This is a genomic window from Sphingobium sp. SA916 (genome assembly GCF_002894065.1).
Classification (GTDB): domain Bacteria; phylum Pseudomonadota; class Alphaproteobacteria; order Sphingomonadales; family Sphingomonadaceae; genus Sphingobium; species Sphingobium fuliginis.
On sequence record NZ_LXYF01000043.1, the window covers coordinates 1 to 55,495 of the forward strand.

Genomic DNA, 55,495 nt, shown 5'->3' on the forward strand with positions numbered 1-55,495 from the left:
AAGACCATCGAACACCGACGCTTGCAGCACCGCAAGCTCGCCGCTTAATATCAACCCCAGGACGAGGCCCGCGCTCCGCTAATCTACGCCGCGATCTGCGCCAAATGTTCTGACGACAGACATGGCAGAAATATCCCGGCTTCGTTCAGAACCGTACTTGCTACCGAGCGAAATCCGTGGACCGTCGAGCCGGGCGAGATATTAATTCGCTTCATGACTACCATCATACGGTTACAGCTAATTATATCGTCTTCGTTGCCCAGGACAGGGAACAGATATCGTCCAAATCGCTCATTCCCGTGTCTTCCGTAGACATTGAGTTCCCTGATTTCACGGAGCAACGCGATAGCTTGAGGGGGAAGTGGAACGAGATGTTCTTGCCGCATTTTCATGCGTTCTGGCGGGATCCTCCATATCGGCTCGGTACCTCCGAGCCCCTCAAACTCGTGCCATTGCGCAAATCGCGTTTCCTGTGTCCGAACCATCGTTAGGATGGTCCAACGGAGCGCTAGATGGCTTAGGCGGGATCCTGTGTCTGCGTTGAGCGCTACATAAAACCGCGGAAGCTCGTTAAGGGGAATTTTTCCCCTGTGTTTCACCACCCGCTTACGCAGCGCGAGTGCCAGATCACGACATGGATCGGTTATCACCCTCCCATCGGGGATACCGTACTTAAAAATGTCACTACAATAACTCCGGAGTCGTCGCGCAACTTCGCTTGCGTCGCGTTCTTCAACACGTTTTAAGATCTCAAGAACCATTCGAGGCAAGATTGCACGCGCAGGAATTCTTCCAAGATATGGAAAGATATCTCGCTTTAACCTTCCTTCGACGCGCAGCGAGTGACGCGGCGACCATTCTTTACGCTTAATTTCGAGCCATTCTTGAGCCAACTCGAAAAAAGTGATGCGAGCAGCCTCATCCTCATATTTCTGATTGCGCTTGAGCTCGGCAGGGTCTTTGCCCTCGCTGATAAAATTTTTCAAATGATCGCGCCAAGCACGGGCCTGTTGAATGCTGACTGCAGGATAGGATCCACCTGCAGCCGTCTTCTGCTTATGATCAAATCGATATGCCAGCCGCCATTGAATTTGGCCGTCAGGTGCTACACAGACATGGAGGCCTCCACCGTCCGATTTTTTTATCGGCCTTGTGGTTGGAAGAAGCGATTGGATGACATCATCGGTCAGCACCGAACAGAACTCCTGTATCGATGCGCGAAACTCAAAATCCCTTGAGCGATACCAACATTTTTACCAACAAAACGCATGAATTCCAAAATCCGTTTAGAATCCCACGGATAAGGATGATACTTCAATTAACATACTGATAAAAGGCAATTTATTTTAATTCACTTGAGACTTTGTTGGTCGTTCTGGTCCTAAATATCGCTCCATTGCCGGAACTCGAAATTGGCGAGATTGGGCCAGCTTGTCGGACTGGTCGGTCCCAGCGAAGGACGAACGGACAGCTTCGAATATTGATGGCTGTAGTTGCGGCCGAAGGAGGAGCTGACATCATAGTCCCAGCCCCAGAGCGTTCCCCGAAGACCGCCGACGAACTGGAAGTCGTTCTCGTCTATATTGTTGAGCGGATAATAGCCGTCCGGGAAAAGCGCGGTGAAATTGGCGGTGCTGTTGGGGCGGCGGAAATTATTGCCGATCTGGGCGTCGCGCTCGCCATAGGTGCCGAAGCTGTAGAGGGTGACATTCTCCGTCACCGGCAGTTCGGCATTATAGGAGAGGTTGAACGCCTTGATCTGCGGGTCGCCATTATGCGCGCCGTCGCGGCTCCATTGGGCGTTGCGGGCATTGGCGGCGGCGACATTGGCCAGCACCTGATCGCGGGTGAGGCCGCTGGTCGCCGCCACCTGGTCCACCGTGCGGTTGGCGGGAAGGCCGTAGATGTTCGCGTCGGTCGCGGGCAGATTCCACCAGGCGCCGCCGCGCTTGCGGATGTCGCCGCTCAGGGTCAGGAAGCCATCCTCCCCGATCTTCGTGCCGTAGCGGATCGTGCCCTTCCAGCTGTCCGGCCTGCCATTGGCGTCGTAGAGCGTGCCATAGGTGAAATCGCCGCTCAGCCCTTCCTTCTTCGCCAGTTGGATATTGATGACCCCGGCTATGGCGTCCGTGCCATATTGGGCGGCAGCGCTGTCCTTCAGCACCTCGATCCGGTCGATCGCGCTGGTGGGAATGAGGTCGATGTCGACCGGGTTCGCGCCCGAGGTGTCGGCGGTCGAATTGTTGAGGAAGGCGCCATTGTGCCGCCGTTTACCGTTGACCAGCACCAATGTGTAGGCGGGCGCCAGGCCGCGATTGGTGACGGGGCGCCCGATGGAGAAGACGCCCGCATGGGTCGCGCCGAAATTGAGCGAGGGCAGCAATTTGGACAGCGCTTCGCCAAATTCGGCCGAGCCGGTGGCCTGCAACTTCTCCGCGCCGACCACATCGATAGGCGCGGGGCTTTCCGCCACGGTGCGGGGCGCGCCGCGTACGCCGGTCACGATGATGGCGCTCGAATCGGCCGCCTCGGCATCCGCGCTGTCAGGTGTTGCAACGGTCTGCGCGAGCGAGGGCGCGGACGTCAGAAGTACCGCGGCAAGCGCGGTCGAGCACAGATAAAGGCGGTCAAGGTTCATGAATATATCCCCCGGTTTCCGGGGACCATCTATTTACTATCGATATGATTGAGAAATGACTTCGCTAGCCGATCCATGAGTAAATCTGAATTTTAGATATGCTTGGCGGCGACGAAGCTCAGCTTCATCCGCCGGTGCCGAAGCTGCGGTCGAAGGCGTCGGCCACCGGGCGCTTGCCCTCGGTCAGACCGGCTCTCTGGAAGCGCTGCGTGATGTCCTGCTCATGCGCGACGATCTTGCCGTCGATGGGCCGCGCCACGCGGTTGTTGCGGTCGAAACTGGCGCGGGCGATGTCGAGCGGCAGTCCGGTTTCCTTGGCCAGCACCTGCGCGAACTCGTCCGGGTGCGCGCGGGCCCACTCGACGGCCTTCGCCTCCCGCCGGAGGAAATCGGCGAGCAGGGCGCGCTTGGGGCCGATGGAATCGCCATGGGCGATGTCGATATAGACCGGCAGGCCATAATCCTTCGCATCGACGACGGCCCGCGCGCCTTCCTTGATCGCCACATTGGTATAGGGCGTCCAAATGGACCAGGCGTCGATGGCCCCGCTGTCGAAGGCGGCCTTGGCGTCGCCGGGCGGCAGGAAGGTGACGCGCACCCGATCCGCCGGGATATGCGCCCGCTCCAGCGCCTGGAGCAGCAAATGATGGCCGATCGATCCGCGCGTCGTGGCGACCGACTTGCCGATCAGATCCTGTATCGAATGCGCGGGCGATCCGTTCTTCACCAATATGGCCAGCGCTTCGCCAGCCTGGGCGAAGGGCGTCTGGATGCCTATCGCCTTGACCGGGCTGCCGCTCTGATAGGCGAAGATGAAGGGCGCGTCGGCGGCAAGGCCGAGGTCCGCGGCGCCGCCCCCTACCGCTTCCAGCAAGGGCTGGGCGGCGGGAAATTCCGACCATTCGACCGTGTAGGGCGCATCCTTGAGAACGCCCGAGGCGATCATCATGGATTTGACCTGCCCCTTCTGGTTGGCGACGCGCAGCACCTTGTCGTCGCCGCCACCGAATTTCGCGGCGGCAAGGCCGAAGCCCGCCACCGCCACCAGCGCCACCGCGATGATCGCACCCCTGTTCTTCGCCATGTCAGCCCGCCAGCGCCAGTTCGGCCTTTTCGCGCTCGGCCACCTTGCGCCGCACGACGGGGAGCAGTTCCCGGCCATAGAGGATGGAATCCGCCAGCGGATCGAAGCCGCGGATCAGGAAATGGTCGATGCCGATGTCATAATAATCGAGCATGGCGTCGGCCACCTGCTCGGGCGTGCCGACCAGCCCCGTGCTGTTGCCCGATGCGCCGGTCAGCGCGGCGATGCCGGTCCATAGCCGCTTGTCGCGCCGGTTGGCGCTGGCGGTTTCAAGTAGGCGGAGCGACCCCGCATTGGGCGGACGGTGGCCGGTCAACGGCAATCCGGCGGCAATGCGGTTCTCACGCACCTGCTCCTCGATCTCTGCCGCGCGCTTCCACGCCGCTTCCTCCGTATCCGCGATCACCGGGCGCAGCGACAGGGAGAAGCCGGGATCGCGGCCATAGCGCACCGCCGAGCGGCGCACCTGCCGAACGGTGTCCTGCACCGCCTCCAGCGTTTCGCCCCAAAGAGCATAGACATCGGCATGGCGCCCCGCGACCTCGATCGCCTCGGGCGACGAGCCGCCGAAGAAGACCGGCAGATTGTCGGGCTTGACGGCGCTGAACGCCTGCTTGACGTCGTAGAACCTGCCCTGATGGTCGAAGGGCTGGGCCGCCGTCCATTCCTGTCGCAGGATCGACAGATATTCGTCGGTGCGGGCGTAGCGTTCCGCCTTCACGCTTCTGGTGTCGCCGTCCCGCGCCATTTCCTCGTCGGCGCCGCCGGTTATGATGTGGACGGCGACGCGGCCGCCCGACAATTGATCCAGCGTCGCCAGTTGGCGCGCCGCGACGGTGGGCTGGGTGAAGCCGGGCCGGTGCGCGACCAGGAAGCCCAGCGTCGAAGTGATCGCCGCCGCATGGGCCGCGACGATCTGGCTTTCCGGACTGTTGGAGCTGAAGGGGATCAGCACGCGGTCGAAGCCGCCCTCCTCCTGCGCCTTCGCCGCCGCTTCGACATAATCCCTGTCGAGCGCGCGGCTGCGCACCGCCGACTGGATTTCGGAGCTGTTGTTGAAGCCGATATAGCCGATGAACTTGACGCTCATGATCGTTTCCTTCCCGATCAGATCACGAAGAAGCCGTGGGTGCCGTCGCGCTCCAATTGGGCGACGAGGCCATATTCCCAGTCGAGATAGGCCTGCATGGCGGCGGCCTTGTTGTCGGTGCCTTCATAAGGGCGTTTGTAGCGGCCCTCCGGCCCCCGCGGGCCGGGCGCGCCATCCGGCCCCTTCTCCAGCGTCACGGCGGACCAGTCGACGTCGAGCACGAAGACCTCCCACCCCAGTTGCGCGAGCCAGGAGGCGGTCATGTCGGCGCGGGGACCGAGGTCGTCGGTGACGACGATGCGCGCGCCGCGCACCGGGGCATTATGGTCGGTTTCCTGCACCAACTGGCCGCCCTGCGCGTTGCGGAAGCCGGGGAGATGGCCGCCCTCATATTCGCGCGGCTGGCGCACGTCATAGAGATAGAGGGTGCGGGCCTTGTCCGCCTTCAGCTCCTCCAGTTCGTCCCAGCCTATACGCTTCACCCCGGCGCGATAAGCGACATCGCGGGCATGGGCGCGGGCCTCCTCCGCCGAGCGATTGTCCACCTCCGGCGCGACGCGGGTCTGGCCGGTCTCCAGCTCCTGCCCGGCCAGCGTCCAGCCGATCGTGCCGTTGCGCAGCGCGAAGATGCGGTTGGGCAGGCCCGCATTGACCAGCGACTGCGTGCCGATGATCGACCGCGTCCGGCCGGCGCAGTTGACGATGATCGTCGTATCGGGATCGGGCGCGATGGTCCGGGCGCGCAGCACCAGTTCGGCGCCGGGCACGCTGGTGCCGGTCGGAATGCTCATCGTGTTATATTCGTCGTAGCGGCGGGCGTCGAGGATCGCGATGTCGGCCTTTTCCCGGATCAGCGCCTGCACCTCCTCCGCTGCCAGCGAGGGCGTATGGCGACGATGTTCGACCAGTTCGCCAAAGGCCTTGGAATAGCTGTTCACATCCTCGAACAGCTCATAGCCCGCCTCGCGCCAGCCGGTGAGGCCGCCTTCCAGTTCGCGGACGTCGGTATAGCCCAGCCCCTCGAACCGCACGGCCGCCTTGCGCGCCAGACCTTCGCCATTGTCATAGACGACGATCGGCGTGTCGAGCCGGGGGATGCGCCAGCGCGCTTCCTCGTCGATACGGCGCAGCGGTATCTGGGCCGCGAAGAGGGGGTGGCCCTGCGCGAATTCATGCTCCTCGCGCACGTCGATCAGGGCGATCTCGCTGCCCACCAGCAGGGCGCGGCGAATATCCTGCGGCGTGGCAGTCTGAATACGGTCCAGCGTATCGGTGGTCATGCGTTTCTCGATCTGTCCCAGAGGTTGGGGATCACGCCGTTGGCGTAACCCGATATGAAGGTCTTGGGCGTGCCGTCGGCGGCATAGGTCGCCCGCTCGACCGCGCCGATATTGGCGCCGTAGACATGGATGCTGATCGACGGCCGGTCGGGCAGGCCATTGGTCACGCGATGAATGTCGCCGATGCGGGGGGAGACGGCGTCGACTTCGCCCTCGCGCAGAAATTGTTCGCCGTGCGGGATCAGCCGGCCATCGGGCGACTGACGGAAGCGCTCGACCTTTTCCACGCCGCGCAGCACGCCGACCAGGCCCCAGACGGTATGATCATGGATGGGGGTCGACTGGCCCGGCCCCCAGACGAAGCTGACGACGCTGAACCGTTCCCGGCTGTCGCAATGGAGCAGATATTGCTGATAGCGGTCGGGATGCGGGCGGGTGAATTGCTCCGGCAGCCAGTCGTCCCTGGCGATCAGGCGGCTCAGCAGGGCGCGTCCGCTTTCCAATATCGCCCCTTCATCGCGGGTCGCCGCCAGCAGGTCGGCAAAGGCGGTGACGAAGCCGCGCAGGCGGCCGATATCCGCAGCGCCCTCGACGGGTCGTTGCAGGGTCGAGACAGCGTTCATTCGGCTGCCTCGGCAATGGGCGCGAAAGGAACGACGCCCTCGCCATGATCCTCGCCCCCGAGATAGGAGAGCAGTTTTTCGCGCAGCCGCCCGGAAATGGCGGAGCGTTCGCCGCGCGGAACCGTGATCCGCTCCTGCGCGACGATGCGTCCCTTGTCGAGCACCAGCACCCGGTCGGCCAGCGCGATCGCCTCCTCCACGTCATGGGTCACGATCAGCACGGCGGGCCGGTGCGCGCGCCAGAGCGACAGGACGAGGTCGTGCATGCGATAACGGGTCAGCGCGTCGAGGGCGGCGAAGGGCTCGTCGAGCAGCAGCAGCTTGGGTTCGCGCACCAGAGCGCGGGCGAGCGCGACGCGCTGCGCCTCCCCGCCGGAGAGCGTCAGCGGCCAGGCGTCGAGCCGATGGCCAAGGCCGACCTCCTTGAGCGCGGCTTCGCTGCGGTCGCGCACCCGGTCGCCCTTGAGGCCCAGGGCGACATTCTTCCATACCGGCTTCCAGGGCAGCAGCCGCGCATCCTGGAACACCACGGCGCGGGAATCGGGGACTTCCACATCCTGACCCCGCACCTCGTCCAGCCCGGCGAGGGTCCGCAGCAGGGTGGTCTTGCCCGAACCCGAACGACCCAGCAGCGCGATGAACTCGCCGGGCGCGATGTCGAGGTCCAGGCCGTCGATGATCGTGTTGGGGCCGAAGCGTCGGGTGAAATCGCGCAGCCTCACCACCGGTTCGGGATGCGGAATATCGCTGTGGCCGGCGGCGCTTTGCAGGGCGGTGAATCCGAGACGGGCGTCCATGCTTATTGCTCCACTATGCTGGGGCGCCAGATCAGGGCGCGGGCTTCGACGGTGCGGACCAGCCAGTCGGCGCCAAGGCCGAGAATGGCATAGACCATGAGGCAGACGACGATGATGTCGGTCCGCATGAAATCGCGGGCATTGTTGATGAGATAGCCGAGCCCCGCCGAAGCGTTGATCTGCTCCGCCACGACCAGCACCAATATGGCCACGGACAGGGCGTAGCGCAGCCCGACCAGCAACGAAGGCAAGGCGGAGGGCAGGACGACGTGCCAGATCTGCTCCCAACGGCTGAGACCGAAGCTTTTCGCCGCATCCAGCAGGCGCAGGTCGACGCCGCGGATGCCGCTGTAGAGGTTGAGATAGACCGGAAAGACCGCCGCGAAGGCGATGAGCGCGATCTTGGGCGTTTCCCCGATCCCGAACCAGACGATGAAAAGCGGCGTGAGCGCCAGCACGGGAATGGTCCGCTTGATCTGCATCAGCGGGTCGACCGCCAGCTCTCCGGTACGGGACAGTCCGGCGACCAGACCGAGGGCGAGGCCAAGCCCCACCCCGATCAGCAGGCCGACGGCGACTCGGGCGAAGGACACCAGCAGGTTCGAGGGCAATTCGCCCGACAGCAGCATCTCCACCAGCGTCCCGATGACGGCCGAGGGCGCGGCCAGCGTGCGTTCGGGAATCAGGCCGCTGCGCGACCCCAATTCCCACAGCAGCAGCAAGAGGACAGGCGAAAGCCAGCGTCCGCCGAAGCGCGCCAGGGAAAATTTCTGTACCCCGCCATGCGCATGGCCGCGCCTGTCCGCCGTCAAAACCGTCATCAACTCGCCCTCTCGATAGGTGAGGGAAAGCCCAACATGAATTCTCTACTGTTTCAATTAAGTTTTAATTGGCCGACCTATGAGCAGCGCTCATTCGAACCGGTTGAGCCTGAATCGGACGCGTCCGGCCGCAGAAAATGGCGGGTTTGCGCGTCCGGATCGTTGTACCCAAGATTTTTATGCCCTCTTTAAATCTCTACTATTTTGATTGATATATAAGTCTTCGCGATAAGGCTGCGACTCCGTTCCCGGCTTCGGATCGGCTGTGCTTCCCTTGCAATGAGGTTTTCATGCCGGTCAATCTGCCTACCAATCTGCTCCGCAGCTTCGTCGCCATCGTGGACACGGGGTCTATGCTGAACGCGTCGGAGCAGGTGTTCGTGACCCAGTCCGCGCTCAGCCTCCAGATCAAGCGGCTGGAGGAACTGGTGCAGCAGACCCTGTTCCTGCGGGAAGGCCGGCGGCTGAACCTGACCTCTGCGGGGGAAGTGCTGCTCGATTATGCGCGGCGGGTGCTGATGCTGCATGACGAGGCGGTCGCGGCGGTCAGCGCAGGCCGTTTCGCCGGCCCGGCGCGCATCGGCATGGTGCAGGATTTCGCGGACAGCCTGCTCAGCGGACTGCTGTCGCGCTTTTCCGAACTGCATCCCGATGCGCAGATCTATGCGCGGGTTGCCGGCACGGCGGAGTTGCAGACATTGCTCGACCGGCGCGAGCTGGACATCCTGCTGGGTTTCGCCGCGCCCAACGATCCGCATGCGGTGACGGTCGCGCCGATGAGCTGGTATGGCGAGGCCGCGCTGGCAGAGCGGGAGGTGATCCCGCTCGCCGTACTGGAGGAACCTTGCCGTTTCCGGGAGGCGGCGATCCGGGCGCTGGAGGATAGCGGGCTGCAATGGCGGATCGCGGTGGAGACGCCCAATCTGGCGACGCTGAAGGCGGCGGTGGGGGCTGGCCTGGGCATTACCTGCCGCACGCATCTGTTCCTGGAGAACGACCGGGTGCTGGAGCATGACGGCCTGCCGCAACTCCCGCGCGTCGCCGCGATCCTGCGCGCTGGGGAAAAACTGGACAAGGCGGCGCATCGGCTGGCCGAATTGGCGCGGGAAACGGTGCAGACGCTGTAGCGCGGTTTCGGATCCGATTGACCGGATCGCAGCTTTCGGCCTGTCGTTGTCGTTATGGATTGCCCAGTCATTGCCTGGAAATCGCCTTGGCGCGCCGGACGGCAAATTGTCGCCGGCCATTGCCGCCGCCGAACCGCCATGCCGAAACAGGTTCAGCATGACGATGATGACATGTTCGACGGCATCGCTCCGGATCGGTCCTGATGCGGCTCCTTCCTAATAGCCACGTGCCGGGTCGACGATGTCGCTGGGCTTTTCGCCGCGGATGAAGCGGGACAGATCGTCGTTCACCTTCTCCAGCAAGCGGTGGCGGATCAGGCTGTAGTTGCTGGAGATATGCGGCGTCAGCCGTACGCGCGGATGGGTGTAGAGTGCATGCCCCTCGGGCAGCGGCTCCGGATCGGTGACGTCCAGCGTTGCGAAACCCAGCCGCTCGCTGTCCAGCGCATCGATAAGCGCCTCCTGATCGATCACCGAGCCCCGCGCTATGTTGATGAGATGCGCGCCGGGCTTGATCCGGGCGAACAGGGCTTCGTTGAAGAGGTGGCGGGTCTCCGGCGTTCCGGGCACGGCGATGACGATATGATCCGCCTCCGCCGCCAGCGTTTCCAGGTCGCGGACATGCTGCACGCCGCTGATGCCCGATTGCGCGCCGCTTCGCCGCAGGCCGATGACCTGCGCGCCCAGCGCCAGGCCGCGCCGCGCCACCGCTGCGCCGATCGCGCCCAGCCCGACGATGCCGATGGTCGTCCCGGATACGCGGCCCAGCGGGCGAGGAACCCACTGATCGCGCGAACGGGCGGTCGCCGCCTCCAGATTCTTGGCATGGGCATAAATGGCGGCGATCACATAGTCCGCGATCTCCTCCGACGCGACGCCGCGACCGCAGGTGACGAGCGGGGCGTCCAGCAGCCAGCCGGGGTAGAAATCCACCCCAGCCGAGGCGCTATAGACCCATTTGAGCCGCCCCGGCCATATTTTCGGCCGGGCCTCCTGTGTGGATCGCCGCCAGGCAAGGGACGGCCGCACCAGCAATATGTCCGCCTCGTTCGCGGCGGTCCACGGCTCATCCTCCGCCACGTCGATCAGGGTCGGGGCGGACGGGTGCAGGCCAAGGCTGCGGTTGAAATCGGGTTCCAACTGGCTGGCGATGATCAAGGACATGTCAGTTCCCCGGCACGGCGACTCTTGCCGAAGGGTCCGTGTTCCAGCACGGCCTGCCGCGCAAGTTGCTCATGAATGCCTTGCGGCCGGCCCGGCGCTCGGGCGGGCGATACAGGATGAGGATGGGTCGTCATTTTGAAATCGCGATAGAAGTTGCGATGAACATGCTCGCTTGCTCCAGCCAAGATGTTCCTGCCTCCAAGGCCGATGTCGGCATGGCAGGTTCAAGGATCGGCATAGGGAATATACCTGGCTGCCCGCGCTCACATCTGAATTTTTCTCAAGCATGAACTCGAGAATTTAATGGCTCACCGGGGGCGACCGACTTCAGGCCGACACTTCATCGGGATTCCGATTATGGCTGGAGGAGAAGCCGGTGGGGAACATCAGGCGCCTGCCCCAATGAGAAAATGCGATATTGGGATTTATGTTATAAAATTGACGCGCCCTTTTGTTGCGTCCATTGGCTTTCATGGTGGCTCGACAGGGTTGATCGCTCGCCTGATCGGAGATGTTGTCGAGTTCCGGCAGCGGACGGAAGCGGCGAGGAAAGACGTCGATCAGCCATCGGCAATCGGTCCTTTTTTGATATAGCGCTGGGGAAATAATGGCGACAGCATCCGACTTGCGGCCCACTCCTGTCCCGGACGAAGTTTTGGCCATTTTGCGCGAGCGTTTCGCTGCAACCGCCGCCGATCATGATCGCGACGCTTCCTTTCCCTTTGCAAATTTCGCCGCCTTGCATGAGCATGGATTATTGGCGCTGACGATTGCGCCCGAAAGAGGTGGCCGGGGCGCGGACCTTGCGGAGACCAGCCGAGTCGTGCTGGAGATTGCGAAGGGGGACCCCTCAACGGCGCTGGTCCTCATCATGCAGTATCTGACCCACGCCGGTGTGCGCGGCAAGGACCGCTGGCCCGCACATCTGCGCCGCCGTGTCGAGGCCGAAGCAGTATCGCGGGGGGCGCTTTCCAATGCATTGCGTGTTGAGCCGGAACTGGGCACGCCCACGCGTGGCGGCCTGCCGGCCACCACGGGGAAGCGCGACGGGGAAGGCTGGCGGATTTCCGGTCACAAGCTCTTCTCCACCGGAAGCCCGATCCTGAGCTACATGATCGTCTGGGGCCGTACCGAGGGGGACGATCCGCTTGTCGGCTACTTCCTTGTGCCGGCAGGCAGCCCGGGCATACGCATAGAGGAAACCTGGAATCATGCGGGGATGCGCGCAAGCGGCAGCCACGACGTCATCCTGACCGATGTGGCGATTCCGTTCGACCACGCCGTCGACTTGCGGCGGCCGGAGGAATGGAACGAGGATAATTCGCTCCAGCTCGCATGGATGGTCGGCCTGCTCGGCAGCCTCTACGACGCGGTGGCGCAACAAGGGCGCAACTGGTTCGCGGAATTTGCGAGCAGCCGTATACCGACAAATCTGGGGGCACCCCTATCCTCCCTTTATCGTTATCAGGAACTGCTGGGCCGCATGGACGCGCTTCTGCTGAACAACAGGATATTGCTGCAGGACCTGATCCGCCGTACCGACGAAGGGTCGCCGCCTTCCGCGTCGGACGCGCAACTCCTCAAATATCTCATCACCGGCAACGCCATCGATGCCGTCGCGCTGGCGGTGGAGGCCACCGGCAATCCGGGGCTTACCCGCAATAATCCGCTTGAGCGCCATTATCGCGACGTGCTGTGCAGCCGCGCCCATGCCCCGCAGAACGATTCGATCCTGACTTCTGCCGGACGCGCCGGTTTCAGCCGACAGGCGTCGCCGCGGAAGGGCGACAGGTGACGCCCCATCGCCCTTCCGGAACGGTCATGCGCTACCGTTCCCTGATCACGAGAGATTTGCCCAGATAGCGCGCCGGATTTACGTTACGCAGCGTCTGGACCTTGCGCCCGTCGCGAGCCATCCAGCTGACTTCCACCTTCACTGCTTCCATCGACTTCAGGCCGAAATGCAGGGGCGCCGCATTTTCCGAATTATAGCCGTCGCCGGTCGAAAGCTGGCGCGTGGCGAGGATCTTGCCCGCCTTGTCATACAGGCGCACTTCCGCCCCCATGCGGGTAAAGCGCCCCTTCGCGTCGAGTAGCGTGACGGACAGGCTGCGCTTGGCCGCCGCGCGATCCAGATCATTGTGGAACAGGAAATGTCCACCCTGGCTGGTATAGCCGCGCATGACAGAGAGATCGAGCGCTCCATCCCGGTCATAATCGACCCACTGCACCCCATGGTCCCCGACGTTCAGCCTGGACTTTTCTGTCAGGACCTGGCGGAAGCCCCTGCCGCCTTCATTGTGGAACAGGCTGTCCCTAGGCTGCTGCTGATCGCGCGGGCCGTGGTAGGACGTGACATAAAGGTCGATGAAGCCGTCATTGTCATAGTCGCCCCAGGCGGCGCCGACGGCGTGATTGTCGATGGCGACACCCAATTCCTTCGCGACATTGGTGAAGCTGCCATCGCCATTATAATGATAGAGCGTATTGATGCCGTAATTGGGCACGAACAGGTCGAGAAAGCCGTCATTGTCATAGTCGCCGACGGCGCAGCCGACCCCGCCTTCCTCCTTCGACCGGCCCGGATTGTCCATGCCCAGTTGCGGGGCGACGTCGGTGAAGCTGCCGTCGCCATTGTTGCGCCAGAGCGCGTCCGCCGCGCCCGACTGGTTGGCGAGGAAGACGTCGAGAAAACCGTCGCGATCATAGTCGAACCAGCAGGCGCCCACCGTCGGCCGCGGGTCGGATATGCCCGCACCCTGCGAAACCTGCACGAACCTGCCGCCATCGTTGCGGAACAGGCTGTTGGGACCGATGCGGTTGGCCGCATAGACGTCGAGGTCGCCGTCATTGTCATAATCGACCCAGCTCGTCTGACGCGCTGAACGGTTGGGGATGGTAAGGCCCAGTTCCGGGGCGACATTGGTGAATTTCCGCCCGCCCTCATTGTGGAAGACAAGGCTCAGATCGCCCGGCATGGTGGCCCCGCCCAGCAGGTCGATCCACCCGTCGCCATCATAATCGCCCCATGCGACGCCCCGCATTTCCGGGCCGGAGGTCGGCAGGCCCAATTCCGGTCCGACATTCACGAAGCGGCCTTTGTCGTTGCGGTATAGACGGATGTCGCCGCCCTTCAACGATACGGCCAGGTCGAGATCGCCGTCATTGTCGAAATCCGCCCAACTGTTGGACAGCGAACCGGCAATGGCGAAATCGGCGGTCTGGACGGAGGTGAACGGCGGTTCCGCCGGCGCCGCGTCTTGGGCGACGGCGGGCTGGCAGAGCAGCATCGCCGGCAGGATATGGCACAGGGACGGGATCTTGGTCTTCATGGGGCTCCCCCTTCTTTCCACAGCTAGATGCGGCTGGTGTTGCGGGTATCGGGCATGCGCAGATAGACGATCAGCGAGACCCCGATCATGGCGGTGACATACCAGTAGAAGCCGCCCTCCATTCCGGCATGTTTCAGCCAGAGCGCGGCATATTCGGCCGTGCCGCCGAACAATGTGTTCGCCAGCGCATAGGGCAGCGCGACGCCCAGTGCGCGGATATTGGCCGGGAACAGTTCCGCCTTCACGATCGCGTTGATCGAGGTATAGCCGGTGACGATGACCAGTCCCGCCAGCACCAGCAGGAAGGCGCTGAAAGAGGAGGTCACCGTTTCCAGCGTCGTGAAGATCATCGTGGTGAACAGCACGCCGCCCGCCCCGAAGCCGATCAGCAAAGGCTTTCGCCCGATCCGGTCGGAAAGCCATCCGGCCATGGGTTGCAGCAGCATGTAGATGAACAGGGCCGAGGCCATGATGGCGGTCGCCGTCTGCCGGCCGAAGCCGGCGCTGTTCACCAGGAACTTCTGCATATAGGTGCTGTAGGCGTAGAAGGCGAGCGTACCGCCCGCCGTCAGCGCCATCACCAGCAGCACTTCGCGGGGATGGCGGCGAATGAGGTTCCATCCGCTCGATCGCGGCTGCTCCTCCACCGCCGCGCTCTGCTCGAACGCCTCGGTTTCCCTGAGGCCCCGGCGCAGGCGATAGACGCCCACCGCCATCAGCCCGCCAATGACGAAGGGCACGCGCCAGCCCCAGCTTTCGAGCTGATGTTCCGTCAGGGCAAGCTGGAGCAGCAACAGCACGCACAGGGCCAGCAACTGCCCCGCGATCAGCGTCACATATTGGAAGCTGGAGAAGAAGCCGCGCTGCCGCTGCTGCGCCATTTCGGAAAGATAGGTCGCGCTGGCGCCATATTCTCCGCCGATCGACAGCCCCTGCATCAGGCGCGCGAACAGCAGCAGCAGCGGCGCCATCACGCCGATCGACGCATAGCCGGGGATCGCCGCGATCATCAGCGAACCGCCCGCCATCAGCATGACCGACAGGGTCAGACCTGCCTTCCGGCCCCTTCGGTCGGCATAGATGCCCATGATCCAGGCGCCGATGGGGCGCATCAGAAAGCCCACGGCAAAGATCGCCGCCGCGTTCAGCAGTTGCGCGGTGCTGTCGTCCGAAGGAAAGAAGACGGGGGCGAAATAGAGGGTGAAGGCAGAATAGACGTACCAGTCATACCATTCGATCAGATTGCCGATCGACCCGCCCAGGATGGAGCGCAGGCGGTCCTGCCTGGACAGGCTGGCCGGCTGGAGAGACGAAACATGTTCCATCCCTGCTGATACGGACGGCCCGCCGCCTTCTGCTAATGCTATTCGGCGGACACCAATATAATCGAACTGTCGCTGCCGGGGACGGCGCGCACGCCGAAGCCGCTCTCCAGCGCCTGGACGAAATCCTGCGACCGGTCCAGCCGGAAGGCGCCGCCGATCCGCAGGCTGGCAATGGCGGGATCGCCAATCACCATGGGGTTGGAGCGGTAGCGGTTGAACTCCTCCACCGCCTGCGCCAGCGTATCGCCATCGAATTCGACCATGCCTTCCTGCCAGGCGATCCGCTGCTTCATCTTGGCCGGCTCGAGATGGGTGACGGCAATGCTGCCGCTGCGCACGGCGGCGCTGCGTCCGCTGCCGATCCTGCGGACGGCGGAGCCTCCGTTGCGCACCGCCACCATGCCCTCGATCACCGTCAATTCGGTGACGTCGGGACGCAGGCGCACGTTGAACATGGTTCCCACCGCACGGACCAGCGTGCCGTCGGCATTGACGATGAAAGGCCGCCTGGCGTCGTGGGCGACATCGAAGCGCGCCTCCCCCTTCAGCAATTTGATCGACCGGATGTCGTCCCGCAGGGCGACCTCGACCGAGCTGTTGGTATTGAGGTGAACCAGCGATCCGTCCGCCAGCTTGACCGTGCGGGTCTCGCCCAGCGCCGTGCGATAGCGGTCGACCGCACCCAGCAACCTGAGCGTCACTGTCGCCGCCACCCCTATCGATGCGGCGGCAGCGGCAAGGCCGACGAGCAGGCCCCGCCGCCCGATCAGCGGGACGGCGGCGTCCTCGGCGCCAGAAACCGATGGGACGGGGGCCGGTTGATCGTCCCCGCCGACAGGCAGCTCCTGCAACCGGCCGGTCAGTTCCCAGCCCGCCTCCGCCTTGGCGAAGGCGAAGCCGTGAGCGGGATCCTGCGCCACCCACGCATAGGCCTGGTCCCAGTCTTCCGCGGCGTCGCTTGCCCGCGCCTTAAGGTACAGACGAGCCGCTTCGGCCTCGATCGCCTGCATGTCCTCCGCGCTTCTGTAGCGACCAGCCAAATCCAGAACCCTCAAACTGCCCGATAGCCTGCATTATCTTCACGGCCGCCCGCGTCAAATGCTTGTCTACGGTAAAGACGGATAGCTCCATTTCCTCTGCTATGTCCTTGACCGATTTCCCGTGCACGCGGCGCAGGATGAAGGCCCGGCGGCATTGCGGCGGCAGCGTGTCCAGAATGGCCTGCAGATGACGCAGTTCGTCACGCGCCTGCAGCGCTTCCTCCGTCGAATTGTCGGCCTGCAGCACGTCGAGTTCGGCCACCAGTTCGAGCGAGACGATCTTTTCCCGCCTGGCCTCGTCGATCAGAAGGTTGCGCGCGATCTGGAACAGAAAGGCCTTTCCGCTATGCGCGCGGTGGATGTCGCCGCTCGCATAGGCGCGGGTCATGCATTCCGCGACAAGATCGTCGACATCGTGGCTGCGCGATACGACCCTGCGCAGCCGCGAACGCAAGGCGCCCTCATGCGGCAGGATGGCCTGCTTGAACCAATCCAGCCTCGCCCTGATCGATTCCACGTCCACGCTTGTCCCCTGTTCCTGTCGATACCTCCCTACGCTTTCGTCTCTTTGGCGGCGCAGCGGTCTTCATTCGATAGAATGAGCCTCGACGTCACGAAAATGAGATATTTTCAAGCGTCGTTAGCAGAAACGCGATCGGCCTCCGTATCCACCACTGACAATGCAAATTTTCACAGGGGGTACGATGACGCAGAATTTTCGGAACCTGTCGTTGTGCGCAACGGCGGCGCTCATTGCATGGAGCGCGCAGTCGGCGGCCGCCGCCGAACCGACGCAGTTCAAGATCCCGGCCCAATCGATGCAGACCGCGCTGACGCTCTTTGCCAAGCAGTCGGGCATCCAGCTTCTCTTTCCCTATGATCAGGTTGCCGGGCTGCACGCCCAGTCGGTGAATGGCAACATGGCGCCCGACGTCGCGCTCCAGCGGCTGATCGCGGGGTCGGGTCTGAAGATCACATTGTCGAACAACAATGTCATGGCGCTGGCGCTGAGCGCCCGGGCGCAGAAGACACGCGCGGTAGAGGTCGCCAGCCTGGGCGTCACCGCCCTGCCCTTCGCCGTTCAGTCGGCCGGCGCAGGCCCTGCCCCTCAAGCCGGCGCCACGAGCACCGAAGAACCCGACGGTCCCGCCATCGTCGTCACCGGATCGCGCGGGCAGGCGCGCACCGTCACCGACAGCCCGACGCCGATCGACGTCATTTCCGGCGCGGACCTGACGCGGACGGGCAAGGCCGGCGTCTTCCAGGCGCTGAACACGCTGGTGCCATCCTTCAACCTGCCGGTGCGGGCCGGAGGCGCGACGTCCACGGTCATCGCGACCGGCGGTCTGCGCGGTCTCAATCCCGATCAGGCGCTGATCCTCGTCAACGGCAAGCGCCGCCACAAGACCTCGCTCATCAACGCGGTATCCACCCTCTACAACGGATCGGTCCCTTCGGACCTCGACATGATCCCGACCTCCGCCGTCGATCATATCGAGGTGCTGCGCGACGGCGCGGCGGCGCAATATGGCTCCGACGCCATTGCGGGCGTCATCAACATCATCCTGAAGGATGACGCCAAGGGCGGTTCCGCCAACGTCACCGCCGGCCAGAATTTCGACCGTTCCGACGGCGAACTGTACCAGGCGGACCTGAACTTCGGCATGAAGCTGGGCGACAACGGCTTCGCCAACCTCTCCCTCAACCTCAAGAAGCAGGAGATGTCGAACCGGGCGCTGCCGCTGGCCGACTGTTCGGTGACGGCGACGACCACCTGCCTCTATCCGCTGATCGGCGGCCAGCTCGACCCGCGCGATGCCGCAGCCGTGGGCAAGGAGCGGATCGTGACCACCAGCTTCGGCGTCATGCCCTCCCGCAGCATCAATACCGCGCTCAACGCCGGCTACGACCTTGGCGGCGTCCAGCTCTATGCTTTCGGCACCTACAGCCAGCGGCGGTCGGACCTGTGGTATTCCTACCGCTATCCCAAGGACGTCAACAATGTGATGGCGATCTACCCCAATGGCTATCGCCCGCACGTCATGATCGACGAGGAGGATTTCGAATTCACCGTCGGCGCCAAGGGTGAACTGTCCGGATGGGACTGGGACTTTTCCACCGGCTACGGCCGCAACCGCGCCCGCCAGTCTTCCGAAGGCACGGTCAATCCCACGCTGGGCGCGCTCAGCCCCACCGAATTCTACATCGGCACGCTGAAGTCGTCGGAGTTCGTCACCTCGCTCGACCTGACGCGCGGCTTCGACGTCGGCGGCGGCAACCTCCAGGTGTCGGCCGGCGCGCAGCAGCGGCACGAGCGCTACCAGACCTTCGCGGGCGATCCGGCAAGCTATGCGGTCGGCACCTTCATCTCATCGGGCATGACGCCCGGCGCGCAGAGTTCCGCCGGCTTCCAGCCCAGCGACGCCGCCTATATGTCGCGCGACAACTATGCCGTCTATGGCGATGTCGCCTGGGACCCCAGCAAGGACATCACCATCGGCGCGGCTGCCCGGTTCGAGCATTATGACGACGGCAGCGGCAATACGCTGATCTGGAAGGTGAACGGCCGTTATGCCATCGCACCGTGGATCGCCCTGCGCGCAGCGGCGAATACCGGCTTCCGCGCGCCGGCGGTGGCGCAGCAGATCTATACCCAGACTACCAACCAGTTCCGCACCGTCAATGGCGTGAACAACGTCCTGCTTCAGATCAAGACGCTGGCGGTGGACGATCCGGCGGCGGTCGCGCTGGGCGCCAAGCCGCTGAAGCCCGAAAAGTCGTTCAACATATCGGGCGGCGTTGTGCTGACCCCCTTGCCGAACTTCAACCTGACGATCGACGCCTATCAGATCGACGTCGACGACCGCATCACCATCACCAGCACGCTGACCGGCACGGCGGTTTCCAACATCCTGATCGCCAGCGGTATTCCCGCATCGCAGGCCAATACCCTGTCGGCCCAATATTATACCAATGCCATCGACACCCGGACTCGCGGCATCGACATCGTCGCCTCATACAAACACAACCTGTTCGATGCGCTCGCCATGCAGTGGAACCTTGGCTACAACTACAACAAGACCAAGATCACCGACATCATCGACAACCCGCCGGAACTCAGCACGATCAGCTTCGAACTGTTCGACCGCGCCCGGCGCAGCAATATGACGACCAACCTGCCGCGCACGAAGCTGTCGATCAGCAATCTCGCGACGCTGGGCGATTTCACGCTCTCCTCCCGCCTGACGCGCTTCGGGAAGTTCCAGGTGTTGCAGAACGGCGTGACCAGCGGCGGCGTCACGACCTATCCGAACGACCGCAGCTATGGCGCGAAGTGGATCACGGACATGGAACTGGGCTGGCAGGTCACGCCGCTGGTCAACCTGGCCGTCGGCGCGAACAACCTGTTCAACGTCTATCCCGACGAAACCGGGCAGATCAGCGCCACGCTGGGCCAGGGCGCCTATCCCGGCACTTCGCCCATCGGCTTCACCGGCGGGTTCTATTATGCCCGTGTCGGACTGAACTTCTAACCCACAGGACCATGAAGCGCCGCCTTCCCACAGAGGCGGCGCATTTTCCGCGATGACAGGAGATGATGGCGATGCGCCACATGACGATCTGGCTGGCGGCGCTGGCCGCTTCCTCCGCAATGACTGCCTCCGTCGCCGCCCCTTCGGCCAAATGGGGCGGGGGCGAGATTTTGTGGGACAGCTTCGGCGTGCCGCACATCTATGCCAGGACGGAAGAAGGCGGCTTCTACGGTTTCGGCTATGCCCAGGCGCAAAGCCACGGCAATCTGCTGCTGCGCATGTATGGCGAAAGCCGCGCCCGGGCCGCGGAATATTGGGGGGCGAAATATGAGAGCCAGGATAAATGGCTGATCGCCAACGACGTTCCCGAACGGTCGAAATCATGGTTCAGGCAGCAGACCCCGCAGATGCGGAAGAACCTCGACGCTTTCGCTGCCGGGGTGAATGCCTATGCCGCCGCGCATCCCGACAGGATCGCGCCGGAGGTCAAGGTCGTGCTCCCCTTGACCGGGGTGGACATCATCGGTCATGCGCAAAGGCTGATGAACTTCGGCTATATCGCATCCGACCGGAAGGTGTTGAGCGATCCATCGATCAACGAAGCGGGCGGATCGAACGCCTGGGCTGTTGCGCCGTCCCGCTCGGCGAGCGGCAAGGCGATGCTGCTCGCCAATCCGCATCTGCCCTGGGCGCCAAGCCAGCTCACTTATTATGAGGCGCAGATCAATGCGCCGGGCCTTGCCATCTATGGCGCCACGCAAGTGGGGCTGCCCGTGCTGCGCTTCGGCTTCAACAATGACCTGGGTTTCACCAACACCGTCAATACGATGCAGGGCTTCACCAGCTACAGGCTGACGCTGGAAGGCAGTGGCTATCGCTTCGACGGGAGGGTCCTGCCGTTCAGGTCGGTCACGAAAAGCTACAAGGTGAAACAGGCGGACGGATCGCTGAAAACCGTCAGCTTCGAACAGAAGAGCGCCGTGCAGGGCCCGGTCTTCACCCTGCCCGACGGCAAAACGACCATCGCGCTCAAGGTGGCCGGGCTGGACCGCCCCGGCGTGCTCCAGCAATATCTCGAAATGGGGAAGGCGCGAAACTGGGCCGGCTTCGAAAAGGCGCTGCGCAAGATGCAGGTGGTGATGTTCAACATCATCTATGCCGACCGCGCGGGCCATATCCTCTATCTCGACAACGGCCTGTTGCCCAGACATGCGAACGGCGACCTCAGCTATTGGTCCGCGCCCGTTCCCGGCGACACCTCCGCAACGCTGTGGAAGGATGTCCACAGCTATGACGACATGCCCAAGGTGCTCGATCCCGCCAGCGGCTTCGTGCAGAACGCCAATGATCCGCCATGGCTGGCCACCTGGCCCCGTGCGCTCGATCCCAGGGATTTCCCCGCCTATGTCGCGCCGGTGGGACCGATGAGCCAGCGTGCGCAGATGTCGGTCAAGCTGATGAGCGGTACGGACAAGATCGGCTTCGAGGATTTCGTGGCGCGCAAGGTGACGACGACATCGCTGATGGCGGAACGCTTGCTGCCCGATCTGCTGGCGGCCGCGTCGGCCTCCGCCGATCCCGATGTGCAGACGGCCGTGACGCTGCTCAAGGGTTGGGACCGTCGCTTCGAACCCGACAGCCGTGCCGCCCTGCTGTTCGAGACCTGGGCCGCTATCTTCGCGCCGAAGAATTTCACGGATCAATCCAACTATGCCGTCAAATGGACGCTGGACGATCCGCTGGAGACGCCACGCGGCCTGAAGGCCCCGGCGGCGGCGGTCGCCATGCTGAAGCAGGCGGTGGCGAAGACCAGGGAAGTCTATGGCGCGGTTGACCGCCCGTATGGCGAAGTCTCGCGCTTCCATATCGGCGACGTGAACCTTCCGGCCAATGGAGGCTTCGGCAACACCGGCGTGTTTCGCACGATCACCTGGGGGCCGATGAAGAATGGCGAGCGCACGCCCGTCCACGGCGAAACCTGGGTGTCGATGGTCGAATTCGGCACGCCGATGAAGGCGGTGGGCCTGATGAGCTACGGCAATTCCAGCCAGCCGGGCTCCAAGCATAACAGCGACCAGCTCCCACTGCTGGCCGACAAGAAATTCCGCACATTGTGGATCGATCGCGCGGATGTCGAACAGCATCTGGAGGAGAAGACCGCCTTTTGACGGTGGCCGGATCGCCGGGACATATATGTTGCGTCAGACCGCGACCAAGCCATCCGGCATGTCTTCGCACAGACGCAAGGCGCGGCGGGCCCGTTACTGCGCCGCGCCGCCGCCGGCGGTGTCGCTGTCGAAATCCTCGGGATTCCCGCCGCCGCCCGCGCCTGCACCGCTGCCTTCGACTTCGCCAATGCCCTCCTTCGGCCGCTTGCCCCGATTGTCAGTGCCCGCTGCGGGTGGGGTGCTGATGTCAGGCTTGCGGTCCGGGGTGAGATGTGAGCCGCTGCCGACAGCCCCATGCGGGTCTCTACCACCCGCTGCGGGCAGGTCGTCCAGGGACGCGCCAGTCCCGTCAGCCTGATCCTTGCCGTCGGGAATATGTTGGGGAACCATGGATCTCTCCTGTCAGCCGTAAAAGGAGCCAACTGGCGGAGAGCCTGCATGTTCCAGTGCCCGGCAGCAGCGGTGGCGGGCTTTGGCGGGAGCATACTGGCCGAGATGCCGACGCGAAGCCTTGCGACCGTGTCGCGGCCTTGCTGCTTTTCATGCATGACCGCCGGCTTCCCTGGCGTCCTGCCGGAATAGCGAGCGCGATCGGCCTTTCCCACCCGGCGGCCTGAGGCGACGGGTGGGTGGCGGACCATGATTTTCAGCCTCTTTTCGGTATGGAATCGTTGAATCGCGCGTCCCAGAGCGGTCGGACATCGACCGGCTTGGGCAGCAGCTTCTGCGCGAGGAAGAGGTCCGCCACCTGCTGCTGCGAGGCGATGGCCGCATCGGAGACGGGGCGCAGTTCGTAACTGTCGCTCTTGCGGCGGAACTGGTCCACCACATAATCGCGCGGAACGCCGATGTCCGTCGCGACGATGCCCGCCCATTCGGCTTCATTGGCCACGGCCCAGCCATAGGCCTGCTGCACCAGCGCCAGATATTGGCGGATGATCTGGGACATTTCCGCGTCGGCCAGCGCATCGGCATGGGCGCATACGAGATAGTTGCCCGACAGGATGCCGTAAGCGGTGCGCAATATCCGCGCACCCTCGGTCGCGATGGCCCGCTGGATCGGAAAGCCATAGATCGCCCAGGCGTCCAGCGCGCCTTGGGAAAAGGCCGCCGCGCCGTCGGCAACGCCCATGGCCACGGGCGTAATGTCGCCCCAGCCAAGACCCGCTTCCTCCAGCATCCGGATCAGGAAATATTGCGAGGTGGTTGCCCGCACATAACCGACGCGCTTGCCCCTCAGGTCGGCTATGGAACGCGCCTTTGATCCCTTGGGCACCAGAACCGCCTGATTATTGACGTCGCCGTGAAGGACGGCGATCTGACGGAAGCTCTGGATCGTAGAGGCGGCCGCGAAGATCGGCGGAATCTCGCTCATTCCTCCATAATCCAGCGACCCGCCGTTCAACGCCTCCACCACCAGATGTCCCGACTGGAACTCGCTATAGTGGATGTCGAAATCCTGCCGGGGGATGCCAGCGGCCTTGAACAGCAACCGCATGTCGGTCTCGCCCTTGCCGACGATCGCGGCGCGCAGCCGGGGCCTGCCGCGCCCGGCGCCACAGCCGGCCAGCAAAAGACCGGACGCCGCGCCCGCCGCCAGAAAACCACGCCGCGACCAGCCCTCAGCGACCACCGGCGCTTTCCTGCTGCGGCGCGCGCTCGAAGAGGATCACATTCGGATCACGCAGAAATTCGCGGCGGGCGGCATCGCGCAAGCGGAGCCAGGAATCTATCAGGGCACGTAACGGCTTCATACTCATCCTCCCGGCATGGAATGGCCATTATCTATTTTAATGGTAGAGATTAGTCTCACAAGCAATGCTGGTGGACCTATTAGATTTCTTTAGCGCAGGACCGTGCCCTTCGAAGGAGCGGCCAACCCATAAACGGCGATGAGGGAAGCCGGGCGCGCACCATGGGTCATGGAAGCGCCCCGCCCCTTTCCCATGCCCCCATGACCGCCGGCGGGGGCCCGCACTCCCAAAAAACTGGCCCGACAGCCGAAGCCGCCGAGCCAAGGAGAAAGGCATGAAAGCCCTTCGGGTCGCAGAGCTGCTCTTGCGCAATCCACCCGATTCGGATTGTAAAAATCCGACATGAGGGGCGAGGACGCCGGACCGCCTAATCCATGTTGTTTGCGCATGATGCAGGGAAAGATAGTCCGCCAACGGTCACGAAGGAATCGGGTCGCACCGGTCCCCGCCCCGCTCGCCGGGGCGGGGATTTTCTGCGGCGGGATCGCCGGGGCGGAAACAGCCGGAACGCCAGGGCGATCACGGTTGCGCGGCCAGCATCCCCCGCGGGAAACCGGCGGCGAGATGGTCGATCCAGGCCCTGACCGCCGGGGGCAGGCCGCGCCGGGTCGTGAAGACCAGATGCACGATCCCTTGCACGCCGCGCCATGCGGGAAGGATATGCACAAGCTGCCCCTCCGCCAGCGCGGCATTGCAGATATGGTCGGGAAGCAGGGCGATCCCCAGGCCCTCGACCGCTGCCTTCCGCACCGCCAGCATGTCTTCGCAACCCAGCCGGAGCGCAAAGCGGATGGTATGCGAACGCCCGTCGTCGGTTTCCAGATGCCATTCGCTTTCATCGCCGGCGTCGCTCGTACCCAGGCAGGGCAGATCGGCCAGTCCGGCAATATCGGCAAGGCGGCTCGCCCATTGCGGGCTGCCCACCAGAATGCGCGTCGATTTCCCCAATGAACGCATGGTGAGGGCCGCATCGCCCGTCAGCGTCGTGCGCACCCGCAGGGCGACGTCGATGCGTTCCTCGATCAGGTCCACGGCCCGGTCGGTCGCGACGATTTGAAGGCGGACCCCGGGATAGCGCCGGAGAAAAGCGGGAACCAGGTCCGAGACGATTTCGACGAGACCGTTCGGGCAACTGAAGCGAACCCGGCCATGGGGTTCGGCCTGCGCCTGCATGACCAGTGCTTCGGCCTGTTCCACTTCGGCCAGGATAGTGCGGCATCGCTCATAAAAGGACTGGCCTGTGTCAGTGACGCGGAAGCGGCGGCTGGACCGTTCGATCAGCCGAAGCCCCAGACGCTCCTCCAGACCGGCGATGCGGCGGGACAGTTTCGACTTGGGTTCGCGCAGGGCGCGGCCGGCCGCCGCGAAACCGCCATGGGCCACAACCTGCGCGAAATAGGCATAGTCATTGAGATCAATCTTCATCACCGTTCCTCTGGAGGAACGCTAAGTGCCATATCTGCCGACTACAAGCCTTATCGTCTCGGATCTATCTCCATCGGGCAAGGGCGATCCCGCCGAAATGCTCAAGGAGACAGACGATGACGGACAAGTTCGACAACAAGGTGGTGGTGATCACGGGCGGCACGAGCGGCATCGGGCTGGCCACGGCGAAGGCCTTTGCCGGGGAAGGCGCATCGGTGTTCATCACCGGCCGCCGTCAGGATGCGCTCGACGCGGCGGTCCGGTCCATCGGCGGCAGGGTGACGGGGGTTCGCGGCGACATGGCGGACCTGGCCGACATCGACCGGCTCTACGACGCGGTCCAGCAGGACCATGCACAGATCGACGTCCTCTTCGCCAATGCGGGCGGCGGCGAGTTCGCCCCGCTGGGCGCGATCAGCGAGGACCATTATCAGCGGACCTTCGACACCAATGTGAAGGGCGTGCTGTTCACCGTGCAGAAGGCCTTGCCCTTGCTGAAGGACGGCGCATCCATCGTCCTGACGGCTTCCACCACCAGCGTGGCGGGCACGCCGGCGCTGAGCGTCTATTCAGCCACCAAGGCAGCCGTGCGCAATTTCGCCCGCAACTGGATATTGGACCTGAAGGACCGCCGCATCCGCGTGAACGCGGTCAGCCCCGGCGTGACCGAGACCGCCGGCCTCAATGAACTGTTCGGCGGCGGCGAACAGGCGGAAGGAACCAAGGAATATCTCGCGGGACTGATCCCGGCCGGCCGCGTCGGACAGCCGGAGGAAATCGCCAGGGCGGTGTTGTTCCTCGCCTCCGACGAGGCGAGCTTCATCAACGGGATCGAACTTTTCTTGGACGGCGGGCAAGTGCAGATCTGAAAGGCCCGCTTGCCGGACGGCGCCGGCCCCCCGGGGGAGGGGGGGGTCGGCGCCTGTTCCTGTCAAGACCCCGATGACGCCCGGCGCCCGCTCATATCTGCGCCAGGCCGCCGTCGACGAACAGCTCGCCGCCGGTCATGAAGCTGCTGTCTCCCGACGCGAGGAACGCCGCCGCCGCCGCAATCTCCGACGGATCGCCCAGGCGCCCGAGGGGCGTTGCTTCACCCAATGCCTCGAAAGCCTCCCTGCCGACGACGTCGAGCGCCAGATCGGTGAGCGTCGGCCCGGGCGAGAGCACGTTCACGCGAATGCCGGTGCCCTTGAGGTCCAGCGCCCAGCTCCTTGCCAGATTGCGGACGGCGGCCTTGGAAGCGCTGTAGACACTGAAGCTGGGCGTTCCCATTTCTCCGGTGGTCGAGCCGGTCAATATGATCGCGCCGCCATCCCGCATCAGTGGCAAGGCCTTCTGCACCGTGAAGATCGCGCCCTTCACATTGACGTCGAACGTGCGGTCATAATGTTCCGGGGTGATTTCGCCCAAAGGCACCAACTCGCCGGTGCCTGCATTGGCCACCACGATGTCGAGCTGGCCCCGGCGCGCTTCCACCGCGGCGAACAGCCGGTCGAGATCCTCAGGGCTCGTCACCGATCCCTGCACGGCGACCGCGTTCCCGCCAAGCCGGGCGACGGCCGCATCAAGCGCTTCCTGCCGACGTCCGAAGAGGAAAACGAAAGCGCCCTCCTCCACGAAACGCTGCGCCGTGGCGAAACCGATGCCGCTTGCGCCGCCCGTCACCACCGCCGTCTTGCCATTCAATCTCTTCATCTTCGCGTCTCCTTGTTCAGGTGATGCGTAGCTGGCGAGGCACATTCCTATGGACAAGTATGCACCTTTTGGTAAGTATCAAAAATATGTCCGAGCAACCATCCTGCATGCCGGGCTTCTCCTGCGGCCTGGACGCCACCCTCAAGGTGATCGCCGGCAAGTGGAAGCCGTTGATCATCTACTTCCTGCTGGAAGCGCCCAATCGCTATGGCGAACTGAAGCGGGCCGTGCGCGGCGTGAGCGACAAGGTGCTCATCCAGCAGCTCAAGGAACTGGAGAGCGACGGCATCGTCGTCCGGACGGACTATAGGGAAGTGCCGCCCCGGGTCGATTACTCGCTGACCGCACTGGGCCGCAGCCTGGCCGATGCCCTAGCGCCCCTGTCCAATTGGGGCGCGGAACATATGGAGGAAGTCGCCCGCGTCTTTGCCGAGCGTGACAAATGGCGGCGGGGCTAGGCGATTCCCGAGGGGCGAACCGCCCCGGACTGCCACATGGGTCGTGCTTCCACAGGCGGAAGCCGGTGCCGCCGCTCCATCCGCCTAGGCCAGGAAGCGATCGCTTTCGGCAACGAAGTCCTCGATTTCCTGGAACAGGAAGCCATGCCCGGTCTCGGGACAACGGACCAGCTTGGCGTTCGGCGCCTGTTGCGAGAGGACATAGGATGGTTCAGGAGGAGCCATGCCTCTATCGGGAGAAGATCTTCTCCACGCTCACAAGGCGGGTCGACGGTTCAAAGTCGTCGTTTAATCCTCCAAACTTGCCTCGCTTCGTGCGGCGGTGGCCTGCGGCATCGAGATAACGGCGCATTCGCGCTTCTTCGCGGACAATTCGACACCCGGCTTCACCGGCTTGCTGCAGGCCCTGCCAGCCATCTCCTACGAGGTTGCCCTTTCCTCCAAGCCCTCACAACGCGCCCGGCAACTGGCGGACCGCATCAGGGACATGCTCCGGCTCAGCCCGCTGCAGGAGGATGCCATGACCGCAGGCCGGCATGTCCGGAAGCCGGACCATCGCTCCCCTTCCCTGTCAGTCCTGTCGAACCTTCTGGACGATAGCAGGCGTATAGGCAGGCCAGCGGCAGATCGCCTGCAAACGCGTGCGCTGGAGGAACAACATGCCTGACGGAGACCCCTGATCATAAGCCTCAGGCCGACAAGCCTCACCCCCGCACCGGTTGACGGTGCTTCGCGTCCCGCGCTCCGCTTCAACGAGGCAGTAGCCGTCAAAACATAGCCGCTTCCTCCAGGAAATGAGGCGCCCGCATGGCGGAATCGTCGCTCGAATATCCATCGCCATGCCGAAAAACGCGCTGCGGGGTAGCGTTCTCCCCTTGCAACCAGCCCGAAAATGCTCGTTAAAGGCAGGCGCATGAACCGGCTGCTCGCCCTATTCGCCTGTCTCGCGCTGGCGCTGTCCTTTACGACGGCATCGGTCGCGCATGCGATGGAGCCGATCGATTGCATCGACGCAGAAGGACCAGCGGCTGCCGAAACGCATGACGGCGGCGATGCGGGACAGACGTCCGGCGATACCGACCGCGCCTATCCTCACCAACATGGGGGATGCCATGGGCATCATGTCGCGGCCGCTGTCGCCATGTCGGAAATCACGTCCGGTCCGGTCCATCGGATGGTGAAGCTGCGTTGGACGCCCACCATCCATGGCGCCGCACCTCCGCGGAGCGAGTTGAGACCGCCGATCGCCTGACCACTGCCGCCCGGCCTGCGCATCGCGCAGGCGGTCATCCGTTGTCAGGAGTTTCCGAACATGAACCGTTTGCTGGCGGCGTTGCTTGCCGCCACCTCACCCCTATCCGCCGCGCAGGCGAAGTCCGCGCCGACGGCCGAAGCACCGCCCGGCCTGACGCTTGAGCAGGCGCTCGATCTCGCCAGCGCCACTGCCCCTTCGCTGGACGCGGCCGGGGCCGGCGTCGATGCAGCCAGGGCCGCGCAGGCAGCGGCCGGTCTGCGGCCGAACCCCATCCTCACCGTCGAAGCCGAGAATGTGGCCGGCACCGGCCTCTATTCGGACACGAAAAGCCTGGAGGCCACGACTTCGCTGGCCCTCCCGCTGGAACTGGGCGGAAAGCGATCGGCCCGGCTTGCCATCGCGGCCGCCCAGCGCGATCGCGCCTTCATCGAACAGGCGGTTGCGCGGGTCGACCTGCGGTTCGCGGTGACGCGGGCCTATGCGGAGGCCGCGGCGTCGGAGCGGCGGCTGGCGAATGCGCGCGACCAGCTTCGGATTGCCGGGGAAGGCTTGCATGCCGCTCATGTCCGCCTGCGTGCCGGCCGCGCCTCGCCCATGGAGGTGCAGCGCGCCGAGCTGGCCAGGATCAATGCGCAGGCCGCTCTCGTGCGGATGGAACGGTCGGCGGAAACGGCCCGCTTCATCCTGGCCCAGCGAATCGGGCAGGCGATCCCCGGCGCTCTCGACGCAGGCTGGTTCGACCGCATCGGCACAGCCCCCGGCCCGTTGCAGCCCCTGGAGCTGACAGAGACGCTGGCGCTTGCCGCCGCCAACGCCGATCTGGCGGCGAGCAGCGCGCAGGTGCGGCTTGCCCGAACCCAGCGCATTCCCGATCTGACGGTGGGCGCGGGCGTCCGCCGACTGGAAGCGACCAACGACAGCGCAGCGCTTTTCAGCCTGTCGCTGCCCCTCCCCTTCCTCAACGGCGGCAAGGCGGCGGTCGGGCAGGCCCTGGCGGAGCAGCGTCGCGCCGAAGCCCAGCGGCGAGCCACCGCGCAGGAGGTCGCCCAGGCGATAGCCCAGGCGCAGGCCGAGGCCGCGAACGCCGCCATCGGCGCGGAGACGGCGACCGGACCCGCCCTTGCGGCCGCTGAGGAAGCCGCCCGCATCGCCCGCATCGGCTATCGCGAGGGCAAGTTCAGTCAGCTCGACCTGCTCGATGCCGAACGCACGCTCACCGAAACGAAGGCAGCCGCCATAGAGGCGCTGCTCGCCTATCACAATGCACGAGCGCAGCTGGAGCGATTGACCGCTCGCGCGCCGGATCAGGGAGACGATCGATGAACCTCCTCCAGCGGACCGTCATGGCCGCAATCCTGACATTCACGGTCGCCGCCTGCGGAAACCAGCCTGCCGAAGAAAGCCATGCCGAAGGGGAGGCGCATGCCGGCGGGGAAGGGCTGATCCGCCTCACCGCGCAGCAGATCGCCGCCGCGGGCATCGAACTCGCCCGGCCCACCCCGGGTGGGGCGGGCGCCATCACCCTGCCCGCCACCATAGAGGGCGATCCGCAGGGGACGCAGGTGGTTTCCGCCGCGATCGGCGGGCGCATCGTGGCCCTCAGCCGCAATCTGGGCGAATGGGTGCGCAAGGGCGACATGCTGGCGGTGATCGAAAGCCGCGAGATCGCCTCGCTCAAGGCGGAGGCCGAAGCGGCGCAGGCGCGGCTGGCGCTCGCCCAATCCAATTTGCGGCGGGAACAGCGCCTGTTTGCCGAACGGGTTTCGCCCGAACAGGATCTGGTCGCGGCACGCACCGCCGCGACGGAGGCCGGGATCGCGCTGCGCCTCGCCCGGCAGCGGATTGCGGCGTCAGGGGGCGGGGGCGGTGGGCTCAACCGGCTGGGCATCGCCGCACCGATCGGTGGCCAGGTCATCACCCGCACCGTGACGCTGGGGCAGATGGTCGCCGAGGATGCCGAACTCTATCGCGTCGCCAATCTCTCTAAACTGGCGGTCCGCCTGTCGCTTTCCCCTGGCGATGCGAGCCGCGTCCGGCCGGGCGCGCGGGTGGACATCACCGCGCCGGGCCGCAGGACCAGCGCACGCATCGGCTTCGTCTCTCCGGTGCTCGATGAGAGCACGCGCCTCGTCCCCGTGCTGGCCATTATCGACAATCGCGGCGGCCAGTGGCGTATCGGCGAACCCGTCACCGCCGCCATCGCGGTGACGGGCGAATCGGGCGGCATGACGGTGCCGTCCGGCGCGGTCCAGACGGTCGAAGGGCGGCCCTCGGTCTTCGTCCGCACAGCCCAGGGGTTCAGGGCCGTGCCGGTCACTACAGGCCGGCCAGGCGGCGACGCGGTCACGATCCTGTCGGGCCTGACCGGGCGCGAGCAGATCGCCGTCGCCAACAGCTTCACTCTCAAGGCCGAGCTCGGGAAGAGCGAAGCCACGCATGAGGATTGAACCATGATCGGGCGTATCGTGACCTTTTCGGTCGAGCGGCGCTGGTTCGTGCTGCTCGTCACCCTCATCGCGGCCGCGATCGGCGGCTGGGCGCTCAGCCGCCTGCCCATCGACGCGGTTCCCGACATCACCAACAACCAGGTGCAGGTGAATATCCGCGCGCCCGCGCTGTCGCCCGAACTGGTCGAAAAGCAGGTCGCCTTCCCGATAGAGACCGCGCTGGCGGGGGTGCCGGGGCTGGAATATACAAGATCGCTGAGCCGCAATGGCTTCGCCCAGGTGACGGCGGTCTTCACCGATTCCACCGACATCTATTTCGGCCGCGCCCAGGTTGCCGAACGGCTGCGCAGCGCGGAGGATAGCCTGCCGGACGGCGTCACGGCTGAAATGGGCCCGATCGCCACCGGCCTTGGCGAAGTCTATATGTGGACGGTCCATCTGGCCCATCGCAAGGATGATCGACACTCGCCCGGCGAACCCGGCATCCAGCCCGACGGCAGCTATATCACGCCGGAGGGCGAGCGGCTGGTCGGCCAGTCCGATCAGGCGACCTATCTGCGCACGGTGCAGGACTGGATCGTCGCCCCGCTGCTCAAGAACACGCCAGGCATCGCCGGCATCGATTCCATCGGCGGCCATGTGAAGCAATATCAGGTCGCGCCCGATGTCCAGCGGCTCGCGGCGCTGAACCTGAGCCTCAACGATCTGGCGACCGCATTGGAGGAGAATAACAGCGCCGTCGGCGCGGGCGTCATCGACCGCAACGGCGAAGGGCTGACGGTGCGGTCGGATGCCCGCATCCGCAACGCCGACGATCTCAGCCGAACGGTCATCGCGACGCGGGAAGGCGTTCCCATCCTGCTCCATCAGGTCGCGACGGTGCGGACCGGCCAGGCGCTGCGGATGGGGTCCGCATCCGAGAACGGACGGGAGGTCGTCGTCGGCACCGCGGTCATGCGGATCGGGGAAAACAGCCGGGCCGTTGCCTCCGCCGTCGCCGGGCGACTGGACGAGATCAATGCCTCATTGCCAACCGACGTCATCGTAGAGCCCGTGCTGGATCGCACCGCGCTGGTCAACGCGACGATCGGCACGGTGGCGAAGAACCTGTCCGAAGGCGCGCTGCTCGTCATCGTCGTGCTGTTCGCCCTGCTCGGCAATTTCAGAGCCGCGCTGATCGCCGCGCTGGTCATCCCCATCACCATGCTGCTCACCAGTTTCGGCATGCTGCGCGGCGGTGTCTCGGCCAATCTCATGAGCCTGGGCGCGCTCGACTTCGGGCTCATTGTCGACGGGGCCGTCATCATCGTGGAAAATGCCCTGCGCCGGATCGCCGAGCACCAGCATGACAGTGGCCGGACGCTGAATCCTGAAGAAAGGCTGTCGGCCGTAGCCTTGGCCGCGCGCGAGATGATAGGCCCGTCCGTCTACGGCCAGGCGATCATCATCCTCGTCTATGTCCCGCTCCTCACGCTGGACGGGGTGGAGGGCAAGACCTTCACGCCGATGGCGATGACGGTCATCCTCGCGCTCGGCTTCGCCTTCATCCTCTCGCTGACCTTCGTTCCGGCCATGTTGGCCCTGCTGCTGTCGAAGCCGGTCGAGGAGAAGGAGGGGCGGATCATGTCCTGGCTGAACGCACGCTATCGGCCGGGGCTGGAAGCGGCGATGCGCCGGCCCAGCCGGACGATCGGAATCGGGGTCGCGGCATTTCTGGCGGCCATCGCCGGCTTTTCGATGCTGGGGCAGGAATTCCTGCCCCAGCTCGACGAGGGCGACATACTCGTCCAGGCGGTCCGCGTTCCGGGCACTTCGGTCGACCAGAGCCAGGCCATGCAGTTCGCGGTCGAACGCGTCGTCGCGGGCGAGCCCGAAGTCCGCTTCGTCTTTTCCAAGACGGGCACGGCCGAGCTTGCTTCGGACCCCATGCCGCCCAATGCGACCGACACCTTCGTCATCCTGAAGCCCCGCGCGCAATGGCCCGACCCCCGCCTCGCCAAGGCGGATCTGGTCGAACGGCTGGAGCAGCGGCTCGCGAAGCTGCCGGGCAACGCCTATGACATCACCCAACCGATCCAGATGCGCTTCAACGAGCTGATCGCGGGGGTGCGCGGCGACATCGCCATCAAGGTCTTCGGCGACGATGTCGACCAGATGAGCGGCACGGCGGATCGCATCGCCGCCGTGCTGCGGCGGACCCCGGGCGCCACCGACGTGCGGGTGGAACAGACCGAAGACCTCCCCATTCTCGACGTGCAACCCAATCGCGATGCGATGGCGCGGCTGGGCATCAGCGCGCGGGTGTTGCAGGACATATTGGCCGCCGCGGTGGGCGGGCGCGACGCGGGCATGATCTTCGAGGGCGACAGGCGCTTTGCCGTCACGATCCGGCTGGGCGAGGAGGCGCGAACCGATCTGGAGACGCTGGGCCAGGTGCCGGTGCCCACTCCGGCGGGTGCCTTCGTGCCGCTGGCAAGCGTCGCCCGGATCGCGCTGGTCGACGGCCCGAACCAGATCAGCCGCGAAAACGGCAAGCGCCGCATCGTCGTGCAGGCCAATGTGCGCGGGCGCGCCGTGTCCGGCGTCGTCGCGGATGTACGGGCGGGGATCGCGCGGGACGTGCGGCTGCCCGCCGGCACCTATCTCCAATGGGGCGGCCAGTTCGAAAATCTGGCATCGGCGCGGGAACGGCTGCTGCTGGTCGTACCGGCCTGCTTCGCGCTCATTCTCCTGCTGCTCTACGGGGCGCTCGGCAGCGTGCGGGACGCCGTGATCGTCTTCACCGGCATCCCTCTCGCGCTGGTCGGCGGCGTTCTGGCGCTGGCGCTGCGCGGCATGCCTTTCTCGATCTCGGCCGCGGTGGGCTTCATCGCCCTGTCCGGCATCGCCGTGCTCAATGGGCTGGTCATGGTGACGTCGATCCAGGACCTGATGGCGCGCGGCATGGATCGCGGCAAGGCAGCCTGTGAAGGCGCCCGGGCGCGGCTGAGGCCGGTGGTCATGACGGCGCTGGTCGCCTCGCTCGGCTTCGTGCCGATGGCGCTGGCGACCGGCCCCGGGGCGGAGGTGCAAAAGCCGCTCGCCACCGTGGTCATCGGCGGCCTTGTTTCCGCAACCTTGCTGACCCTGTTCCTGTTGCCGACGCTCTATGCCCGCTTCGGCCGGCGGGGCGGGTCGGCTGCGCTGGGACAGGAGGAAATGGCGGCCATCTCCTGAAAGGGGAATGGCCCGCTCCCCCGGCTTGCTGCCGGGGGAGCGGGAGAGATTTCATGTCGCAGGTGGAATCCTTGGCACTTGCAGGCTCCGCCGCAGTTCCCAGCGATAAGGAGGATGCCGTGCCGGACCAGATCGTTTCCATTGGCCTGCTGACAGCGAAAGACCTTGAGCTTCTCGGTCAAGGATTCCGGCGGCACTTTCCCATACAGGATGACGACCTCTTCAAGGACCTGCTCGCGAAGCTGGATGAGCTGCCGGCGCGGCCCGAGCCCCGCGCCAAAGACAGGCGATGAGCGGGCGACGCAGAAGGCTTGGCCTGGGCCTGCTGCTGACGGCGATCCTGTTGAGCATTGTCGTCATCGTCGGCCTGATGATCCATTCAAGCATCGACGCGCCCGATCCGGCGTCGCGACCCCCCACGGGCGCCATGCCGCCGGAGGGCGAACCGATGCGCCCGGCGGATTAGATCACGCATTCATCCCGCCTTGCGCGGCGCCCATCAGGCGGTGCATGGAGCGGCAGCCATGTCCCAGACCAAAACGCCCAACATCCTTATCGATGCCGACGCCTGCCCGGTGAAGGAGGAGACCTACAAGGTCGCCTGGCGCCATGGCGTGCCGGTCATCGTCGTCAGCAACAGTCCCATCAGGGTGCCGGCGCATCCGCTCGTCTCCCGCATCGTTGTGGGCGAGGGCTTCGATGCGGCGGATGATTGGATCGCCGGGCATGTGGACGCCGGCTCGATCATCATCACCGCGGACATCCTGCTGGCCGACCGATGCCTGAAGGCTGGATGCGGTGCGGTGATCGCGCCCACGGGCAAGCCCTTCACCCATGCCTCCATCGGCAATGCCGTGGCGGTACGGGCGGTCAAGGCGGACTTGCGCGCCGGCATCCTGGCGGACGGCGTCGGCGGACCAGCGCCGTTCGCGAAGGCCGACCGGTCCCGCTTCCTGTCCGCCCTGGACGAAGCGGTCGTCCGATTGCGGCGGCGGTAAGACCAAGACCTGGAGCAGGGCCCGAAACCCGACCGCGCCCTAACCTGCGTCATCGATGGGACAGGATCGCCCGGCGCCCGGTCGCGTTTGATGAGGCGCAGGTCGGTGATCGGCTCGCGGGACGCTGGTGCGCATGCCAAGAGAGGAGGAAAGGATGGTCCGTATGCTTTTGATCGCAGGCAGCCTGCTTGCCGGGGCCTGTTCGGGCGAGACCCCGTCCGACCGGAATGCAGTCAACGGATCGGCCATCAACCGCGCGGACGATGCGCCGGGCAATGGCGCCGCAGGACCGCTGCCGACCAGCGGATCTGGCGAGGTGCCGCCCAACGCGCCGGGCGCGGATAATCAGGCGACGGGCTCCAATATCAGCGACCGATAAGGCGGAATTGCCGGAACCGGGCGCTCCGCGCACCGGCGGAAATACGACCTCTTCGGCGCATTGTTCCGGCGTCGTCGAGCCAGTAGAGATGGGCCATGAGTCTGCTTTCGGCGGCCCTTCTCGCGCTCGCGATCGTCCTGCTGCTGTTCGGGATCGCCACCATCGTCGAGAGGCGCGGCGGCCTTGCGCTCGGCCGTTATGACGTGCGCCACGGCGCCTATGCGCTGGCGCTGGGCGTCTATTGCTCAAGCTGGACCTTCTACGGCGCGGTCGGGAGCGCCGTGCGCGACGGCTGGCATTACCTCCCCATCTATCTCGCGCCGATCTGCCTGCTGATCGTCGCGCCCCGTTTCCTGCGCAGGCTGGCCGAGGCGGTGGCGGAGGAACAGGCAACCACCGTGTCCGACTTCATCGCCGCGCGTTTCGGTCACGATGTGGTCGTGGCCCGTCTGGTCACGGTCATCGCCTTGCTGGGAACAGTGCCCTATGTCGCGCTGCAATTCCGCTCCATCGGCAGCGCGATCTCCATCGTGACGGGCCGCCCCGTCGCGACGCTGACCATGCTGACCGCCGCCTGGCTGCTGGCGCTGTTCGCCATGCTGTTCGGCGCCCGCCGGTTCGAACTGGCGGGGCGCAGCGAAGGCCTGGTCTATGCGATCGGCATCGAATCCCTCCTCAAGATCGTCGCGCTGACCGCGGTGGCCGTCCTCGCCTTCGTCCTGCTGGGACAGGCGGACCCGACGGACCTCAGCCGCGGCGTCGCCATATTGTCCGCCAATTTCCGGCCGGAACGGTTGTCGATCGAGGTCGGCATCATCTTCCTCATCTCCGCCATGGCCGTCATCGTCCTGCCCCGGCAATTCTACATGGGCCTGGTTGAGGCGCGGGAACCGGGCGATCTTGTCGGCGCGCGCTGGGGACTGGCCGCCTATCTCGGCGCGATGGCGCTGATGGTGTTGCCCATCGCGCTGGCCGGCGCAAGCCTGCTGCGCGGCGCCCAACCCGATCTCTACATGCTGGCCCTGCCCGGAATGACCGGACAGGGCATCGTGCTTGCCCTGGCCCTGCTGGGCGGGATCGCGGCGGCGGCGTCGATGGTCGTGGTCGATTCGACCGCGCTCGCGACCATGGTCTCGAACGACCTCCTCTTCCCCACCCTGCTCGCGCGCGAGAACGGCGGGGAAGCGGGCGCCGGGGCGCTCGGCCGGCGCATGCTGCTCGTGCGGCGCCTCTCCATCCTCGCCATCATCGCGGCGGCGCTCGCCTGGGCGCTGCTGGTTTCGGCCGAACAGTCGCTCGCCTCGATCGGCCTTGTCGCCTTCGCCGCCATGGCGCAGTTCACGCCGCACCTGATCCTGGCCACCTATGCGCCGGGTCGCGATGCGCTGGCGGCGCGGGCAAGCCTTGCCGTCGGCCTTGTCATCTGGTTCTACACCCTCGCCCTGCCGCCCATATTGCCGCCCGCCTGGCTGGATGCGCTGGAGGGAAGCGCCGCCGATCCCCTGCGCCTCTTCGGCATCGGCGCCGCGTCGCCGCTGGTGCATGGCGTGGCGTGGAGCCTGGGCGCGAACCTTTTGGTCTTCGGCCTGGTCGCCGCGCGCAAGGTGAAGGCGCCCGTCCTGCCCCGCCTCGGCAGCCAGCGCCCGATCACCGACCTGGCCGAACTGGCGCAGCTCACCGCCAGCTTCATCGGTGAAGAGGAGGCTGCCCGCGAATTTCCGGCGGCCATGCGGGGCACGCCCATCGACAGGCGGTCGGCGCAGCGCGCCCGCACGCTCATCGCGCGCGTCGTCGGCGCTTCCTCCGCCCGCGCGCTGGTCGCCTCGGCACTGGCCGGGGGGCAGATGAGCCTTTCCGACGTTACCCGGCTGCTGGGAGAGCGCGGCCAGTCGCTTCGCTTCTCCCGCGAACTGCTCGCCGCGACCTTCGAGCATATCGATGCCGGCATCAGCGTGGTCGACGCCGACATGAACCTGATCGCATGGAACAGCCAATATCTCGACCTGTTCGACTTTCCTCCCGGCTTCCTGCGGGTGGGCGTGCCGATCGCGGAACTGATCCGCCATAATGGGCGGCTGGGCGATTTCGGCGACGAGGACATAGAATTCCACGTCAGGAAACGTCTTCGGCACATGCGCCGCGGCCTGCCCCACAGTTTCGAACGGCGGCGAAAGGACGGCCGCGTCATCAAGACCATCGGCGGGCCGATGCCCGGCGGCGGCTATGTCACCAGCTTCATCGACATCACCGAGGATGCACGCATCCGCGACGAGCTGGGCCGCACATTGGCGGAACTGGAAACCCGCGTCGCCGACCGCACACGCGAACTCAGCGAGACCAATTTGCGCCTGGCCGAGGCGACGAAGGACAAGACCCGATTCCTCGCCGCCGCCAGCCACGACCTGCTTCAGCCGCTCCACGCCGCGCGGCTGTTCACCGCCGCCCTGCAACGCGAGGTGGAAGGAACGCCGCACATCCTTGCCGAACGCATCGACAGCGCGATCATGGCGGCGGAAGGGCTGCTTCGCGCTCTCCTCGACATCAGCAAGCTCGATGCCGGCGGTGTCGAGCCCAGCCCGGAGCCGATCGACCTTACGCCGTTTCTCACCAGCCTTGCTGAAGGATTCGCGCCGATGGCGAAGGAGAAGGGGCTGCGCCTGCTGACCGGTCCCCTTTCCGGCCATCTCGATACCGACCCGGGACTGCTCCGCTCGGTCCTCCAGAATTTCGTCTCCAACGCCCTGCGCTACACGCAGCAGGGCGGGATATTACTGGGCGTCCGGCGCAGGGGTTCGATGATCCGGATCGACGTCGTCGATAGCGGCGTCGGCATCGCCGCCGACCAGATCGGGACGATCTTCGGAGAATTCACCCGGCTCGGCGCGCTGGACGTCGAGGGACTCGGCCTTGGCCTCGCCCTTGCACGCCGCATCGTCCGGCTGCTCGGCGGGCGGATCGAGGTGCGGTCCGTGCCCGGAAAGGGCAGCCGGTTCAGCCTGCTGATGCCTGCCGCAACCGGGCCAGCCGCGCCGGCACCGGCACCGGGGGCGCAGGCCCCCCTTCCGGCGGCGAGGGGTCTGGCCGTGCTGGTGGTCGATGACGATCCGATGATCGTAGCCGCGACCGAGGCGCTGCTGGCCAGCCTCGGCCATCGGCCGCTGGCCGCCGCCGAAGGCAGGACCGCCCGAAAGCTCGCGTCCGCAGCCGACGCCGCGCTGGTCGACTTCCAGCTTGGGACGCAAGAGGACGGCCTTGCCCTGATCGCGGCGCTGCGGCGGGAGCATCCGGGATTGCCCGCCGCGCTGGTCACGGCGGAGGACGATGCGAGCCTCGCCACCCGCGCCGCCATGCTCGACATCGCCTTCATCGCCAAGCCTGCGGCGCCGGAGGCGATCTCGGCCTTCCTGGCCCGCGTCAGTGGTTGAGATCGAGCCCCAGCGAGCGCGCGACCAGTGCCGCCTGCGTGCGGTTCTGCACATCCAGCTTGCGCATGATCGCGGTCATATGCGCCTTCACCGTCGCTTCGGTCACCATGAGGTCGTGCGCGATCTGCTTGTTCAGCTTGCCGTTCAGCACCTCCAGCAGGACCTTCAACTGGGTCGGCGTCAGGGATGCGATCTCCTTCTGGACCGCATCCTCGGGTCGCGGCGGAGCGGGCGGGAGCCGGTGGCCGCCCAACGCCCGCGCGATCGCCGCCTCGATCGCGGGCAGGTCGCTATCCTTGGAGAGGAAGCCGACGGCGCCCAGCGCCTGGGCTTCCTCCGCCGCCTTGGCCCCGTCCGCGCTTGAAACCACCAGGATCGGCACGTCCGGCTGTTCCGCATGCAACAGCGCTATGCCCGAATAGCCGACCGCGCCCGGCATCTTCAGGTCGAGCAGGATGAGGCGCAGGCCCGTGGCCCCGCTCGCCGCCTGAACGGCGCCGGCGAGCGTCCCCGCTTCGATGATGCTGGCCCGCGGAGCGACCTTCATCACCGCCACCGCCAGCGCCTGACGGAAAAGCGGGTGGTCGTCCGCGATGAGAATCGTTTCTATTGCGCCTCTTCCAACCGTGGTCTGTTCGCCAGCAGATTATCGACCACGGTGGGATCGGCAAGCGTCGACGTGTCGCCCAGGTTGGAAACGTCGTTTTCCGCGATCTTCCGCAATATGCGCCGCATGATCTTGCCCGAACGGGTCTTGGGCAGGCCGGGGGCGAACTGCACCACGTCCGGCGATGCGATGGGGCCTATTTCGCTGCGTACCCAGCGTATCAGCTCGCCGCGCAGGGCGTCGTCCGGCTCGACATCGGCATTGGTGGTGACATAGGCGTAGATGCCCTGCCCCTTGAGGTCGTGCGGCATGCCGACGACGGCGGCCTCGGCAACCTTGGGATGGGCGACGAGCGCGCTCTCGATCTCCGCCGTGCCCATGCGGTGGCCGGAAACGTTGATGACATCGTCGATGCGGCCGGTGATCCAATAATAGCCGTCCTCGTCGCGCCGGCATCCGTCGCCGGTGAAATAGCGCCCCGGAAAGGTCGTGAAATAGGTCTGGAAAAAGCGGTCATGATCGCCCCAGACGGTGCGCATCTGCCCCGGCCAGCTATCCGCGAGGACGAGGCAGCCTTCGCCCGCCCCCTCGATCAGCCGCCCGTCGCCATCGACCAGTTCGGGCCTGACCCCGAACATCGGCAACGTCGCTGAGCCCGGCTTGAGCGCGACAGCGCCGGGCAGCGGGCTGATCATCGCGCCGCCGGTCTCGGTCTGCCACCAGGTGTCGACGATGGGACAACGCCCTTCACCCACGACCTGATGATACCATTCCCACGCCTCCGGATTGATCGGTTCACCGACGCTGCCCAGCAGCCGCAGGGACTTGCGGCTGGTCTTGCGCACCCATTCGTCGCCCTCGCGCATCAGCGCGCGCAGGGCGGTGGGGGCGCCGTAGAAAATCTCCACGCCGAACTTGTCCACCACCTGCCAGAAGCGGGATGCATCCGGGAAATTGGGCACGCCCTCGAACATCACGGTCGTCGCGCCGTTCATCAGCGGCCCATAGACGACATAGCTGTGGCCCGTGACCCAGCCGATGTCGGCGGCGCACCAGTAGATCTGGCCGGGGCGATAATCGAACACATATTGGTGCGTCATCGCCGCCCAGACGGCATAGCCGCCGGTCGTGTGCAGCACGCCCTTCGGCTTGCCCGTCGAACCGGAGGTATAGAGGATGAAGAGCGGGTCTTCCGCGCCCATCTCCTCCGGCTCGCACTCCGCGGGCTGGGCTTCCACCGCCGTGGCCCAGTCGATGTCGCGCCCCCCGACCATCGCCACATCGGCGCCGGTGCGGCGCAGCACGATGACGGTATCGACATCCGCGCAATGGGCGAGGGCGGCGTCGACATTCGCCTTCAGCGGAACCTTCCTGCCGCCGCGCAGGCCCTCGTCGGCGGTGACGACGATGCGGCTCGCGCAATCCTCGATGCGGCCGGCAAGCGCTTCGGGCGAGAAGCCGGCGAAGACGATCGAGTGGATCGCGCCGATCCGCGCGCAGGCCAGCATCGCGACCGCCGCCTCCGGCACCATGGGAAGATAGAGGGTGACGCGGTCGCCCCGCCTGACGCCCCGCGCCTTCAGCAGATTGGCGAAGCGGCATACCGCCTCATGCAGCGCGCGATAGCTGATGCGCCGTTCGGGCTCTGCCGGATCGTCGGGCTCCCAGAGGATCGCGATGGCGTCGCCACGCTCCGCCAGATGGCGGTCGAGGCAATTGGCGGACAGGTTGAGCGTGCCGTCAGCGAACCAGCTTATGCCGAAATCCTCCGCCGAAAAACTGGTCGCCTTCACCTGGCTGAAAGGACGCATCCAGTCCAGGCGCTGCGCCTCCTCCGCCCAGAAGCCATCCGGATCGGTGATCGAGCGCGCATACATCTGCCGGTATCGCGCGGCGTCGACCAGCGCTTCGTTCGCCCAGTGGTTGGGAACGGGGTAAATGCCCTGGTCCATAGTCTCGCACTCCTCTCCTTGATCGCTACCGATCCGTGGGCGGCATCCTAATTGCCGCAGGCGCACATCGGACCCCCGACGAAGATCGAACATGTCCGACCATGGTTCGGCTGTCGCGCCACGGCGGCATGCGCGATCCTGACCATAGCCGGAACACAAGCCGGATCCTGGAGAGGTCGATGCCAAAGCCGAACAGGCCATTATTGCGCGTGCTGCTGGGGGCGAGCGCGCTCGCCGCGCCCCAGTTGGCCGGCGCGCAGACCATGAAGGAGGCGGATCTCGCCGCGCGTCTGGAACGGATGGAGAGCGAGATCACCCAGCTCCGGACGGAACTCGCCGCCGCGCGCAGCCAGCAGGACGAAACCCGCGCCGCCGCCGCCGACGCCACCCGCAAGAGCCAGGAGGCTTCGGCGCAGATGAGCCGACTGGCGGACGGCACGCCCAGGCTTGGCTTCCGCTCTGGCAATAGCAATGTCGTCCTGTCCGGCTATGTGAAGCTGCTCGCGAGCAGCGCCCGCTACAGCGGCGGCGACGATCCGAGCAACACGCTGGGGCGCGACCTCTATCTGCCGCAGTCCATTCCCGTCTTCAATCCCGCCTCCCCGACTTCCCCCACCCATGTCACCGATTTCTCGGCCAAGCAGACGCGCTTCTGGGTGGATGCCACGACCAAGCTCGGCAAGCATGCGCTGAAGGCCTATATCGAATTCGACTTCCAGGCCGCGCCCGGCACGCCCCAGGCGCTGGGCCAGGGCACGCAGCGCACGACCAACGCCTATGACCTCGCCATGCGGCGCGCCTTCATCCAGCTCGATCGCTGGACCTTCGGGCAGGATTTCACCAATTTCTCCAACCCCGCGATCTTCCCGGAGAGCACCGACTATGTCGGGGGCGTGGACGGCCTGATCTTCGTGCGCCAGCCGATGGTGCGCTACAGCCTTCCGCTGGGCCACGGCCTCGCCTTCCATCTGGCGGCGGAAAATCCGGAAACGGCTTCCGCCACCGCCGGCGCACCCGCCCTCGTCGAAAATGGCGAGGACCATGCGCCCGACATAACCGGGCGGCTGGAATATGCGGGCGGGTTCGGTTTCCTCGACCTTGCGGTGCTGGGCCGCCAGTTGCGCGTCGACAATGCGAAAACGGGCGCAGCCCATATCGTCGATTCCCGCCTGGGATGGGGCATCAGCGCCGCCGGCAAGATCTTCCTGGACGACAGGCATGGCAGCGACATCCGGTTCCAGGCAAGCTATGGCGAAGGGATCGGCCGCTATCTCGGCCTGAACTTCGGCCCGGACGCGGTCCTCCAGGCCAATGGGGAACTTGCCCGCGTCCGCAACCTCGCATTGTTCGGCGCGGGCCGCTATGCGCTGGACGACCAATGGCGCGTCAACCTGATCGCCAGCTATCAGCGCATCTTCTACGCCGACGATCTCGATCCGGCGACGACTTCGGGCATAGCGATGTTCAATCGCCAGGCGTGGAGCGTCGCCGGCAACCTCTTCTATTCCCCGGTGAAGAACGTCGATCTCGGCATCGAGTACCGGCATGGCGAGCGCCGGCTCGTCAACGATCTCAACGGCCATGTCGACCGGTTCGACGTCGCGGCGAAATATAATTTCTGACAGGAGGGACGGTTATGGCTTCGACATATGACGGACTGCCAAAACATCATGAGGCGACGCGAAGCGAAAAGCTGATCATCACCGCCAGCTCGCTCGGCACCGTGTTCGAATGGTATGATTTCTACCTCTACGGGCTGCTGACCGCGATCATCGCGGCGCAGTTCCTGACGGGCCTCAACCCGACCACCTCCTTCATCATGGCGCTGCTGATCTTCGCGTCGGGGTTCATCGTCCGTCCCTTCGGCGCCCTCGTCTTCGGCCGCATCGGCGACCTGTTCGGGCGGCGCTACACCTTCATCATCACGCTGCTGGTCATGGGCCTGTCCACCTTCCTGGTCGGGTGCCTTCCCACCTACAAGTCGGTCGGCGTCGCCGCGCCGATCATGCTGGTGGTGCTGCGCATGTTCCAAGGGCTGGCGCTGGGCGGCGAATATGGCGGCGCGGCGACCTATGTCGCGGAGCATGCGCCCGACAACCGGCGGGGCTTCTACACGAGCTGGATTCAGATCACCGCGACCGCAGGGCTCGCCATGGCGCTGCTGATCGTGATCACCGTCCGATCGCCCATCACGGGCGTGGGCGAGGAAGCGTTCAAGGAATGGGGCTGGCGCATTCCCTATCTGGTCTCCGGCCTGTTCCTCGTCCTTGGCCTTTGGCTGCGCCTGAAGCTGCATGAATCGCCCGTTTTCCAGAAAATGAAGGCGGAGGGCACAGGCTCCAAGTCCCCGATCAAGGAAGCCTTCGGTGAGTGGAAGAACCTCAGGATCGTCTTCATCGCCTTTTTCGGCGCGATCGCGGGCCAGGCGGTGGTCTGGTATTGCGGCCAGCTCTACGCGCTGTTCTTCCTGGAGAAGATGCTGAAGATCGACGGCCTGACCGCCAACACGCTCATCATCATCGCGCTCCTCATGGCAGCGCCCTTCTTCCTGTTCTTCGGCTGGCTGTCCGACCGCATCGGCCGCAAGCCCATCATCCTTTCGGGCTGCGCCCTGGCCGCGCTGACGCTGTTCCCGGTCTTCCACCTGCTCACCGACGCCGCCAATCCGGCGCTGGCCCGGGCACAGGCAGCCGCCCCGGTCACGGTCACGGCCGACCCGGCGGAATGTTCTTCCCAGTTCGATCCGGTCGGCGCGAACAAGTTCGACACGACAAGCTGCGACATCGTCAAGAACGCACTGGCCAAGGCGGGCGTCAACTACACCAACGTCGTCGCCGCGCCCGGCACAGTCGCAACGGTCGCGGTCGGCGGCAGGCGCTTCACGGCGCCCGACCCGTCCCGGCTTTCGGGCGACGCGAAGAAGGCGGCCATCGCGGCCTTCACCGCCCAACTGATCGGCGCGCCCGCCAGCCCGGCCAGGGCGGCGGAGGGCGACAAGCCTGCCGTCGCGGCGCGCCCTGCCGTCGAGGGTGAACTCGCCAGGGTCGGCTATCCCGGCAAGGCGAACCCGGCCGAGATCAACAAGCCGCTCGTCGTCGCCCTGCTCTTCTACCTCGTGCTGCTGGTGACGATGGTCTATGGTCCGATCGCCGCCATGCTGGTCGAACTGTTCCCCAGCCGCATCCGCTACTCCTCCATGTCGCTGCCCTATCACATCGGCAATGGCTGGCTGGGCGGGCTGCTTCCGGCGATCGGCTTCGCGATGGTCGCGGCGACCGGGGACATCTATTACGGTATCTGGTACCCGGTGGTGGTGGCGGCGGCGACCGTCGTCCTGGGAATGATCTTCCTGCCCGAAACCTTCCGGCGCAATATCGACGCCTAAGGCGTTTTCCCAGCAGACGGGATCATCTGCTGGCTTGGAAAACGCGGTAAAGCAAAGGCCTGGAGGTTCCCTGCCGGCGCACCCTGATCCTTCCAGATTGTCGAGGATCAAGGTGCGCCGTCGGTCCGACAGCTACTCTGGCGCCGTTGACAAGGGAGACAGTTTCATGACCGACGCCAAGACCATCCTCAGCCTGCCGACCCGGTCGGGCCTCCAGCTCCATGTCCGGCCTGCGGAGGAAAGCGACGAGACGCTGCTCGCGGCCTTTTTCGACAAGGTCAGCGACGAGGACCGACGCTTCCGCTTCTTTTCCGCCGTGCCCCATGTCGGTCATGAGCAACTCGACCCGCTGATCCATGCCGACCATTTCCGCAGCGAAAGCATCCTGGCGTTCGATGGCGCCACGGGCGAACTCGTCGCCTCCGGCATCCTGGCCTGCGACAATGCGATGGACACGGCCGAAGTCGCCGTATCGGTGCGCGGGGATTATAAGGGCCGGGGCGTCGGCTGGGCGGTGCTCGACCATCTGGCCGGCGAGGCGCAGAAGCGCGGCGTGCGGCGGGTGATCTCGATCGAGAGCCGCGACAATCACGGCACCATAGAATTGGAGCGGGAAAAGGGCTTTGCGGTCGAACCGGTGGAAGGCGATCCGACGCTGGTCATCCTCGCCAGATCATTTCGCTGAACGGGCAAACCAGATGCCGCGGGAGCGGCGTCCCGATGGGGCGCCGCTCCCGCGTCCAAGTCAGAAGCGATAGCCGACGACCAGCGCAGCCTGGTGGCGCTCGGGCTTCACGTCGAAGACGCGCTCATAGCTCGAATAGCGATATTCGAGGCGGGCAAGGAAACCCATCACATTGGTTTCGACGCCAGCGCCCAGACGATAGCCCTGAAGGTTGCCCGAGGCGGTCTGGATCGTGGCGCCGTTCTGATAGGAACCCTTGGCGCGGGCGTTGGTGTAGCCGCCCTTGGCATAGAGCATCACATTTTCGGCAACCTGGCCGCCGATGCGAATGCCGGCATAGAGATCGCGGCCGGTGCGCGCGCTGACGCGATCGCCGGCGACGAAGACGTCGGTGCTCGAATCCTTGGTGTCGGAATCGGCATATTCGCCTTCAATGCCGAACACCGCGCCCCGCAGGTTGATGTCATAGCCGATGACGCCGCCATAGAGCAGCCCGGTGTCATGCGCGTCCGCGCCGAGATCGGCATGGTCGGCACCCACGACGGCGCCGACATAGGGGCCGGAGAAGTTGGAGCGCACCGCGTCCTGCGCGAAGGCGGGAGAGGCGAAAGAAGCCGCGACGGCGGCGATGGCGATGATCTTCTTCAAGTCAATATCCTTCGAGAAGCTTCGAAATCCAGAGGGTGCCGCACTTAGAATTCGAATAGTCCCGCGTAAACCGCCGGTCGGTCTTCATTGGTCGCAACAGCTTGTCCTTGTTGCACAATTGCACCAGCGACGTCGCCGATAAGCCCGTATGACGGACGATCCTTCTCATCGGATCGTGAGGCCGGGATTTTTTTATGAGAGGACGGAACCATTATTGCTGTTGTTCGTTCAGGCGCATTCCCATGCCGCGCTGACCCTGTTCATGGGTCACCCCGGACGTTTGCGCTATCGGGACGCTCTTATCGTGGCGAACCAGATGACGTGCCGTGGCCCCTTGCCGTTGCTGCGGGCGCGCACGGCAACCTCTTCGACCGTCAGGCCAGCGCGGGAAAGGCGGCGGGTGAAGCTCGCATCGGGAGCGGCGGACCAGATCGCCAATATGCCGCCGGGCCTGAGCGCGGCGATCGCAGCCGCGATCCCCTGCGCCGAATAGAGACGGTCGTTCGCCTGGCGCACTAAGCCGTCCGGCCCATTGTCGACGTCGAGCAGGATGGCGTCGTACAGCCCCCGCGCCGTGCCGATCAGATCGGCCACATCAGCCTGGACCAGCCGCACGCGCGGATCGTCCAGGCAACCCGCGGCCAGTTCCGCCATCGGCCCGCGCGCCCACTGGATGATCTCCGGCACCAGTTCCGCCACGGTGACGGTTGCCGTGCCGTCGAGCGCCGCCAGCGCCGCGCGCAACGTGAAGCCCATGCCATAGCCGCCGATCAGCAGATGCGGGCGCGCCCGGCCGCGCAGCCGTTCGCAGCTCAGATTGGCGAGCGCCTCTTCCGACCCGCTCATCCGGCTGCTCATCAGTTCGTTGCGGTCGAGCACGATCATGAAATCCCCGCCTCGGCGATAGAGGGTCAGTTCCTCCCCGCCGGGAACCTGCGCCGTTCCGATGAATTCGCGTGCCTGCATACCAACTACTCCCGGCGGGTCCGCCGCCAGCGGGGGCTTTACGGCAATGCGGCGCGGCGTCAAAGGAGCGAGATGCGATATTTCCTCGATACAGAATTCAACGGCTTCGGCGGCGACCTCATCAGCCTGGCGCTCGTCCCCGAAATTGGAGACCAGGATTTCTACGTCTCGCTTCCCCTGCCGGCCGAAATCCATCCCTGGGTGGAGAAGAATGTGATTCCCTATCTGCGCTTCGTGCCGCCGGGCGTCGACCATCAGTTGAACCGGGTGGAGGCCGCCCAGCATCTGGAAGCCTATCTGGCGCATGACCGCGATCCGCTTATCATCGCCGACTGGCCCGATGACCTCGCCCATTTCTGCGCCCTGCTCGTGACCGGCCCGGCCGAGATGATCAGGCTGGACGGGCTGCGCCTTGAACTCATCAACGGCGCGGGGTTCAGCGCCGCGTCCAACAGCCGGATGCCGCACAACGCCCTCCATGATGCGCACGCGCTCAAGGACTTCTACCTGAACTGGGCCGTCTGAACGGCGCGCTGGCGCGGTTCCTTTCTTTGACAGCGGGTGCAGGACGGCGCATGGGCGGGGCATGCACCTCGCCCGTTTCGACATTGACCTGTTCCTGCGCCACCATTGGCAGAAGCGCCCGCTGCTGATCCGCAACCCGTGGAGCGCGTGGCGCAACCCGCTGGAGCCGGACGAGCTGGCCGGCCTCGCCTGCGAGGAGGGCGTCGAATCGCGCCTCATCACCCGGCAGGCGGATAGGCTCGCCATGGAAAGCGGCCCGCTGCCGGAGGATCGTTTCACCGAACTCGGCGACGCCTGGACACTTCTGGTGCAGGCGGTCGACCATCATGTGCCCGATGTCGCGGCGTTGATCCAACCCTTCCGCTTCATACCCGACTGGCGCATCGACGATGTGATGGTCAGCTATGCTACCGACGGGGGCGGCGTCGGGCCGCATTTCGACCAATATGACGTGTTCCTGGTGCAGGGCCTGGGCAAGAGGCGCTGGCGCGTCGGCCCGCGATGCGATTCCGCAACGCCGCTGCTGCCGCATGACGACCTGCGCCTGATCCCCGATTTCGAGGCGACGGGGGACTATGTCCTCGAACCCGGAGACATTCTCTATGTCCCGCCCTGCTTCACGCATGACGGCGTGGCGGTGGGCGGGGACTGCATGACCTATTCCATCGGCTTCCGCGCGCCGTCCCGCGCCGAACTAATCGAAAACTGGTGCCGGCATCAGGCCGACGACATGGTGGACGAGGATCGCTATGCCGATCCCGACCTCATCATCCAGCCCAATGCCGGTGAGATCGCGGCGTCGGCCCTCGACCGGATGCATGCCATGGTGCTGGAGGCGCTGTCCGACCGCCGCGCCTTCGCCCGCTGGTTCGGCCTTTACAACAGCCTGCCCAAGTCGGCGGACATGGATTGGCGGCCGGATGAGCCGGCGGACGAAGCGACGGTGCGCGCCCTTCTGGCTCAGGGCGTGCCGCTCAGCCGCAATCCCGCCAGCCGCTTTTCCTTCATCCGCCAGGGAGAGCCGGAACTGCTGCTGTTCGTGGACGGCCATGGCTTCGATTGCGACGGCGACACGGCGCGACTGGCCGAGGGGCTGTGCATGGAACCGGCCATGGTCGTGGATGCGGAACTCGCGGCCTCCGCCGCCGTGGTCACGCTGGTTGCGGCGTTGATCGACCAGGGCAGCCTGGCGTTCGATGCGGACTGATCCGTCATGGCGCTGATCCTGTTCAACAAGCCTTATGGCGTGCTCTGCCAGTTCAGCGATGAACGGACGGGCCCGCCCCGTCCGACGCTGGCCGCCTATATCGACCGCCCCGGCTTCTATCCGGCGGGCCGGCTCGACCTCGACAGCGAGGGATTGTTGCTGCTGACCGACGACGGCCGCCTGCAGGCGCGGATAGCCGACCCGCGTTTCAAGATGCCCAAGACCTATCTCGTGCAGGTGGAGGGGGACCCGGACGGGGCGACGCTGGCGGCGCTGCGGCGTGGCGTGCGCCTGAAGGACGGCCTGACCCTGCCCGCGCAGGTCGAACGCATCGACGCGCCCCCCCTCTGGCCCCGCGATCCCCCGGTCCGGTTTCGCAAGAGCGTGCCGGATTGCTGGCTGAGCCTGACGATCCGCGAAGGACGCAACCGACAGGTCAGGCGCATGACGGCTGCCCTGGGGCACCCGACTTTGCGGCTGGTGCGGTGGCGGATCGGGGACTGGACGCTCAACGGCATCGCGCAGGGACAATGGCGCGAAGCGGCGGCAGAACAGGGCAGGGTCCGACCAGGCGCGCAGTAGAGTGTCCCGCCCATCCGATATAACCGGATCGCCGCGCCAGAGCATATTCCAAGCAGGAGCAATCCTCTGCCGACCCGGAAAAGGCGGTGAAAACACAGATCCAGAGCGGCCGAACCGACGGGTCGAAATCTGGTCTAGTTCAAGCTAAAGGGTATGCGCAACGTCGTGCGAATATCGCTGGCATCGTCGGTTGCGCCCACTTCGACCGTCCAGTTGATCATAGCTGGTCTCCAGACCCGTTGGTCCATTATTCGCTCAACGGCCCCTCCTGGAGCCTGTCCGACGAGCTGTTCTTCTATGCGCTTTTCCCATGGCTTTTGAAATGGCGCGAGCCGGTGCTGCGCGCGGTCTTCATCGCCGGCATGGTCCTGATCGTGGCGGGAAGCTGTTTTACAGCCCTTACGGTCGCGGGTTATTCGCCATGGGTGGACTGGATCTTCTATGTGTTCCCGCTTACCCGGCTGTTCGAATTCATCGCGGGCATCCTGCTGTGCCGGGCCTAGCGATCGGGCATCGGACGACGATGGGCGACGAGCGCAACGGAAGCGCTTGCGGCCATTTCGCTGCCGGCGACCATGGTCGCCGTGGAATGGTTCGCAGTTCCCCTCGCTTTTCGCTACCAGCTCATCTTCCTGCCGCCGATGGCTGTCCTGATATTGATATTCGCCCATGGTCAGGGCGCATTATCGCATCTGCTCCGCCAGCCTGGGCTGCAATCGCTGGGAGCGGCCTCCTTCGCTCTCTATCTCGTTCACCGGCCGATGATCACATTCATGGAAAGGTGGTCAGGCGCCGGGGCCGCAAGCGATATTGCCTTGGCGATCACCATGCTGCCGATGGCCATGCTTGCGTCCATCCCTGGCTTCGCCCTGCTGGACCGGCCGGTGCAGCATTGGCTCCGCCGTCGCGAGACATTCACGGTAAAGCGCAAGGCATTCGCCATTCGGCAATGAACAGGCTGCTGCGAGCATCGATGCCCCGCGGCTTGGCCAAGCGGTAAATCGTTCCTCATGGAATCGGGCCTCATCGATCTTTTTCCCATCGACTTAGGGAGACGTCGGACGAATAGTCGCAGGAACTGCAACGCAACCTCGATAGCGAGAGGAACAAGCTTGTCGTCGAGCCCTTCTACAGGCACGAGAAGATCGATGCTCCATCAAGAGCCCCTTCGACCTCCGCGCCGTGGGCGGCCCAGACCCGTTCATCCGGTGATTTAATTCGGATGGACGACTGAAGACTTCCCCCGCGTTTTGGCAGCGGGGCCGACACGCCTAGCTGCCACGCCATAAATGGTTGGACCATGCCCGAATAATATTTCTCATATAATATCATTGCTGAAAACAGGATGGAGGTGCAACAGCATCTTCGTCGACCTGTTCGGGCATGGTTCATAGCCTGACATGCTTCGTGGCAAACCCATCGAAAATTCGCGATACGCCGCAACAACTCAGCACCGCGCAGGTTCAACATCGGTCAAGGTGCGGGGCCGTTCCGCCATGACCGCGGCGGCCATTGTCCGCGACGCCCAAGGCGCAGCTTGATCTGGGTGATTCCTTTTGCGGTTGCCGGAAGCAAACAGCGCCCGCATAGCGGTTGCATGGACGAGAAGACGACGAATCTGATCATGGCTATTCTCAGTCGGGCGCCGCAATGGATCAGGCACGACCTGCTGTCCAAGGATGCGGGCGTCAAGCAGCGGGCGGAGGAGACGCTGGCCGCCATGATCGCCAACGCCCTCGCCACAGGAACCGACGACTCGACGGCGAGTTAGGGAGGAAGTCCGTTCCAACAAGGCTCCAGCAATGACATGCCGCTCTTTCCCCGGCGCCTTCATGCCGATGGCCGCCATAGTGGCGGCGGCCGCGACCCTCGCGCCGGCAGGCGCACAACGCCCGGACGCCGACATAGAGGTCCAGTGCGCCGCCGGACGGCGCTTTTCCGTCCGCGCCGATGCCGACCGCGCCACTGTCGTCTGGAAGGACGGGCAGCTCACGCTCAAACGCGGGGCAATATCGCTGGGCCGATATTATCGAAGCCCCCGGGCGGCCCTCATCATCGACGGCGACTATGTGTCTTTCGTGCCCAGGGGCGACCGGAACTGGCGCGACTGCCGCCTCATGCCCAGGACCGATGTCATTGAGAAGGATTGATGCCCGATCACGCACGCCGATTTGACGATCATGGAACGGGATCGACTTTCCGACATTGGATCGATTGCCGGCAAATACAGGCATAGAAGACCATTTACTGGAAATCCGACATTTACAATCTGTGTCGATTTGCGCAAATAGCGCTAACATCCTCCTGAAACGGGTTCGCTCACATGGCCGACGAAGACAAGAACGACATCACTGCCCTTACCGTCCAGTTGCTCAGCGCTTATGTCTCGCGAAACAGCGTTCCGAGCGAAAGCCTGGCCGATCTGATCAAGACCACCCGCACGGCGCTGACGGAAAATGCCACGGCGACCATTGCCGAGCCCGCTGCCGAAACCTTCACGCCTGCGGTTTCGGTGCGCAAGAGCCTCGCCTCGCCCGATCATATCCTCAGCCTGATCGACGGCAGGCCGTACAAGACCTTGAAGCGCCATCTGGCCGCCCATGGCCTGACGCCGGAACAATATCGGGAACGCTACAAGCTGCCCAGCACCTATCCGCTGGTGGCGCAAAGCTATTCGCAGGCGCGTCGCGCCGTCGCGGAAAAGGCCGGCCTGGGCCGTAAGCCGGTCGTCGCTACGAAGGCCGCAGCCCCTGCGAAGGCAGCGGCCACTCCGGCAAGCCCCGCCGCCGCGCCCAAGGCGGCAGCGCCCAAATCATCGGAAAGGGCTGCTCCCGGCGCCGGGTCCGATGCGCCGGCGAAGGCCGCGGCGCCTGCTAAGGCCGCAGCGCCAAAGACGAACAAGGCGAAGGATGGGCCCGCCCCCGTCATATCGAACCGCAGCAATCGCGCCGCGGCGCCGGCCTCCGCCAGGAAGGACAGGAAGGAGCCGCGCCAGCGCCTTTCGATCGCCGCCGCCAAGGGCGACAAGGCGGACGGCAAGGCTGCCGCCGCTTCCAAGGCCCCTGCGCAGGAAAAGGCCCCGGTAAAGAAGGCCGCTCCTGCGAAGGCCAATGGAACCGCCAAGCCCAAGTCGCTGAAGGCGGCATTGGAAGCAGCCAGTTCGCATCTGGGCGGCGAGGAAAAGACGTCCGAAGCCGCGACCGCCAAATCCTGATCATGGGTGGGAAGCGAGCGATCACGACCTCGCTTCCCATCCGGCCATCCGGGCGGTCGTAGCAACGGAACGGCGGCAAGCCCGCTCAGGCCCGAGTGAAGCGCCAGCGATCGGGCTCGCTCTCCCCGGCATCGAAGCGATAGCCGTCGCTGTCGAAGCCGCGCATCGCATCGACGTCGGTTATGCGATGCTCGCACATCCATCGGGCCATCATGCCCCGGGCGCGCTTGGCCTTGAAACTGACGAAGCGCGGTCCGTCGGGACCGGGCTCGCGAAAATCGACGTCGATGATGCGGATGCCCGCCAGCTTGCCTTCCACCGCCGCGAAATATTCCTGGCTGGCGAGGTTGAGGACCACGCCCGACCCCTCCTCCGCGATCTGCCCGCGGAGCAGTTCAGCGATGCGATCGCCCCACCAGTCGGTCAGCTTCTTGTGGCGCGGCGCCCAGCGCGTCCCCATCTCCAGCCGGTACGGCCGGATCGCGTCCAGCGGCCGCAACAGGCCATAAAGGCCCGACAGCATCCGGACATGGTCCTGCGCGAAGGCGACCGCCGCTTCGTCCAGCGTACTGGCTTCGAAACCTGTATAGACATCGCCGGCGAAGGCGAACAAAGCCTGCCGTTCGGGCAAGTCGGCAAAATCGCGGAAGCGGTCGGCATTGAGCTTCGCCAGGCGCGGCGAGATATGCATCAACTCCGACAACCGCTTCTGCGAAAGGTTGGCGGCCGATCTGGCCAGGTCGCGCGCCTCTTCGGCGAAATGCGGGGTGGTGACGGGCAGGGGCGGCAGCGCGCGTTCGAAATCAAGCGTCTTGGCGGGGGATAGCAGTGCGATCATGCCAGCCTCCGTAGCGAGCGGCCGCCCATGCGTCAAAATGCCGTTGCACAGCATATTGCCGACGGCGTTCCATGACGCCGGATCGGCATTGCCGCGACCCTTGTCCACAATGGGGCTTGCCCCTATTGCCTGTCCGCTCCTAGGCTTGGGAAATTCGTTCGGGCGGAAGGGGTTGGGACAGTTGCGATCCTGCTTCTTCCATGGTCCGCCGCGCCATCCGGGCCAACCGCTGTTATGGAAAAATGCCTGATCCATGCTGAAGGTCGATCACGCCGCCATTATCGGAGGAGGGTTCAGCGGCACGCTGCTCGCCATCAACCTGCTTCGTCATGGTGCGTTGCGCGTGACGATGGTGGAGCGCCATGAAGAACGGATGGGCCGGGGCCTCGCCTATGGAGCGGCGCATGCCGGCCATGTTCTCAACGTGCGCGCCGCCAATATGAGCGCTTTGCCCGACAGCCCCGATCATTTCACCGACTGGCTGAAGCAGCAGGGACTGGGCCAGGAAGGCAGCTTCGCCACCCGGCGCGACTATGGCGCCTATCTCAGCGCCATGCTGGACCAGATGCGGGGGCAGGCCGCGGACAGGCTGACCATATTGAACGGCGATGCCGTCGACCTGCAGCTGCGCGACGACGGCATATGCGTCGTCCTGCGTTCCGGGGGCGGGATCGAAGCCGACATCGTGGCGCTGGCGCCCGGCAATCTGCCGCCGCACGACCTGCCCGCCTTTGCCGGATTGCGCGACAGGGACGGCCCCGAGAACGCCGTCTATGTGAACGATCCCTGGGCGGCGACCATCGCGGCGGGCTTGCAGGACAGCGATCGGGTGCTGCTGCTCGGCAGCGGGCTGACGGCGGTGGATTACGCGCTCAGCCTGGATCGTGCCGGGTTCCGGGGGCGGATCGTCGCCCTATCCCGCCGTGGGCTGGCGCCACAAAGCCATGCGCCGGCACCCCCCTATGCGCCGCGCAGCGACCGGCCGAAGGGCGCCGCTTCCACGCTGGTCCGGACGCTGCGCAGGCGCAGCGCGGAAATCGGCTGGCGCAATGCCGTGGATGAACTTCGCCGCTTCACCCAGGATATGTGGCGGGCCGCCAGCGCGGAGGAGCGCAGCCGCTTCCTGCGCCACCTGCGCCCCTATTGGGACGTACACCGCCACCGCATCGCACCGCAGGTGGCGGAGCGGCTGGCGGCGATGCAGGCGGAAGGACGGCTGGAAATCCGCGCCGCGAAGGTCGTGCAGGCTGTTCCGGAGGGCGGCACGATCCATGTGCATCTGCGTCGTCGTGGCCGGGAAGAGGGCGAGACCGTCGCCTTCGCCAGGGTCGTCAATTGCACCGGCCCGCTGGGCGACCTGCGGCGCACCGACGATCCGTTGCTGCGTCGCCTGGCATCGCGGGGCGACATCCGCCCCGATCCGTTGGCGATCGGCATCGATGTCGACCGCCAATGCCATGCCATAGCCCGCGACGGATCGGCCCAGCCCCGCCTTTTCGTCGTCGGCCCGATGACCCGCGGCGCCCATTGGGAAATCGTCGCCGTTCCCGACATCCGCCGCCAGGTTTGGGAACTGGCGCGGGAGATCACTGGCGCCCATTGGGTCGAGGCCGAGGGTTTGTAGTAAAGCCCGATCCCCGTCTTGCGGGATCGGCCACCACTTCATGATATGGTCCTGATGAAGTCGCCTATCCGGCGATGATGCGCCAGTGATTCCAGCTTGTTTAACACTTGTCCGGGTCGCAAGGGAAATGACCGGCCTTTATCCGCCAGCCGCCCGATCATGATATTCCCTTTATAATCCAATCCGGT

General features: G+C 65.1%; 54 protein-coding genes. 29 read left to right on the forward strand and 25 right to left on the reverse strand.

What is annotated here, in order from left to right; all coding sequences use genetic code 11:
* Positions 1-83: 83 nt before the first annotated feature.
* The 8 genes from A8G00_RS13890 to A8G00_RS13925 all read right to left on the reverse strand — a co-directional run bounded on the left by A8G00_RS13890 (position 84) and on the right by A8G00_RS13925 (position 8,333).
* Positions 84-1,193, reverse strand: coding sequence for an integrase arm-type DNA-binding domain-containing protein (locus A8G00_RS13890; RefSeq protein WP_103000945.1), 1,110 nt, complete (start codon positions 1,191-1,193; stop codon positions 84-86).
* A 188-nt stretch (positions 1,194-1,381) separates the two neighbouring features.
* Positions 1,382-2,638 (reverse strand): TonB-dependent siderophore receptor, encoded by a 1,257-nt coding sequence (locus A8G00_RS13895; protein ID WP_103000946.1) that lies wholly within the window; start codon positions 2,636-2,638, stop codon positions 1,382-1,384.
* Positions 2,639-2,762: 124 nt separating this feature from the next.
* On the reverse strand, positions 2,763-3,722 hold the full coding sequence (locus A8G00_RS13900) for an ABC transporter substrate-binding protein (RefSeq protein WP_044661070.1): 960 nt from the start codon (positions 3,720-3,722) through the stop codon (positions 2,763-2,765).
* 1 nt (position 3,723) lies between these two features.
* The gene (locus A8G00_RS13905) at positions 3,724-4,812 is read right to left on the reverse strand and encodes an LLM class flavin-dependent oxidoreductase (RefSeq protein WP_065846456.1); all 1,089 of its coding nucleotides are present in this window, start codon (positions 4,810-4,812) and stop codon (positions 3,724-3,726) included.
* Positions 4,813-4,829: 17 nt separating this feature from the next.
* A complete protein-coding gene (locus A8G00_RS13910) occupies positions 4,830-6,092 on the reverse strand; it encodes a rhodanese-like domain-containing protein (protein WP_048575950.1) in 1,263 nt (420 codons plus the stop codon).
* Positions 6,089-6,715: a cysteine dioxygenase gene (locus A8G00_RS13915; RefSeq protein ID WP_025549481.1), complete on the reverse strand. Its 627-nt coding sequence runs from the start codon at positions 6,713-6,715 to the stop codon at positions 6,089-6,091. Before A8G00_RS13915 ends, A8G00_RS13910 begins: the two co-directional genes overlap by 4 nt.
* Positions 6,712-7,512: an ABC transporter ATP-binding protein gene (locus tag A8G00_RS13920; protein ID WP_065846457.1), complete on the reverse strand. Its 801-nt coding sequence runs from the start codon at positions 7,510-7,512 to the stop codon at positions 6,712-6,714. The genes A8G00_RS13915 and A8G00_RS13920 overlap by 4 nt, the downstream gene beginning before the upstream one ends.
* Before the next feature lie 2 nt (positions 7,513-7,514).
* On the reverse strand, positions 7,515-8,333 hold the full coding sequence (locus A8G00_RS13925) for an ABC transporter permease (protein WP_061936147.1): 819 nt from the start codon (positions 8,331-8,333) through the stop codon (positions 7,515-7,517).
* A gap of 290 nt (positions 8,334-8,623) precedes the next feature.
* On the opposite strand from A8G00_RS13925, the gene A8G00_RS13930 reads away from it, so the two are divergent.
* Positions 8,624-9,460: a LysR substrate-binding domain-containing protein gene (locus A8G00_RS13930; protein ID WP_065846458.1), complete on the forward strand. Its 837-nt coding sequence runs from the start codon at positions 8,624-8,626 to the stop codon at positions 9,458-9,460.
* Positions 9,461-9,676: 216 nt separating this feature from the next.
* On the opposite strand, the gene A8G00_RS13935 is transcribed toward A8G00_RS13930, so the two are convergent.
* The gene (locus A8G00_RS13935) at positions 9,677-10,624 is read right to left on the reverse strand and encodes a D-isomer specific 2-hydroxyacid dehydrogenase family protein (protein ID WP_025549478.1); all 948 of its coding nucleotides are present in this window, start codon (positions 10,622-10,624) and stop codon (positions 9,677-9,679) included.
* A gap of 122 nt (positions 10,625-10,746) precedes the next feature.
* Here A8G00_RS13935 and A8G00_RS25190 point away from each other — a divergent pair, with 122 nt between their 5' ends.
* Positions 10,747-10,914 carry a hypothetical protein gene (locus A8G00_RS25190; protein ID WP_158230068.1) on the forward strand — a complete coding sequence of 56 codons (168 nt, stop codon included), beginning with the start codon at positions 10,747-10,749 and terminating at the stop codon, positions 10,912-10,914.
* A gap of 37 nt (positions 10,915-10,951) precedes the next feature.
* Here the strand turns inward: A8G00_RS25190 and A8G00_RS13940 are convergent, their stop codons facing one another.
* Positions 10,952-11,287, reverse strand: a complete 336-nt coding sequence (locus A8G00_RS13940; RefSeq protein WP_165363372.1) for a hypothetical protein — start codon at positions 11,285-11,287, stop codon at positions 10,952-10,954.
* Between A8G00_RS13940 and A8G00_RS13945 the strand changes: the two genes are divergently transcribed.
* Positions 11,280-12,419 carry an acyl-CoA dehydrogenase family protein gene (locus A8G00_RS13945; protein WP_242495895.1) on the forward strand — a complete coding sequence of 380 codons (1,140 nt, stop codon included), beginning with the start codon at positions 11,280-11,282 and terminating at the stop codon, positions 12,417-12,419. The two genes, A8G00_RS13940 and A8G00_RS13945, sit on opposite strands and share 8 nt — an antisense overlap.
* Before the next feature lie 31 nt (positions 12,420-12,450).
* Here the strand turns inward: A8G00_RS13945 and A8G00_RS13950 are convergent, their stop codons facing one another.
* The 4 genes from A8G00_RS13950 to A8G00_RS13965 are packed head-to-tail and all read right to left on the reverse strand — an operon-like array spanning position 12,451 to position 16,844.
* Positions 12,451-13,956, reverse strand: a complete 1,506-nt coding sequence (locus tag A8G00_RS13950) for a CRTAC1 family protein (RefSeq protein WP_065846460.1) — start codon at positions 13,954-13,956, stop codon at positions 12,451-12,453.
* 23 nt (positions 13,957-13,979) lie between these two features.
* Positions 13,980-15,281: an MFS transporter gene (locus A8G00_RS13955; protein WP_025549475.1), complete on the reverse strand. Its 1,302-nt coding sequence runs from the start codon at positions 15,279-15,281 to the stop codon at positions 13,980-13,982.
* Positions 15,282-15,319: 38 nt separating this feature from the next.
* The gene (locus A8G00_RS13960; protein WP_025549474.1) at positions 15,320-16,291 is read right to left on the reverse strand and encodes a FecR family protein; all 972 of its coding nucleotides are present in this window, start codon (positions 16,289-16,291) and stop codon (positions 15,320-15,322) included.
* Entirely contained in the window at positions 16,251-16,844 is a 594-nt protein-coding gene (locus tag A8G00_RS13965; protein ID WP_082166057.1) for an RNA polymerase sigma factor, read from the reverse strand. The genes A8G00_RS13960 and A8G00_RS13965 overlap by 41 nt, the downstream gene beginning before the upstream one ends.
* A gap of 181 nt (positions 16,845-17,025) precedes the next feature.
* Between A8G00_RS13965 and A8G00_RS13970 the strand changes: the two genes are divergently transcribed.
* Positions 17,026-19,854, forward strand: coding sequence for a TonB-dependent receptor (locus tag A8G00_RS13970; protein ID WP_103000947.1), 2,829 nt, complete (start codon positions 17,026-17,028; stop codon positions 19,852-19,854).
* Between the two features lie 71 nt (positions 19,855-19,925).
* Positions 19,926-22,022, forward strand: a complete 2,097-nt coding sequence (locus tag A8G00_RS13975) for a penicillin acylase family protein (protein ID WP_216365616.1) — start codon at positions 19,926-19,928, stop codon at positions 22,020-22,022.
* Between the two features lie 93 nt (positions 22,023-22,115).
* Here A8G00_RS13975 and A8G00_RS13980 read toward each other — a convergent pair whose 3' ends face one another.
* The 4 genes from A8G00_RS13980 to A8G00_RS13990 form a co-directional block, all read right to left on the reverse strand.
* Complete coding sequence (locus A8G00_RS13980; RefSeq protein WP_065846462.1) at positions 22,116-22,412, reverse strand: hypothetical protein; 297 nt, start codon at positions 22,410-22,412, stop codon at positions 22,116-22,118.
* 256 nt (positions 22,413-22,668) lie between these two features.
* Positions 22,669-23,655 carry an ABC transporter substrate-binding protein gene (locus A8G00_RS13985; protein WP_065846463.1) on the reverse strand — a complete coding sequence of 329 codons (987 nt, stop codon included), beginning with the start codon at positions 23,653-23,655 and terminating at the stop codon, positions 22,669-22,671.
* Complete coding sequence (locus A8G00_RS25195) at positions 23,645-23,782, reverse strand: hypothetical protein (RefSeq protein ID WP_157009796.1); 138 nt, start codon at positions 23,780-23,782, stop codon at positions 23,645-23,647. The genes A8G00_RS13985 and A8G00_RS25195 overlap by 11 nt, the downstream gene beginning before the upstream one ends.
* A 513-nt stretch (positions 23,783-24,295) precedes the next feature.
* Positions 24,296-25,201 (reverse strand): LysR family transcriptional regulator, encoded by a 906-nt coding sequence (locus tag A8G00_RS13990; RefSeq protein ID WP_065846464.1) that lies wholly within the window; start codon positions 25,199-25,201, stop codon positions 24,296-24,298.
* Between the two features lie 116 nt (positions 25,202-25,317).
* Between A8G00_RS13990 and A8G00_RS13995 the strand changes: the two genes are divergently transcribed.
* Positions 25,318-26,070 (forward strand): SDR family NAD(P)-dependent oxidoreductase, encoded by a 753-nt coding sequence (locus A8G00_RS13995; RefSeq protein ID WP_065846465.1) that lies wholly within the window; start codon positions 25,318-25,320, stop codon positions 26,068-26,070.
* A gap of 91 nt (positions 26,071-26,161) precedes the next feature.
* On the opposite strand, the gene A8G00_RS14000 is transcribed toward A8G00_RS13995, so the two are convergent.
* Complete coding sequence (locus A8G00_RS14000; RefSeq protein WP_099186588.1) at positions 26,162-26,896, reverse strand: SDR family NAD(P)-dependent oxidoreductase; 735 nt, start codon at positions 26,894-26,896, stop codon at positions 26,162-26,164.
* A gap of 86 nt (positions 26,897-26,982) precedes the next feature.
* Between A8G00_RS14000 and A8G00_RS14005 the strand changes: the two genes are divergently transcribed.
* Complete coding sequence (locus tag A8G00_RS14005; RefSeq protein ID WP_025549465.1) at positions 26,983-27,354, forward strand: helix-turn-helix domain-containing protein; 372 nt, start codon at positions 26,983-26,985, stop codon at positions 27,352-27,354.
* An 84-nt stretch (positions 27,355-27,438) separates the two neighbouring features.
* On the opposite strand, the gene A8G00_RS14010 is transcribed toward A8G00_RS14005, so the two are convergent.
* Positions 27,439-27,579 (reverse strand): hypothetical protein, encoded by a 141-nt coding sequence (locus A8G00_RS14010; protein ID WP_197565247.1) that lies wholly within the window; start codon positions 27,577-27,579, stop codon positions 27,439-27,441.
* Positions 27,580-27,676: 97 nt separating this feature from the next.
* Between A8G00_RS14010 and A8G00_RS25200 the strand changes: the two genes are divergently transcribed.
* The 10 genes from A8G00_RS25200 (at position 27,677) to A8G00_RS14055 (ending at position 39,074) form a co-directional block, all read left to right on the forward strand.
* On the forward strand, positions 27,677-28,021 hold the full coding sequence (locus A8G00_RS25200) for a hypothetical protein (RefSeq protein ID WP_103000949.1): 345 nt from the start codon (positions 27,677-27,679) through the stop codon (positions 28,019-28,021).
* A 246-nt stretch (positions 28,022-28,267) separates the two neighbouring features.
* Positions 28,268-28,606: a hypothetical protein gene (locus tag A8G00_RS14020; protein ID WP_025549463.1), complete on the forward strand. Its 339-nt coding sequence runs from the start codon at positions 28,268-28,270 to the stop codon at positions 28,604-28,606.
* Between the two features lie 60 nt (positions 28,607-28,666).
* On the forward strand, positions 28,667-29,932 hold the full coding sequence (locus A8G00_RS14025; protein WP_025549462.1) for a TolC family protein: 1,266 nt from the start codon (positions 28,667-28,669) through the stop codon (positions 29,930-29,932).
* Complete coding sequence (locus A8G00_RS14030; protein ID WP_025549461.1) at positions 29,929-31,056, forward strand: efflux RND transporter periplasmic adaptor subunit; 1,128 nt, start codon at positions 29,929-29,931, stop codon at positions 31,054-31,056. The genes A8G00_RS14025 and A8G00_RS14030 overlap by 4 nt, the downstream gene beginning before the upstream one ends.
* 3 nt (positions 31,057-31,059) lie before the next feature.
* On the forward strand, positions 31,060-34,272 hold the full coding sequence (locus tag A8G00_RS14035; protein ID WP_103000950.1) for an efflux RND transporter permease subunit: 3,213 nt from the start codon (positions 31,060-31,062) through the stop codon (positions 34,270-34,272).
* Positions 34,273-34,325: 53 nt separating this feature from the next.
* Positions 34,326-34,565, forward strand: coding sequence for a hypothetical protein (locus A8G00_RS14040; protein ID WP_025549459.1), 240 nt, complete (start codon positions 34,326-34,328; stop codon positions 34,563-34,565).
* Complete coding sequence (locus A8G00_RS25205; protein ID WP_167706776.1) at positions 34,562-34,738, forward strand: hypothetical protein; 177 nt, start codon at positions 34,562-34,564, stop codon at positions 34,736-34,738. Before A8G00_RS14040 ends, A8G00_RS25205 begins: the two co-directional genes overlap by 4 nt.
* 58 nt (positions 34,739-34,796) lie before the next feature.
* Complete coding sequence (locus A8G00_RS14045) at positions 34,797-35,270, forward strand: YaiI/YqxD family protein (RefSeq protein WP_099187045.1); 474 nt, start codon at positions 34,797-34,799, stop codon at positions 35,268-35,270.
* A 154-nt stretch (positions 35,271-35,424) separates the two neighbouring features.
* Positions 35,425-35,649 carry a hypothetical protein gene (locus A8G00_RS14050; RefSeq protein WP_229742647.1) on the forward strand — a complete coding sequence of 75 codons (225 nt, stop codon included), beginning with the start codon at positions 35,425-35,427 and terminating at the stop codon, positions 35,647-35,649.
* Positions 35,650-35,744: 95 nt separating this feature from the next.
* Complete coding sequence (locus tag A8G00_RS14055) at positions 35,745-39,074, forward strand: PAS-domain containing protein (RefSeq protein WP_065846469.1); 3,330 nt, start codon at positions 35,745-35,747, stop codon at positions 39,072-39,074.
* On the opposite strand, the gene A8G00_RS14060 is transcribed toward A8G00_RS14055, so the two are convergent.
* A complete protein-coding gene (locus tag A8G00_RS14060) occupies positions 39,064-39,684 on the reverse strand; it encodes a response regulator transcription factor (RefSeq protein WP_025549456.1) in 621 nt (206 codons plus the stop codon). The two genes, A8G00_RS14055 and A8G00_RS14060, sit on opposite strands and share 11 nt — an antisense overlap.
* Positions 39,681-41,633, reverse strand: a complete 1,953-nt coding sequence (acs, locus tag A8G00_RS14065) for an acetate--CoA ligase (protein WP_099186592.1) — start codon at positions 41,631-41,633, stop codon at positions 39,681-39,683. Before acs ends, A8G00_RS14060 begins: the two co-directional genes overlap by 4 nt.
* 179 nt (positions 41,634-41,812) lie before the next feature.
* On the opposite strand from acs, the gene A8G00_RS14070 reads away from it, so the two are divergent.
* The 3 genes from A8G00_RS14070 (at position 41,813) to A8G00_RS14080 (ending at position 45,703) form a co-directional block, all read left to right on the forward strand.
* Positions 41,813-43,255 (forward strand): DcaP family trimeric outer membrane transporter, encoded by a 1,443-nt coding sequence (locus A8G00_RS14070; protein WP_025550014.1) that lies wholly within the window; start codon positions 41,813-41,815, stop codon positions 43,253-43,255.
* A 14-nt stretch (positions 43,256-43,269) separates the two neighbouring features.
* Complete coding sequence (locus A8G00_RS14075) at positions 43,270-45,018, forward strand: MFS transporter (RefSeq protein WP_025550013.1); 1,749 nt, start codon at positions 43,270-43,272, stop codon at positions 45,016-45,018.
* Positions 45,019-45,184: 166 nt separating this feature from the next.
* Positions 45,185-45,703 carry a GNAT family N-acetyltransferase gene (locus tag A8G00_RS14080; protein ID WP_044661061.1) on the forward strand — a complete coding sequence of 173 codons (519 nt, stop codon included), beginning with the start codon at positions 45,185-45,187 and terminating at the stop codon, positions 45,701-45,703.
* A gap of 60 nt (positions 45,704-45,763) precedes the next feature.
* Here the strand turns inward: A8G00_RS14080 and A8G00_RS14085 are convergent, their stop codons facing one another.
* On the reverse strand, positions 45,764-46,351 hold the full coding sequence (locus A8G00_RS14085; protein WP_025550011.1) for an outer membrane protein: 588 nt from the start codon (positions 46,349-46,351) through the stop codon (positions 45,764-45,766).
* A gap of 285 nt (positions 46,352-46,636) precedes the next feature.
* Positions 46,637-47,317 (reverse strand): spermidine synthase, encoded by a 681-nt coding sequence (locus tag A8G00_RS14090; RefSeq protein WP_103000951.1) that lies wholly within the window; start codon positions 47,315-47,317, stop codon positions 46,637-46,639.
* Between the two features lie 72 nt (positions 47,318-47,389).
* Between A8G00_RS14090 and A8G00_RS14095 the strand changes: the two genes are divergently transcribed.
* From A8G00_RS14095 to A8G00_RS14130, 8 genes are all read left to right on the forward strand, one after another.
* Positions 47,390-47,842 carry a hypothetical protein gene (locus tag A8G00_RS14095; protein WP_007686433.1) on the forward strand — a complete coding sequence of 151 codons (453 nt, stop codon included), beginning with the start codon at positions 47,390-47,392 and terminating at the stop codon, positions 47,840-47,842.
* Between the two features lie 61 nt (positions 47,843-47,903).
* On the forward strand, positions 47,904-49,049 hold the full coding sequence (locus tag A8G00_RS14100) for a cupin domain-containing protein (RefSeq protein WP_025550009.1): 1,146 nt from the start codon (positions 47,904-47,906) through the stop codon (positions 49,047-49,049).
* Between the two features lie 6 nt (positions 49,050-49,055).
* A complete protein-coding gene (locus A8G00_RS14105; RefSeq protein ID WP_025550008.1) occupies positions 49,056-49,631 on the forward strand; it encodes a pseudouridine synthase in 576 nt (191 codons plus the stop codon).
* 86 nt (positions 49,632-49,717) lie between these two features.
* Complete coding sequence (locus A8G00_RS14110) at positions 49,718-50,134, forward strand: acyltransferase (RefSeq protein ID WP_084694358.1); 417 nt, start codon at positions 49,718-49,720, stop codon at positions 50,132-50,134.
* 72 nt (positions 50,135-50,206) lie between these two features.
* Positions 50,207-50,584, forward strand: coding sequence for a hypothetical protein (locus tag A8G00_RS14115; protein WP_044661060.1), 378 nt, complete (start codon positions 50,207-50,209; stop codon positions 50,582-50,584).
* A 644-nt stretch (positions 50,585-51,228) separates the two neighbouring features.
* Entirely contained in the window at positions 51,229-51,402 is a 174-nt protein-coding gene (locus tag A8G00_RS25210; RefSeq protein WP_170825604.1) for a hypothetical protein, read from the forward strand.
* 31 nt (positions 51,403-51,433) lie between these two features.
* Complete coding sequence (locus tag A8G00_RS14125; protein WP_099186595.1) at positions 51,434-51,781, forward strand: hypothetical protein; 348 nt, start codon at positions 51,434-51,436, stop codon at positions 51,779-51,781.
* A gap of 173 nt (positions 51,782-51,954) precedes the next feature.
* Complete coding sequence (locus tag A8G00_RS14130; RefSeq protein ID WP_099186596.1) at positions 51,955-52,845, forward strand: MucR family transcriptional regulator; 891 nt, start codon at positions 51,955-51,957, stop codon at positions 52,843-52,845.
* A gap of 85 nt (positions 52,846-52,930) precedes the next feature.
* On the opposite strand, the gene yaaA is transcribed toward A8G00_RS14130, so the two are convergent.
* A complete protein-coding gene (gene yaaA, locus A8G00_RS14135; protein ID WP_099187046.1) occupies positions 52,931-53,683 on the reverse strand; it encodes a peroxide stress protein YaaA in 753 nt (250 codons plus the stop codon).
* Between the two features lie 253 nt (positions 53,684-53,936).
* Between yaaA and A8G00_RS14140 the strand changes: the two genes are divergently transcribed.
* Positions 53,937-55,307 carry an FAD/NAD(P)-binding protein gene (locus A8G00_RS14140; RefSeq protein WP_103000952.1) on the forward strand — a complete coding sequence of 457 codons (1,371 nt, stop codon included), beginning with the start codon at positions 53,937-53,939 and terminating at the stop codon, positions 55,305-55,307.
* The last annotated feature ends 188 nt before the right edge of the window (positions 55,308-55,495 follow it).

What these genes read in the sequence shown, in the direction of transcription:
- A8G00_RS14115 (WP_044661060.1), top strand. Translation starts at nt 50,207, where the DNA reads ATGGTCGCCGTGGAATGGTTCGCAGTTCCCCTCGCTTTTCGCTACCAG.
- A8G00_RS13990 (WP_065846464.1), bottom strand. Translation starts at nt 25,201, where the DNA reads ATGAAGATTGATCTCAATGACTATGCCTATTTCGCGCAGGTTGTGGCC.
- A8G00_RS13970 (WP_103000947.1), top strand. Translation starts at nt 17,026, where the DNA reads ATGACGCAGAATTTTCGGAACCTGTCGTTGTGCGCAACGGCGGCGCTC.
- A8G00_RS13980 (WP_065846462.1), bottom strand. Translation starts at nt 22,412, where the DNA reads ATGGTTCCCCAACATATTCCCGACGGCAAGGATCAGGCTGACGGGACT.
- A8G00_RS13950 (WP_065846460.1), bottom strand. Translation starts at nt 13,956, where the DNA reads ATGAAGACCAAGATCCCGTCCCTGTGCCATATCCTGCCGGCGATGCTG.
- A8G00_RS13910 (WP_048575950.1), bottom strand. Translation starts at nt 6,092, where the DNA reads ATGACCACCGATACGCTGGACCGTATTCAGACTGCCACGCCGCAGGAT.
- A8G00_RS14035 (WP_103000950.1), top strand. Translation starts at nt 31,060, where the DNA reads ATGATCGGGCGTATCGTGACCTTTTCGGTCGAGCGGCGCTGGTTCGTG.
- A8G00_RS13940 (WP_165363372.1), bottom strand. Translation starts at nt 11,287, where the DNA reads ATGGCCAAAACTTCGTCCGGGACAGGAGTGGGCCGCAAGTCGGATGCT.
- A8G00_RS13975 (WP_216365616.1), top strand. Translation starts at nt 19,926, where the DNA reads ATGCGCCACATGACGATCTGGCTGGCGGCGCTGGCCGCTTCCTCCGCA.
- A8G00_RS13955 (WP_025549475.1), bottom strand. Translation starts at nt 15,281, where the DNA reads ATGGAACATGTTTCGTCTCTCCAGCCGGCCAGCCTGTCCAGGCAGGAC.
- A8G00_RS25195 (WP_157009796.1), bottom strand. Translation starts at nt 23,782, where the DNA reads ATGAGTATGAAGCCGTTACGTGCCCTGATAGATTCCTGGCTCCGCTTG.
- A8G00_RS13900 (WP_044661070.1), bottom strand. Translation starts at nt 3,722, where the DNA reads ATGGCGAAGAACAGGGGTGCGATCATCGCGGTGGCGCTGGTGGCGGTG.
- A8G00_RS14030 (WP_025549461.1), top strand. Translation starts at nt 29,929, where the DNA reads ATGAACCTCCTCCAGCGGACCGTCATGGCCGCAATCCTGACATTCACG.
- A8G00_RS25205 (WP_167706776.1), top strand. Translation starts at nt 34,562, where the DNA reads ATGAGCGGGCGACGCAGAAGGCTTGGCCTGGGCCTGCTGCTGACGGCG.
- acs (WP_099186592.1), bottom strand. Translation starts at nt 41,633, where the DNA reads ATGGACCAGGGCATTTACCCCGTTCCCAACCACTGGGCGAACGAAGCG.
- A8G00_RS13935 (WP_025549478.1), bottom strand. Translation starts at nt 10,624, where the DNA reads ATGTCCTTGATCATCGCCAGCCAGTTGGAACCCGATTTCAACCGCAGC.
- A8G00_RS14075 (WP_025550013.1), top strand. Translation starts at nt 43,270, where the DNA reads ATGGCTTCGACATATGACGGACTGCCAAAACATCATGAGGCGACGCGA.
- A8G00_RS14045 (WP_099187045.1), top strand. Translation starts at nt 34,797, where the DNA reads ATGTCCCAGACCAAAACGCCCAACATCCTTATCGATGCCGACGCCTGC.
- A8G00_RS14090 (WP_103000951.1), bottom strand. Translation starts at nt 47,317, where the DNA reads ATGCAGGCACGCGAATTCATCGGAACGGCGCAGGTTCCCGGCGGGGAG.
- A8G00_RS14070 (WP_025550014.1), top strand. Translation starts at nt 41,813, where the DNA reads ATGCCAAAGCCGAACAGGCCATTATTGCGCGTGCTGCTGGGGGCGAGC.
- A8G00_RS14055 (WP_065846469.1), top strand. Translation starts at nt 35,745, where the DNA reads ATGAGTCTGCTTTCGGCGGCCCTTCTCGCGCTCGCGATCGTCCTGCTG.
- A8G00_RS14050 (WP_229742647.1), top strand. Translation starts at nt 35,425, where the DNA reads ATGGTCCGTATGCTTTTGATCGCAGGCAGCCTGCTTGCCGGGGCCTGT.
- A8G00_RS13915 (WP_025549481.1), bottom strand. Translation starts at nt 6,715, where the DNA reads ATGAACGCTGTCTCGACCCTGCAACGACCCGTCGAGGGCGCTGCGGAT.
- A8G00_RS14000 (WP_099186588.1), bottom strand. Translation starts at nt 26,896, where the DNA reads ATGAAGAGATTGAATGGCAAGACGGCGGTGGTGACGGGCGGCGCAAGC.
- A8G00_RS14130 (WP_099186596.1), top strand. Translation starts at nt 51,955, where the DNA reads ATGGCCGACGAAGACAAGAACGACATCACTGCCCTTACCGTCCAGTTG.
- A8G00_RS14095 (WP_007686433.1), top strand. Translation starts at nt 47,390, where the DNA reads ATGCGATATTTCCTCGATACAGAATTCAACGGCTTCGGCGGCGACCTC.
- A8G00_RS25210 (WP_170825604.1), top strand. Translation starts at nt 51,229, where the DNA reads ATGGACGAGAAGACGACGAATCTGATCATGGCTATTCTCAGTCGGGCG.
- A8G00_RS14125 (WP_099186595.1), top strand. Translation starts at nt 51,434, where the DNA reads ATGACATGCCGCTCTTTCCCCGGCGCCTTCATGCCGATGGCCGCCATA.
- A8G00_RS14105 (WP_025550008.1), top strand. Translation starts at nt 49,056, where the DNA reads ATGGCGCTGATCCTGTTCAACAAGCCTTATGGCGTGCTCTGCCAGTTC.
- A8G00_RS13920 (WP_065846457.1), bottom strand. Translation starts at nt 7,512, where the DNA reads ATGGACGCCCGTCTCGGATTCACCGCCCTGCAAAGCGCCGCCGGCCAC.
- A8G00_RS13925 (WP_061936147.1), bottom strand. Translation starts at nt 8,333, where the DNA reads ATGACGGTTTTGACGGCGGACAGGCGCGGCCATGCGCATGGCGGGGTA.
- A8G00_RS14040 (WP_025549459.1), top strand. Translation starts at nt 34,326, where the DNA reads ATGTCGCAGGTGGAATCCTTGGCACTTGCAGGCTCCGCCGCAGTTCCC.
- A8G00_RS14080 (WP_044661061.1), top strand. Translation starts at nt 45,185, where the DNA reads ATGACCGACGCCAAGACCATCCTCAGCCTGCCGACCCGGTCGGGCCTC.
- A8G00_RS13995 (WP_065846465.1), top strand. Translation starts at nt 25,318, where the DNA reads ATGACGGACAAGTTCGACAACAAGGTGGTGGTGATCACGGGCGGCACG.
- A8G00_RS14005 (WP_025549465.1), top strand. Translation starts at nt 26,983, where the DNA reads ATGTCCGAGCAACCATCCTGCATGCCGGGCTTCTCCTGCGGCCTGGAC.
- A8G00_RS13895 (WP_103000946.1), bottom strand. Translation starts at nt 2,638, where the DNA reads ATGAACCTTGACCGCCTTTATCTGTGCTCGACCGCGCTTGCCGCGGTA.
- A8G00_RS14025 (WP_025549462.1), top strand. Translation starts at nt 28,667, where the DNA reads ATGAACCGTTTGCTGGCGGCGTTGCTTGCCGCCACCTCACCCCTATCC.
- A8G00_RS14140 (WP_103000952.1), top strand. Translation starts at nt 53,937, where the DNA reads ATGCTGAAGGTCGATCACGCCGCCATTATCGGAGGAGGGTTCAGCGGC.
- yaaA (WP_099187046.1), bottom strand. Translation starts at nt 53,683, where the DNA reads ATGATCGCACTGCTATCCCCCGCCAAGACGCTTGATTTCGAACGCGCG.
- A8G00_RS13930 (WP_065846458.1), top strand. Translation starts at nt 8,624, where the DNA reads ATGCCGGTCAATCTGCCTACCAATCTGCTCCGCAGCTTCGTCGCCATC.
- A8G00_RS14010 (WP_197565247.1), bottom strand. Translation starts at nt 27,579, where the DNA reads ATGGCTCCTCCTGAACCATCCTATGTCCTCTCGCAACAGGCGCCGAAC.
- A8G00_RS25190 (WP_158230068.1), top strand. Translation starts at nt 10,747, where the DNA reads ATGGGTCGTCATTTTGAAATCGCGATAGAAGTTGCGATGAACATGCTC.
- A8G00_RS13905 (WP_065846456.1), bottom strand. Translation starts at nt 4,812, where the DNA reads ATGAGCGTCAAGTTCATCGGCTATATCGGCTTCAACAACAGCTCCGAA.
- A8G00_RS14100 (WP_025550009.1), top strand. Translation starts at nt 47,904, where the DNA reads ATGCACCTCGCCCGTTTCGACATTGACCTGTTCCTGCGCCACCATTGG.
- A8G00_RS13960 (WP_025549474.1), bottom strand. Translation starts at nt 16,291, where the DNA reads ATGCAGGCGATCGAGGCCGAAGCGGCTCGTCTGTACCTTAAGGCGCGG.
- A8G00_RS14020 (WP_025549463.1), top strand. Translation starts at nt 28,268, where the DNA reads ATGAACCGGCTGCTCGCCCTATTCGCCTGTCTCGCGCTGGCGCTGTCC.